This is a genomic window from Streptomyces sp. NPDC058674 (assembly GCF_042716505.1).
Classification (GTDB): Bacteria; Actinomycetota; Actinomycetes; order Streptomycetales; family Streptomycetaceae; genus Streptomyces.
In genome coordinates, this window is the sequence record NZ_JBHXSC010000026.1 from 1 (window position 1) to 56,263 (window position 56,263).

At 68.8% G+C, this 56,263-nt stretch carries 52 protein-coding genes and 8 pseudogenes; 28 read left to right on the forward strand and 32 right to left on the reverse strand.

The window, feature by feature from the left end; genetic code table 11:
* Positions 1-251: 251 nt before the first annotated feature.
* Positions 252-611: a hypothetical protein gene (locus ACFWU6_RS15865; protein WP_383981470.1), complete on the reverse strand. Its 360-nt coding sequence runs from the start codon at positions 609-611 to the stop codon at positions 252-254.
* A 782-nt stretch (positions 612-1,393) separates the two neighbouring features.
* Between ACFWU6_RS15865 and ACFWU6_RS15870 the strand changes: the two genes are divergently transcribed.
* The 6 genes from ACFWU6_RS15870 (at position 1,394) to ACFWU6_RS15895 (ending at position 7,944) form a co-directional block, all read left to right on the forward strand.
* Entirely contained in the window at positions 1,394-1,924 is a 531-nt protein-coding gene (locus tag ACFWU6_RS15870; RefSeq protein WP_383981472.1) for a hypothetical protein, read from the forward strand.
* Between the two features lie 51 nt (positions 1,925-1,975).
* Positions 1,976-4,693 (forward strand): Helicase associated domain protein, encoded by a 2,718-nt coding sequence (locus tag ACFWU6_RS15875; protein ID WP_383981474.1) that lies wholly within the window; start codon positions 1,976-1,978, stop codon positions 4,691-4,693.
* 35 nt (positions 4,694-4,728) lie between these two features.
* Complete coding sequence (locus tag ACFWU6_RS15880; protein ID WP_383981475.1) at positions 4,729-5,358, forward strand: hypothetical protein; 630 nt, start codon at positions 4,729-4,731, stop codon at positions 5,356-5,358.
* Between the two features lie 111 nt (positions 5,359-5,469).
* Entirely contained in the window at positions 5,470-6,384 is a 915-nt protein-coding gene (locus ACFWU6_RS15885) for a hypothetical protein (protein ID WP_383981477.1), read from the forward strand.
* 54 nt (positions 6,385-6,438) lie between these two features.
* Positions 6,439-6,660: a hypothetical protein gene (locus tag ACFWU6_RS15890; protein WP_383981479.1), complete on the forward strand. Its 222-nt coding sequence runs from the start codon at positions 6,439-6,441 to the stop codon at positions 6,658-6,660.
* Between the two features lie 162 nt (positions 6,661-6,822).
* The gene (locus ACFWU6_RS15895) at positions 6,823-7,944 is read left to right on the forward strand and encodes an IS630 family transposase (RefSeq protein WP_383981481.1); all 1,122 of its coding nucleotides are present in this window, start codon (positions 6,823-6,825) and stop codon (positions 7,942-7,944) included.
* 15 nt (positions 7,945-7,959) lie between these two features.
* Here ACFWU6_RS15895 and ACFWU6_RS15900 read toward each other — a convergent pair whose 3' ends face one another.
* Positions 7,960-8,547 carry a GNAT family N-acetyltransferase gene (locus ACFWU6_RS15900; RefSeq protein ID WP_383981483.1) on the reverse strand — a complete coding sequence of 196 codons (588 nt, stop codon included), beginning with the start codon at positions 8,545-8,547 and terminating at the stop codon, positions 7,960-7,962.
* A gap of 428 nt (positions 8,548-8,975) precedes the next feature.
* Positions 8,976-9,533, reverse strand: coding sequence for a hypothetical protein (locus ACFWU6_RS15905; RefSeq protein ID WP_383981485.1), 558 nt, complete (start codon positions 9,531-9,533; stop codon positions 8,976-8,978).
* A 366-nt stretch (positions 9,534-9,899) separates the two neighbouring features.
* Here ACFWU6_RS15905 and ACFWU6_RS15910 point away from each other — a divergent pair, with 366 nt between their 5' ends.
* The gene (locus ACFWU6_RS15910; protein ID WP_383981487.1) at positions 9,900-10,637 is read left to right on the forward strand and encodes a hypothetical protein; all 738 of its coding nucleotides are present in this window, start codon (positions 9,900-9,902) and stop codon (positions 10,635-10,637) included.
* Between the two features lie 368 nt (positions 10,638-11,005).
* On the opposite strand, the gene ACFWU6_RS15915 is transcribed toward ACFWU6_RS15910, so the two are convergent.
* Entirely contained in the window at positions 11,006-12,121 is a 1,116-nt protein-coding gene (locus tag ACFWU6_RS15915) for a hypothetical protein (RefSeq protein ID WP_383981489.1), read from the reverse strand.
* A gap of 226 nt (positions 12,122-12,347) precedes the next feature.
* On the opposite strand from ACFWU6_RS15915, the gene ACFWU6_RS15920 reads away from it, so the two are divergent.
* The 7 genes and pseudogenes from ACFWU6_RS15920 to ACFWU6_RS15950 form a co-directional block, all read left to right on the forward strand.
* Positions 12,348-13,346 carry a DUF6192 family protein gene (locus ACFWU6_RS15920; RefSeq protein ID WP_383981491.1) on the forward strand — a complete coding sequence of 333 codons (999 nt, stop codon included), beginning with the start codon at positions 12,348-12,350 and terminating at the stop codon, positions 13,344-13,346.
* Position 13,347: 1 nt separating this feature from the next.
* Entirely contained in the window at positions 13,348-13,776 is a 429-nt protein-coding gene (locus ACFWU6_RS15925; RefSeq protein WP_383981493.1) for a hypothetical protein, read from the forward strand.
* A gap of 34 nt (positions 13,777-13,810) precedes the next feature.
* Positions 13,811-14,011 (forward strand): annotated as a pseudogene (locus ACFWU6_RS15930) (transposase); the annotation flags it as partial.
* A gap of 76 nt (positions 14,012-14,087) precedes the next feature.
* Positions 14,088-15,158, forward strand: coding sequence for a tyrosine-type recombinase/integrase (locus ACFWU6_RS15935; protein ID WP_383981495.1), 1,071 nt, complete (start codon positions 14,088-14,090; stop codon positions 15,156-15,158).
* The gene (locus tag ACFWU6_RS15940) at positions 15,155-17,494 is read left to right on the forward strand and encodes a tyrosine-type recombinase/integrase (RefSeq protein WP_383981497.1); all 2,340 of its coding nucleotides are present in this window, start codon (positions 15,155-15,157) and stop codon (positions 17,492-17,494) included. Before ACFWU6_RS15935 ends, ACFWU6_RS15940 begins: the two co-directional genes overlap by 4 nt.
* A 58-nt stretch (positions 17,495-17,552) precedes the next feature.
* Positions 17,553-18,041 carry a hypothetical protein gene (locus ACFWU6_RS15945; RefSeq protein ID WP_383981499.1) on the forward strand — a complete coding sequence of 163 codons (489 nt, stop codon included), beginning with the start codon at positions 17,553-17,555 and terminating at the stop codon, positions 18,039-18,041.
* A gap of 33 nt (positions 18,042-18,074) precedes the next feature.
* Positions 18,075-18,713 (forward strand): annotated as a pseudogene (locus tag ACFWU6_RS15950) (IS5 family transposase); the annotation flags it as partial.
* Between the two features lie 135 nt (positions 18,714-18,848).
* On the opposite strand, the gene ACFWU6_RS15955 reads toward ACFWU6_RS15950, so the two are convergent.
* Complete coding sequence (locus tag ACFWU6_RS15955; protein ID WP_383981501.1) at positions 18,849-19,094, reverse strand: hypothetical protein; 246 nt, start codon at positions 19,092-19,094, stop codon at positions 18,849-18,851.
* A 207-nt stretch (positions 19,095-19,301) separates the two neighbouring features.
* Between ACFWU6_RS15955 and ACFWU6_RS15960 the strand changes: the two genes are divergently transcribed.
* The gene (locus ACFWU6_RS15960; RefSeq protein WP_383981503.1) at positions 19,302-20,789 is read left to right on the forward strand and encodes an NF041680 family putative transposase; all 1,488 of its coding nucleotides are present in this window, start codon (positions 19,302-19,304) and stop codon (positions 20,787-20,789) included.
* 492 nt (positions 20,790-21,281) lie between these two features.
* Here the strand turns inward: ACFWU6_RS15960 and ACFWU6_RS15965 are convergent, their stop codons facing one another.
* Positions 21,282-21,881 (reverse strand): helix-turn-helix domain-containing protein, encoded by a 600-nt coding sequence (locus ACFWU6_RS15965; protein ID WP_383981505.1) that lies wholly within the window; start codon positions 21,879-21,881, stop codon positions 21,282-21,284.
* 147 nt (positions 21,882-22,028) lie between these two features.
* On the opposite strand from ACFWU6_RS15965, the gene ACFWU6_RS15970 reads away from it, so the two are divergent.
* The 4 genes and pseudogenes from ACFWU6_RS15970 to ACFWU6_RS15985 form a co-directional block, all read left to right on the forward strand.
* Complete coding sequence (locus ACFWU6_RS15970; protein WP_383981507.1) at positions 22,029-22,658, forward strand: hypothetical protein; 630 nt, start codon at positions 22,029-22,031, stop codon at positions 22,656-22,658.
* Between the two features lie 247 nt (positions 22,659-22,905).
* Positions 22,906-23,160 (forward strand): hypothetical protein, encoded by a 255-nt coding sequence (locus ACFWU6_RS15975; RefSeq protein ID WP_383981509.1) that lies wholly within the window; start codon positions 22,906-22,908, stop codon positions 23,158-23,160.
* Positions 23,161-23,428: 268 nt separating this feature from the next.
* Entirely contained in the window at positions 23,429-24,049 is a 621-nt protein-coding gene (locus ACFWU6_RS15980) for a PH domain-containing protein (RefSeq protein ID WP_383981511.1), read from the forward strand.
* A gap of 120 nt (positions 24,050-24,169) precedes the next feature.
* Positions 24,170-24,370 (forward strand): annotated as a pseudogene (locus ACFWU6_RS15985) (ATP-binding protein); the annotation flags it as partial.
* 725 nt (positions 24,371-25,095) lie between these two features.
* Here the strand turns inward: ACFWU6_RS15985 and ACFWU6_RS15990 are convergent.
* The 3 genes and pseudogenes from ACFWU6_RS15990 to ACFWU6_RS16000 form a co-directional block, all read right to left on the reverse strand.
* Positions 25,096-25,518 (reverse strand): hypothetical protein, encoded by a 423-nt coding sequence (locus tag ACFWU6_RS15990; RefSeq protein ID WP_383981513.1) that lies wholly within the window; start codon positions 25,516-25,518, stop codon positions 25,096-25,098.
* Positions 25,519-26,059: 541 nt separating this feature from the next.
* Positions 26,060-26,299 carry a hypothetical protein gene (locus ACFWU6_RS15995; protein ID WP_383981515.1) on the reverse strand — a complete coding sequence of 80 codons (240 nt, stop codon included), beginning with the start codon at positions 26,297-26,299 and terminating at the stop codon, positions 26,060-26,062.
* A gap of 87 nt (positions 26,300-26,386) precedes the next feature.
* A pseudogene (locus tag ACFWU6_RS16000) lies at positions 26,387-26,575 on the reverse strand (calcium-binding protein); the annotation flags it as partial.
* A gap of 26 nt (positions 26,576-26,601) precedes the next feature.
* Between ACFWU6_RS16000 and ACFWU6_RS16005 the strand changes: the two are divergent.
* Positions 26,602-26,766, forward strand: a pseudogene (locus ACFWU6_RS16005) (calcium-binding protein); the annotation flags it as partial.
* Positions 26,767-26,830: 64 nt separating this feature from the next.
* Positions 26,831-27,082 (forward strand): annotated as a pseudogene (locus tag ACFWU6_RS16010) (flavin reductase family protein); the annotation flags it as partial.
* A gap of 286 nt (positions 27,083-27,368) precedes the next feature.
* Here the strand turns inward: ACFWU6_RS16010 and ACFWU6_RS16015 are convergent.
* From ACFWU6_RS16015 to ACFWU6_RS16045, 7 genes and pseudogenes are all read right to left on the reverse strand, one after another.
* Positions 27,369-27,704, reverse strand: a complete 336-nt coding sequence (locus ACFWU6_RS16015) for a chitin binding peritrophin-A domain-containing protein (protein ID WP_383981610.1) — start codon at positions 27,702-27,704, stop codon at positions 27,369-27,371.
* A pseudogene (locus ACFWU6_RS16020) lies at positions 27,687-27,923 on the reverse strand (DUF6415 family natural product biosynthesis protein); the annotation flags it as partial. The pseudogene ACFWU6_RS16020 and the gene ACFWU6_RS16015, both read right to left, overlap by 18 nt.
* 12 nt (positions 27,924-27,935) lie before the next feature.
* On the reverse strand, positions 27,936-28,610 hold the full coding sequence (locus ACFWU6_RS16025) for a DUF402 domain-containing protein (RefSeq protein WP_383981517.1): 675 nt from the start codon (positions 28,608-28,610) through the stop codon (positions 27,936-27,938).
* A gap of 130 nt (positions 28,611-28,740) precedes the next feature.
* Positions 28,741-29,205: a hypothetical protein gene (locus ACFWU6_RS16030; protein ID WP_383981518.1), complete on the reverse strand. Its 465-nt coding sequence runs from the start codon at positions 29,203-29,205 to the stop codon at positions 28,741-28,743.
* Positions 29,206-29,359: 154 nt separating this feature from the next.
* Positions 29,360-30,835, reverse strand: coding sequence for a replication-relaxation family protein (locus tag ACFWU6_RS16035; protein ID WP_383981520.1), 1,476 nt, complete (start codon positions 30,833-30,835; stop codon positions 29,360-29,362).
* A 752-nt stretch (positions 30,836-31,587) separates the two neighbouring features.
* Positions 31,588-31,914 carry a hypothetical protein gene (locus ACFWU6_RS16040; RefSeq protein ID WP_383981522.1) on the reverse strand — a complete coding sequence of 109 codons (327 nt, stop codon included), beginning with the start codon at positions 31,912-31,914 and terminating at the stop codon, positions 31,588-31,590.
* A gap of 244 nt (positions 31,915-32,158) precedes the next feature.
* A complete protein-coding gene (locus ACFWU6_RS16045) occupies positions 32,159-33,046 on the reverse strand; it encodes a relaxase domain-containing protein (protein ID WP_383981524.1) in 888 nt (295 codons plus the stop codon).
* A gap of 239 nt (positions 33,047-33,285) precedes the next feature.
* Between ACFWU6_RS16045 and ACFWU6_RS16050 the strand changes: the two genes are divergently transcribed.
* Complete coding sequence (locus ACFWU6_RS16050) at positions 33,286-33,870, forward strand: DinB family protein (RefSeq protein WP_383981526.1); 585 nt, start codon at positions 33,286-33,288, stop codon at positions 33,868-33,870.
* Between the two features lie 30 nt (positions 33,871-33,900).
* Here ACFWU6_RS16050 and mobF read toward each other — a convergent pair whose 3' ends face one another.
* On the reverse strand, positions 33,901-35,124 hold the full coding sequence (mobF, locus tag ACFWU6_RS16055) for a MobF family relaxase (RefSeq protein WP_383981528.1): 1,224 nt from the start codon (positions 35,122-35,124) through the stop codon (positions 33,901-33,903).
* Between the two features lie 292 nt (positions 35,125-35,416).
* Between mobF and ACFWU6_RS16060 the strand changes: the two genes are divergently transcribed.
* Both ACFWU6_RS16060 and ACFWU6_RS16065 read left to right on the forward strand, forming a co-directional pair.
* On the forward strand, positions 35,417-35,722 hold the full coding sequence (locus ACFWU6_RS16060; RefSeq protein WP_383981530.1) for a hypothetical protein: 306 nt from the start codon (positions 35,417-35,419) through the stop codon (positions 35,720-35,722).
* 9 nt (positions 35,723-35,731) lie between these two features.
* On the forward strand, positions 35,732-36,586 hold the full coding sequence (locus ACFWU6_RS16065; RefSeq protein ID WP_383981532.1) for a hypothetical protein: 855 nt from the start codon (positions 35,732-35,734) through the stop codon (positions 36,584-36,586).
* A 25-nt stretch (positions 36,587-36,611) separates the two neighbouring features.
* Here the strand turns inward: ACFWU6_RS16065 and ACFWU6_RS16070 are convergent, their stop codons facing one another.
* The 4 genes from ACFWU6_RS16070 to ACFWU6_RS16085 all read right to left on the reverse strand — a co-directional run bounded on the left by ACFWU6_RS16070 (position 36,612) and on the right by ACFWU6_RS16085 (position 40,261).
* On the reverse strand, positions 36,612-37,793 hold the full coding sequence (locus ACFWU6_RS16070; protein WP_383981534.1) for a ParB/RepB/Spo0J family partition protein: 1,182 nt from the start codon (positions 37,791-37,793) through the stop codon (positions 36,612-36,614).
* A complete protein-coding gene (locus tag ACFWU6_RS16075) occupies positions 37,790-38,974 on the reverse strand; it encodes a ParA family protein (RefSeq protein WP_383981536.1) in 1,185 nt (394 codons plus the stop codon). Before ACFWU6_RS16075 ends, ACFWU6_RS16070 begins: the two co-directional genes overlap by 4 nt.
* 882 nt (positions 38,975-39,856) lie before the next feature.
* Positions 39,857-40,090: a hypothetical protein gene (locus tag ACFWU6_RS16080; RefSeq protein WP_383981538.1), complete on the reverse strand. Its 234-nt coding sequence runs from the start codon at positions 40,088-40,090 to the stop codon at positions 39,857-39,859.
* Positions 40,091-40,126: 36 nt separating this feature from the next.
* Entirely contained in the window at positions 40,127-40,261 is a 135-nt protein-coding gene (locus ACFWU6_RS16085; RefSeq protein ID WP_383981540.1) for a hypothetical protein, read from the reverse strand.
* Between the two features lie 146 nt (positions 40,262-40,407).
* Between ACFWU6_RS16085 and ACFWU6_RS16090 the strand changes: the two genes are divergently transcribed.
* From ACFWU6_RS16090 to ACFWU6_RS16100, 3 genes are all read left to right on the forward strand, one after another.
* Complete coding sequence (locus ACFWU6_RS16090) at positions 40,408-41,010, forward strand: hypothetical protein (RefSeq protein ID WP_383981542.1); 603 nt, start codon at positions 40,408-40,410, stop codon at positions 41,008-41,010.
* A 514-nt stretch (positions 41,011-41,524) separates the two neighbouring features.
* Positions 41,525-42,718, forward strand: coding sequence for a hypothetical protein (locus ACFWU6_RS16095; RefSeq protein WP_383981544.1), 1,194 nt, complete (start codon positions 41,525-41,527; stop codon positions 42,716-42,718).
* 96 nt (positions 42,719-42,814) lie between these two features.
* Complete coding sequence (locus tag ACFWU6_RS16100) at positions 42,815-43,396, forward strand: AAA family ATPase (RefSeq protein WP_383981546.1); 582 nt, start codon at positions 42,815-42,817, stop codon at positions 43,394-43,396.
* Positions 43,397-44,525: 1,129 nt separating this feature from the next.
* Here ACFWU6_RS16100 and ACFWU6_RS16105 read toward each other — a convergent pair.
* The 5 genes and pseudogenes from ACFWU6_RS16105 to ACFWU6_RS16125 form a co-directional block, all read right to left on the reverse strand.
* Positions 44,526-45,524, reverse strand: coding sequence for an S-4TM family putative pore-forming effector (locus ACFWU6_RS16105; protein ID WP_383981548.1), 999 nt, complete (start codon positions 45,522-45,524; stop codon positions 44,526-44,528).
* A gap of 65 nt (positions 45,525-45,589) precedes the next feature.
* Positions 45,590-47,803: a hypothetical protein gene (locus ACFWU6_RS16110; protein WP_383981550.1), complete on the reverse strand. Its 2,214-nt coding sequence runs from the start codon at positions 47,801-47,803 to the stop codon at positions 45,590-45,592.
* A gap of 181 nt (positions 47,804-47,984) precedes the next feature.
* Positions 47,985-48,394, reverse strand: a pseudogene (locus ACFWU6_RS16115) (LysR substrate-binding domain-containing protein); the annotation flags it as partial.
* Positions 48,395-48,813: 419 nt separating this feature from the next.
* Positions 48,814-49,083 carry a hypothetical protein gene (locus ACFWU6_RS16120; RefSeq protein ID WP_383981552.1) on the reverse strand — a complete coding sequence of 90 codons (270 nt, stop codon included), beginning with the start codon at positions 49,081-49,083 and terminating at the stop codon, positions 48,814-48,816.
* A gap of 58 nt (positions 49,084-49,141) precedes the next feature.
* Positions 49,142-49,633 (reverse strand): hypothetical protein, encoded by a 492-nt coding sequence (locus tag ACFWU6_RS16125; RefSeq protein ID WP_138899410.1) that lies wholly within the window; start codon positions 49,631-49,633, stop codon positions 49,142-49,144.
* A gap of 219 nt (positions 49,634-49,852) precedes the next feature.
* Between ACFWU6_RS16125 and ACFWU6_RS16130 the strand changes: the two genes are divergently transcribed.
* A complete protein-coding gene (locus ACFWU6_RS16130) occupies positions 49,853-50,014 on the forward strand; it encodes a hypothetical protein (protein WP_350240895.1) in 162 nt (53 codons plus the stop codon).
* On the opposite strand, the gene ACFWU6_RS16135 is transcribed toward ACFWU6_RS16130, so the two are convergent.
* The 6 genes from ACFWU6_RS16135 to ACFWU6_RS16160 all read right to left on the reverse strand — a co-directional run bounded on the left by ACFWU6_RS16135 (position 50,015) and on the right by ACFWU6_RS16160 (position 56,070).
* The gene (locus tag ACFWU6_RS16135; protein ID WP_383981555.1) at positions 50,015-50,203 is read right to left on the reverse strand and encodes a hypothetical protein; all 189 of its coding nucleotides are present in this window, start codon (positions 50,201-50,203) and stop codon (positions 50,015-50,017) included.
* An 80-nt stretch (positions 50,204-50,283) separates the two neighbouring features.
* Complete coding sequence (locus ACFWU6_RS16140; RefSeq protein WP_383981557.1) at positions 50,284-52,422, reverse strand: chromosome segregation protein ParM; 2,139 nt, start codon at positions 52,420-52,422, stop codon at positions 50,284-50,286.
* Positions 52,423-52,500: 78 nt separating this feature from the next.
* Entirely contained in the window at positions 52,501-52,917 is a 417-nt protein-coding gene (locus ACFWU6_RS16145; RefSeq protein WP_383908811.1) for a conjugal transfer protein TraB, read from the reverse strand.
* A gap of 23 nt (positions 52,918-52,940) precedes the next feature.
* Positions 52,941-55,157 (reverse strand): ATP/GTP-binding protein, encoded by a 2,217-nt coding sequence (locus tag ACFWU6_RS16150; protein WP_383981559.1) that lies wholly within the window; start codon positions 55,155-55,157, stop codon positions 52,941-52,943.
* A 131-nt stretch (positions 55,158-55,288) separates the two neighbouring features.
* The gene (locus tag ACFWU6_RS16155) at positions 55,289-55,474 is read right to left on the reverse strand and encodes a hypothetical protein (protein WP_383981561.1); all 186 of its coding nucleotides are present in this window, start codon (positions 55,472-55,474) and stop codon (positions 55,289-55,291) included.
* A gap of 119 nt (positions 55,475-55,593) precedes the next feature.
* Positions 55,594-56,070: a hypothetical protein gene (locus ACFWU6_RS16160; protein WP_383981563.1), complete on the reverse strand. Its 477-nt coding sequence runs from the start codon at positions 56,068-56,070 to the stop codon at positions 55,594-55,596.
* Positions 56,071-56,263 lie beyond the last annotated feature (193 nt).

A 56,263-nucleotide genomic window follows, 5' to 3' on the forward strand; every position in this document is an offset into this window, starting at 1 on the left:
GGGTACCACAGCGCTGCGCGCTGTGCAAGGGAAGCCCTGCGCTGCGCTCCGGGCGCCCCACCCTTCGGGTGGGGCCGGCCTTCGCTGCGCTTCGGCCTGGTGTGGGTTCGCTGCGCTCTCCCACACTCCCTCGGTCATCCCCTGCGCTGCGCTTCGGGGTTGACCGAGGGTCACCGGCCGCGCTGCGCGCGGTCGGTGAAGGCCTTTCGCTGCGCTCCAGGCTGGGCCCGCTTCGCGGGCGGCTGGCTAGGTCAGGGGGTGTTCCCCGGGTGCGGCAACGGTGTCCATGGTTCAGGCGGATAGGACTCCTTGGGCCTGGGGTCCGTGACTGCCACGAGTTCAGCCATCCGGAAGAGCTTGGCCCAGTAAGTCGGGCTGTCATCCGGCCTCAGGACAGGCAGGATCTGCTCAAGTTGCGACCCACGCCAGTGCAGGATCCTGTAACGCCATTCATCGAGAGTGCCGCCATTGCCCAACCAGGTATGGACACAGCCGGCGATGTCCGCATCGACCAGCACCAGGTCGAAGCCCGCCCTGTCCGCACCGGCAAGACCAGGAGGGAAAGGAAGCGCAGCGTGCGCCTCGTACAGCGCTGCCACAACAGCTATCACATCAGAATCATTCATCACCCCCAAGACCACCCGGGTCCTACAAAGGTTGTACGGGGCGATATCGGGAGCCCGCTCTCGGTCATCCCCTGCGCTTCGGGGTTGACCGAAAGTCACCGGCCGCGCTGCGCGCGGCCGGTGAGGGCCGCCTTCCGCTGCGCTGCAGGCGGGGCCCGGTCCGCTGCGTTTCCCGGACCCTGGGCCCGTTTTGCGGGCGGCCGGCTACAGGGAGGGGGCCGGTCATGTTGCTGCTGTGGGGTGGGGGGCGTCAACCACTCCAGGTGGTCCAACGGGCATGGGGCGGCTCGCACTGTCCGGACTCGATTGCCGCTTGGTACGCCTCCTTCACGTTCACCGGCTCCCCAGCGCTGCTGTAGGCGAAAACACAATCCGGGTAGACCGGCTGCAACCCATACCAGCAGGTGGTTATCAGGAGGGTCAGCACAAATGCAGCAAAGGGGTACCTCCACGTGAGAGGACCTGAGAGAGGACGGATCACACCGGAAATCGTACGGCCGAAACCTCCCTCTCCCGCCCCCATGGGGCCTTCCCATCGATGAGCCTTCCGTGGCACTCCCCATCGTTGACGTCCCGGCTGGGATCGCCGTGCTCTCCCGTCTTGGGCGGGGCTTGGCCGTACGGCGGGGGTGGGGCCGCTCGTTCATGTCAGGTTCAGCTGTGGCGACTGCATCGGTTAGATGCAGCATGTACCGTTGGCGGAAACACCGGACATCCACAGACCGTCTCGGCAGCAAAGCGGTTTTCTCTGAAAAGGACCAGTGGGCATGCGGAATGCTTACGACGTGGCGCGGGATTCGGTTCGGCGCCAGGGGGACGGTCTGGCCGGGGGTGTGGTTGCGGAGCGGGTCGCGGAGGCGGAGGTCAGGGAGCGGGAGGCGGAACGGGCCCTGGCCGGCGGGGCGTTCTTCGGTTGCGGGTCGGATCCGGAGCGGCTGGCCGCGGTCTGGGCGGCGAAGCACCGCGAGTGGCGGCGCGTCGGGCTCCTGATGGAGGCCTCCGGGTGGGACGCGTACGAGCCGGAGCGGGATGTTCAAGGCTCAGATTGGGCGCGGGAGCGTGATGAACGGCGGCAGGGGGTCCTCTCCGCGCATGCTGCGCAGCTGGCGCGGCGGCAGGACGAACGGGACGAGCTGCGGGCGGAGCTGTGGCTGTCCGCGGGCCCCGGCCGGCTGATCCGGGCGGCGGCCGCTCGGGCAGGGCTACGGCCCGTCGAGGTCCTGGCGCAGCTCGCCGAGCGGGTCGTGGTCGGCGAGGACGGCACGGTGTCCGTGCCGCCGTTCTCGCCGTCGTTATGACCTGCGGCCGCCTGAAAACCCGCCGGAATTAGTGATCGGAAGGTCAGGAGAATGTCTGTGGTTCAGCTCAGGGAACACCAGGTCGTGCAGAAGTCGGCGTTCCGGAAATGGATTGGATTCTCTGCAAGATCATCTGTGCCCCCTCAGGGGGTGCGGGGCACGATCGTGTCCGCGACCGGCTCGGGGAAGACGATCATGGCCGCCGCGTCCGCGCTGGAGTGCTTCCCGGGCGGGCGGATCCTCGTCACCGTGCCGACCCTGGACCTCCTCGTGCAGACCGCGCAGGCCTGGCGCATCGTCGGCCACCGGGCGCCGATGGTCGCGGTCTGCTCCCTCGAGAACGACGCGGTCCTGGACCAGCTCAGGGTCCGTACGACCACCAACCCGATCCAGCTCGCCCTGTGGGCCGGAGCCGGGCCCGTCGTCGTGTTCGCCACGTACGCGTCCCTGGTGGACCGCGAGGACGTCGAGGCGCCCGTGGGGCAGCGGAAGGTGCGGGGGCCGGTGGAGGCCGCGCTGGCGGGCGGAGCGCGGCTGTACGGGCAGGTGATGGCCCCGTTCGACCTCGCTGTGGTGGACGAGGCGCACTCGACCGCGGGGGATCTGGGGCGGCCGTGGGCTGCGATCCACGACAACGCCCGGATCCCGGCCGCCTTCCGGCTCTACATGACCGCCACCCCGCGCATCCTCGCCGCCCCGCGGCCGCGGAAGGGCGCGGGCAGTCCTGAGCCGGTGATCGCGAGCATGGCCGACGATCCGGACGGCACCTACGGCGCCTGGCTCCCCGGCGCCGAGCTGGGGCTGTCGGAGGCGGTGGAGCGGGGAATCCTCGCCGGGTTCGAGATCGACGTCCTGGAGATTCGCGACCCCGACCCTGTGCTCGGGATCTCCGAGGACGGGCTGCGGGGCCGGCGCCTGGCCCTGCTGCAGGCCGCGCTCCTGGAACACGCCGCCCGGCACAACCTCAAGACCGTCATGACGTTCCACCAGCGGGTCGAGGAGGCCGCCGCGTTCGCGGCGAAGCTGCCCGAGACCGCGGCCAAGCTGTACGCCGCGGCGGGCACGGAAGGTGGGGTGGCCGCGGCGGCCATGGAGCAGGCAGCGGTCCTTCCCCGCTCCTCGATCGGCGCCGAGTTCTACGAGCTGGAGACCGGCCGGCACGTACCCCCGGACCGGGTCTGGGCGGCATGGCTGTGCGGGGACCACCTCGTCGCCGAGCGGCGGGAGGTACTCCGCCAGTTCGCCAACGGCATCAACGCGGCCGGCCGGCGGGTGCACCGGGCGTTCCTCGCGTCCGTACGCGTCCTCGGGGAAGGGGTCGACATCACCGGCGAGCGGGGAGTCGAGGCAATCTGCTTCGCCGACACCCGCGGATCGCAGGTCGAGATCGTGCAGAACATCGGCCGCGCGCTCCGCCCCAACCCGGACGGGACCACCAAGGTCGCCCGCATCATCGTCCCGGTCTTCCTCGAGGCCGGGGAGGACCCGACCGATATGGTCGCCTCAGCGTCGTTCGCACCCCTGGTAGCCGTGCTCCAAGGCCTGCGCTCGCACGACGCCCGCCTCGTCGAGCAACTCGCATCCCGCGCGCTCACCCGCGGACAGTACGAGCGGCAGGTCCACGTCCGCCGCGACGAGGACGGCCGGATCACCAGCGCCAGCACCGCGGCCGGCGCCGGGGAGGACGCCGAGGACCAGGAGCAGGGCGGTACCGGCGACGCGGGCGTCGAGTCGGCGCTGCTGCACTTCTCCAGCCCGCGCGACCCCGCCACGATCGCGGCGTTCCTGCGGACCCGCGTCTACCGGCCGGAGTCCCTGGTCTGGCTGGAGGGCTACCAGGCCCTGCTGCGGTGGCGGGCCGAGCACGGGATCACCGGCCTGCACGCCGTGCCCTATGACGTCGAGACCCCGGTCGGGGTCACCAAGGACTTTCCGCTCGGGCGATGGGTCCACCAGCAGCGGAAAGCCCTACGGGCCGGGGAACTGGAGGAGCGGCGCAAGACCCTGCTGGACGCCCCGGAGGCCGGGATGGTCTGGGAACCGGGCGATGAGGCGTGGGAGACCAAGCTCGCCGGCCTCCGCTCGTACCGGCGGGCCACCGGGCACCTCGCACCCCGGCAGGACGCCGTCTGGGGCGAGGACGACGAGATGGTGCCCGTCGGGCAGTACATGGCCAACCTGCGCAGGAAGGGCGCCAAGAACGGCCTGGGCAAGGACCCGGACCGGGCCGAGGAACGCGCGGCGCAGCTGGCCGCGATCGACGAGGACTGGGACTGCCCGTGGCCCCTGGACTGGCAGCGGCAGTACCGCGTCCTGGCCGACCTGGTCGACGCCGACGGGCAGCTCCCCGACATCGCACCCGGCGTGCTGATGGACGGCGACGACATCGGCAAATGGCTCCAGCAGCAGAAGCAGCCGGCCACCTGGGCGCGGCTCCTGCCCGAACAGCAGGAACGCCTGACCGCGCTGGGCATCGAGCCCGACAAGGCGCCCTCTCCCGCCCCCACAGCCAGCCGCGGGGCGAAGGTCCCGAGCAAGGCACAGCAGGCGTTCCAGCGGGGCCTTCAGGCCCTCACGCAATGGGTGGAACGGGAAGGAGCCCACCGGCCCGTGCCACGCGGCCACGGCGAGGAGATCCCGGTCGAGGGGGAGACGGAGCCGGTCATTGTGAAGCTGGGCGTGTGGGTCTCCAACACCAAGACCCGCCGCCACAAACTCACCCAGGACCAGCTGGACGCACTGCGGCAACTGGGCGTGGACTGGGCCTGACGTGGTTCGTCAGTGCTCGCCCTTACCGTGCTGCCATGGAAATGGGAGATGCAGCAGGGTGGGTCGGGGGTGCGGCCGGCATAGCCGCGCTGGTGTACGCGCAGCTCGCGCACAGACAGGCGAGTAGGGCGAACGAGCTTGCCCAGGCGGCGAACGTCCAGAGCAGCGCATCCACGAGGCTGGCGGAGCAGGCGAATCAGCTCGCTGAGGAAGCCAATGTGTACGCGCGGCGTGGAGAGGCACGGGATGTCGAGCGGGACGATGTGCGGTGGGAGGGCGATTGGGTCGAACCGGGTCGCTACGGGTTGGTGCAGCAGGGCGAGGCCACAGCTCATGATGTCGTGGCCATCGTCAGCGTGGACGGTTCCGAGGTCTCGGTTCGCAGTCCCCGGGTGGCCAGAGGTGAGACCTTGATATTTGAGTTCCCGGCGGCGGCCGCCGCCTATTCCGCGGAGCGCGCCTCGTGGGATGAGGCAGTGGCTGAGGCTGCGCGGCCGCGTGGGGCTTCCTGGCCTCCGCTCCCGGCCTTCGTGGCTCAGCCAGACCCGTTGCGGATGGGTTTCTACGACCACAGCATCAGCGAGCGCGTCGACTGGGCTACAGCCCAGGGTGCCCACAAGGTGCACGAGTCCGAGCAGAAGTTCGCCTCTCTGGGCCCCCACTGAGGCTTGTGCGGGCCGTCGACCGTGATCGGACAAACGACTGCGCGGGCAGCCGCTTGTCTTGAAGAATGTCCCCCCGTGTACGTGTCTGCACTGCGGTGTGGAGGGAGGGCGATGCGGCCCGAGGAGACCCTGGACATCAAGCTGGCCTTCGCAGGTTGGTTCGCCGGAAGGCCGGCCGCGGAGCTGGCGGAGATGGAAGCCGAGGCTTACGCGAAGCAGGGGTTCAGCAACTCGCCGCAAGACGAGCTGGACAGTCTGCGTATCGCACAGAACTACTGGGTGGCTCCGGACATGGTCCGCATCGTGGAAGCGGCACAGGAAACTCTGCCTGACGAAGACGTTCTCCTTGAGGAGCCACCCTCGAGCCATGGATTCCTCGTCCTTGCTGAGCCTTTCACGATTCGGTGCGCCGATCTGGCGTGTGTGGATGACCACCCATTCAGTGGCTTGCGGTGGCGTCCCGTCCATCGAGTCCTGCCAGCCAACAAGTGGGCGGAGGAGCAGCATGATGACGGAATCCTGATCCAGTGGATCGGGCCCGTCGGTAGCGAGGAGGAACGCCAGTTCTTCGGATCGCCTGTCGCGCCGGTGGGTAACGGGATGTTCATGCCCGCGGGCCGCCCTCTCCAGATGGCACAGTCGGTAGAAATCGGCGCCATGAGTCCCGAGTCTGCTGTTCTGTGCCGATACGCCCGCACCATGTGGACCCTGATGCAGCAGCCGCTGGTGGCCGTTGGTGAACTGGAAGCGGACCGTCCTCAGCGGAGGCGACTCCAGCGGGCAGGACAGATTCCCGCTGCTCCCGTGGCTGTCGTCACCCTGCGGCGCAAGACCGCAGCGGGCGGGAACAACGACGAGGCCCAGGAGGTCGAGTGGTCTCACCGCTGGGTTGTCCGGGGACACTGGCGGCGTCAATGGCACCCACGCCTACAAGCCCACCGCCCCATCTGGATTAACGAGCACGTCAAAGGACCGGACGACAAGCCGTTGCTCGTACGCGAGAAAGTGATCACTTGGCGGCGTTAGGCGGATCAGTCAGGCTGCGGCTTACGTCCGGTCGGCCGGGGTGGAGGGAGCGGTATGCCGAAGATGACGGGTGGGCCGGCGAGGGGGATCGGGGCCGGAATGACCACAGTCGGCAAGGACGACATCAAGCACATGACGCCGAAACAGCGGGCCCGTTACCGACGGGAGGGCTTTTCCTGGTCGGACATCAAGAAGATCGACCAGGCGATCGGCAGGGGCGAGAAGTCAGTGACGTTGGCTTCGGCAACGCGCACGGTGACGATCACGTTCAGGTAGGGCGGACTGGCCCCCGCGCGCCAGGAGGTCCCCCTAAGGCCGCTCGCCATGCGCTTCCCGCGCGGCCCATGCGGGGTGCCTAGTGCTGTGACCGGAAAAGTTCGCCGGGTTGCTCCTGGCGCTGGTTGGAAATGAGTTCTCCCATCAGCGTGGGGAGGCGGGATGGCGAAACCGGTCCGGGTTCGCGGGCTGACTGAGCAGGAGGGGCAGAAACTCCAGCACATCGTCAGGCGGGGCAGTACGAGTTCGGTGCGGTTTCGGCGGGCGATGATGCTGCTGGCCTCGGCCGGCGGAAGCACGGTCCCGGTGATAGCTCGGCTGGTCCAGGCGGACGAGGACACCGTCCGCGACGTGATCCACAAGTTCAACGAGATCGGGCTCGCATGCCTGGACCCTCGCTGGGCGGGCGGCCGTCCCCGCCTTCTCGATCGTGACGACGAGGACTTCGTCGTCCAGACGGCCACCACCCGCCCAACCGTGCTGGGCAAGCCGTTCACCCAATGGTCGATCCGAAAGCTCGCCGATCACCTGCGGCGCAACCGTGCCCGCCCCATCCTGCTCGGACGGGAGGCCCTGCGGTGCTTACTCACTCGCCGCGGGATCTCCTTCCAGCGTACGAAAACCTGGAAGGAGTCCCCGGATCCGAACTTCGACGCCAAGCTGACCCGAATCGAGTACGCGATAAACGAGCGGCCGGACCGCACCTTCGCCTTCGACGAGTTCGGCCCGCTGGGCATCCGGCCGACGGCCGGCTCCTGCTGGGCCGAGAAGACGCAGCCGAACCGTCTGCCGGCCACCTACCGGCGGACCCACGGAATCACCTACTTCCACGGCTGCTACTCCGTCGGCGACGATCGGATGTGGGGCACCAACCGGCGCCGCAAAGGCATCGACCACACCTGGGCCGCCCTGAGAACGATCCGCGAGGCCCGCCCGGACGGCGCCCCGATCTACGTGATTCTGGACAACCTATCCGCCCACTTGAACTGGCGAATCCGCAGTTGGGCGGCCCGCAACAGGGTCGAACTGTGCTTCACCCCGACCTACGCGTCCTGGGCCAACCCCATCGAGGCCCACTTCGGACCGCTCCGGCAGTTCACCCTGGCCAACTCAAGCCACCCCAACCACACAGTCCAGACGCGTGCCCTGCACGCCTACCTGCGCTGGCGGAACAAGAACGCCCGCCACCCCGACATCCTGGCCGCCCAACGACGCGAACGCGCGCGCATCCGCAGCGAGAGAGGCATCCGCTGGGGCGGCCGACCCCTCAACATCGTCGCCTGACCATCCGTCACAGGATCAGATGTCGCCGTGGACCAAGGCGTGCAGGTGCTCGTCGTGCCATCCGTCCTCGTGCAGCAAGGCGCTACGCATCGTGCCCTCGACGGTGAAGCCAGCCTTATCCGCTACTCGGCACGATGCCGAGTTGGCCACTGCGTGGCACAGCCGGAGACGGTGCAGACCAAGGTCTTCGAACGCCCAACGGCTGATGCGCTTCGTAGCCTCGGCCATGGCGCTGCGGCCACGTCCTGCGGGCAGCAGCCAGTACAGGATTTCGGCGCTGCCGCCTTGGAGGTCGATGTCACCCCAGCCGATCAAGCCCACGGCCTCACCACCATCGGGCCGCGCGATGGCCCATATCGCGCTCTGCTCTGTGTGCCAACGCTCGCGCATGCGCTCGATGCGCTCGCGTGCTTCCTCCTTCGTCGTCACGAAGAGCCGGTTCCACTGGCGAATGCCCGGTTCCTGAGCGGCTGCTACCAAAGCGTCTGCGTCGCTGACACGCCAGGGACGCAGCTCAAGACCACTGGGGAGGGCAAGCACGGGCTGTTCCATCTTGGCCATGTGGCCTGCGGGAACGACGGGCGGTATAGGTGAGGTGATCATCGCGGCATCGTGCCACAGCCCAACACCGGACAGAACTTTGAACCCGGTACCCGATCATCGACCCGGTGAACCTTCCCGGTCACAGCACTAGCCGGCAGGAGGCGGCCTGCCCCCGAGCCGTGTGCACGCCGCGGACTGCTGGGGACACCGGCCACTGCTGCGCCCTTGCCACCCCCGCTGGGGAAGCTGGGCGTGTGGGTCTCCAACGCCAAGACCCGAAGCGACAAGCTCGCCGCCCTCGCGAAGCTGGGTGTGGACTGGGCGTGACACGCCGCCTCGCTCGTCGTTGAGGTGGGAGGTCAGCGAAGTGGAGGCCCCGGGACGTCATGACCCCCGGGGCCTTCGTCTGGCCTTCTGGCACCGGACGGCGGTGCAACATGGGCTGCAGCACAGGTCCCCTGATGACTGTGGGCCCCTGGTTGTGCAGGTCAGGGGTGCAACACGGCTGGGGAGCGAGGCGGTGGGTGCTCCACTGTCCAGCGACGTTCAATGTTCTGACTGGGCGGAAATACGGGGTACTCCAAGATGTACTGAGGAGCAGAGTGCGTCTGCCCGTCCCACGGCTTGGGCTGACCCGGGCTGTTCGGCTCCCAATGCTTCCAGGGATCGTGCTCCGGGTGGTGGATCACGAACTGGTCAGCCACGTCGTACGCCACCTCCACGAGCGCGAAGCCGATGGCGCCTTCCGCGTGCATCAAGTGGTCCACCCGCTGTAACGTCCTGGCCGGCAGGACGAAACCCCTACCGTCCGATTCCTTGCCCGGCCACTCAGAGGCAACGATCGCGGCCAGCCCGTTGGACAGCGCCTGGTCGAAGATTCCCTCCCGGCCGGCCAGGGACGGAGCGAAGGGGTCATCCCCCGTCGGGGCAAGAACGGCCCAGGGGTCCTCGGGGTCAACGGCAACTGCGGCATCATGCCGCACCGCGTGCAACTCCGCGGCCAGTGCTACGGCACACCGGGCAAATTCTTCTCGCTGATCCCTCATGCAGAGCAGCGTGCCGTGCGGCACTATTCCAGGACAGGCATTTCTGCTCAGCCAGCGGCCGCGGCTGTGCCCCCACCGACCGGAGGCACGTCCGCGACGCTCACGTCCAGGCGCAGGCGCACGTGCCGCACCGGGTGCCGGTACAGGCTCCCCCGGTCGATCGCGACGTCGGCACTGATCTCCGCAACGAGGTCAGACCGAACAAGGACCGCGTCGAGGACATCGCGGCTCCCCCACGCCGAGGAGAATTTCACCCCGGTCCACGGATGCTCCGAACCGGCTGCGGTGAGGTGCTCGGCGACCTGCCTGCCGGTCTGTCAGGTAAGCCTGCCAGACCATTCCGGAATGCTTGGCAATGATTAGCTCATGCAGGATGAAACGAGTGAAGTGCCCTCGAATTCAGACGCGGGTGCGAGTAACCCGCCGCGCCGCCCGAAGACATGGGTCCGATGGCTTGAGATCGGCGCGGGCATTGCCACTATCGCCGGGCTTGTCGTGGCGGTTCTCCAGCTGACGGCGGACGCACCCAAGAGGCCGGATCGCACAGAAGTTCACCTCCTCCGCCCCTTCCGGAATGACGGAACGCTCCTTCCGCCGTACCAAGAAGACGGTCATGGAGCGGCCAAGTGCCAGAACAGTCGCGTGAGCAGTGATCCTGACGCACTGCGGTGCTTCTCCAACGAGGCAGTAAGGGATCCATGCTGGCCATTCGTCTACCCTGCATCAGGGCTCCCCCGTAGAGCAGCCTGTCTAGCTTCGCCATGGGCGAAAGAAGTGTGGATAGTTGACGATCCCACAATCGACCGCCAGCCCCGTCCAACCGACGTGTCCCCCAGCGAAGGGCATCCATGGGCGATCTCTCTCAAGTATCCGTCCGGGGGATCCCAGAGCTTCCGCTGCCTCTACAACGGGGGAGCCGCCGACATCATCGGCGGAGAGCGAAAGAACTACATCTGCAGGACTGCAGAGAACCCGGCAGCCGAGAAGACCGACGGCTACGCCGTCGGGCAAATCAACGCCGAAACAGACCTGTGGAAGATCAGCTATGCCCCGGAAGGAAGTAGCAACACCAACCAGGCAGACGTGATGGAGGTATGGCGGTGACGCTGACCCGGCCCACTGACAGGCGGCGTCCGATACTTGAGCCGGCCTGACACACACCAGTGCACGGCACGGAACCCGGGACTCCCCTGTCTCCAGGCTCCCGCTCCCGGGCAGGGACCGTAAATCGTTCGGTGTAACTCCTGATCAAGAAAGAGGCATCGATGACCAGCGACAGCATGATCCATGCCGGGGCTGTCGAGGCGGCTGCGCCACAGCCAGCGAAGGGGCGGGACAAGCTCACCGTCGAGCAGCTCGCCGCCCTCGCGGCGCTGGGCGTGGACTGGGCGCCGGAGCTGACCTCGGCGATCGGGCTCCGGATTCCCGTGCTTGCGTGTGATCCGGTCCGACACCCGGCGGCGCCGGGCCGGCTACATGCCGCTCGGGCTTTGGCGGTTTCCGGGGACACGAACGACAACTGCCCAGCGGTCTCGTTGCTCAGGGGCAGGAGCTTGGATGTGCTCGGTCCACATATTGTCTCGGATGTTGGCAAGCCAGTGGGGTTTCGGCGTCAGGTCCAGGACTGCGAGCATCCCCAGGGTGACTCCCGTCGCCTGGTAGGCGATGGTCTGCCCCAGATAGCTCTTGAGGTCTTCGCGGCTGGCCTTTCTCTTCTCGCGCTTGCATTCGATCACGATGTCGAATCCCGGAAGCCGTACGACGATGTCGGCCCGGCCGCCGCTGCGGTCGATGGCTTCCATCTGGACGTCGAAGCCTGCTGCGTCCAGGAAGTCGTGTAGGTCTTCCTGCAGCTCGACCTCATGAGGAAGCGTCTCGCCAGGGGCGGGGGCGAAGAGGTAGGCGGTCTTCTTTGTGTGCTTGTCGCGGCCGCGGTTCGTCCTGTTGGCAAGGAAGCGCACGGTTGAGGTGAGCAGGGGGACGAAGTGTCGGCGGATGGCGGGGGCCTGGTAGTCCGGGCAGTCTTTCAAACTCGCGACGACATCGTTGAACGTGTCCTGCTGAACCTGGGGCAAGGGAGCGAGAGCAAGTAGCTCACCGCTGTCCAGCTGGTCCTGGAGACGGCCGAGTACCGCAGAGGGCAGGGCGGTGAGGAGCTGCTCACCAAGCGCGGCGGCCAGCCCCAGGGTGGCCGCCGGGCCGTCTTTTCCCGGGCCGTCCCCGGGTGGCCCCGCGTACTGAGTGAGTGTTTGAGATCTCTGGTCAGGTGGTCGATACGGCTCGACGATGGGGCTCGTGACGTCCGGTGGATCGGCCCGGCGGTACTGCCGGGAGTGTGGTGTTCCGCTGTCGGCGACGAAGTCGCCGACAGCGGTGTTTTGCTCGGATAGGTGCAGGTCCAGGCGGTGGAGGGTGCTGGAGCAGGCCCGGCGGCGGGTTGCTGCGATGCAGCGTGGGGACCATGCTGTCTGTCCTGTTTGTGGCCGGGGATGGACGGCGGGGGTCGAGCGGCGGCAGTCTGCGGTGTTCTGTTCGCCCCGATGCCGCACGAGGGCCTGGCGGGAGAAGGCGTCACCGGATGACGTCACGGTGACGCCATAGCCGAACGCCTCACATGTCCCCGTTTGGCACGGCTGAATCTGCTGTTCCGCAGAGGTGGTGAGGCCCGGGTTCCGGGCGCCTCGCACGCCCCCGGTCTGCGCCTGCCGCCGTTGGTCATGGACGCTTCATTCTGGTCCTGACCTGGGCTGGAATCCCGTGTTGGTCACCGTCTGGTGGCCGATCCAGCCCGGGAGCAAGGGGCGGTGAAAGTCCATGTCAGAACGAGTCGGGAACGTCACCCGGTCGCGTTACGAGCAGATCGTCGCCGAGGCCCGCGAGCTGGTCGCGCAGATTGCGCGGGCCCAGTTCGCCCTGGGCGACAAGGCCTTGGAGATCGAGCCGATGAGGCCGGTGGGCGGATCGATGCCGAACGGGACCGATGACCTTTTCACGGTCGAGGAGTCGTTGGCCATGTTCGCGGACGACATCGGGGTCGCGGCCTCGACGGTGAAGGACTGGCGGTGGGTCGCCTCCCGTTGGCCGAAGGGCAAGCGCAAGGACGGCGTCGCGTTCAGCGTTCACCGGGTTCTGGCCTCGATCAGCGAGGAAGACGAGCGGTGGGCCCAGATCGAGGACCCGCCGTTCAACCGGTCCGGGCAGCGGTGGTGGACCATCGACGGGGCGAAACGCCTGGTCGGGCAGCGCGTTGACCGTCCGGTCAGCGTGGAGGAGAAGGTCCAGGCGGTCACCGACCTGACCCGGGACGACGAGGTCGCGGCGAAGGTGGCGGCCGAACTGCTGCGCAGGCCGGCGGCCGCGGCCCAGGTCGCTCCGGCCGACCGGGTCCGGGTCGTCCAGGAACTGACCCGGGACGACGAGGTCGCCAAGTCGGTGACCACCGAACTTCTGCGCAGGCCGGCGGTCGCGCGGGAGACGATGCGGGACGACACCGCCCGTTTCCTGGTCAACCGGGCTCAGTTCGACAACTCCAACGAGGTCCGCGAGCGGGTCCGTGAACGTACCCCGGCGGTCCGCCAGATCGAGCACACCATCGAATACCTGGACCTGGTCGGATCGTGCCACCAGTACGTCGCCACCCTGGGCCGGCTGGTTCCGCGCATGCGTGACCAGCAGTTCACCGAGGACGAACGCGAGACCGTCCGCCGCGGCATCTCCAAAGTCAGGGCCGCGGCCGACTGGCTGGAGGCCGCACTGGACTCCGGCCAGTTCACCCTGGACGAGCAGCTCGCCCAGCTCCTGAGGGGCGAGTGAGATGCTGCCCGCCCGCCGCCGGATCCGCGGCGCGGCCACCCCGTTCAGCTCGCACTACGGCGACCTGGTCCGGGTTGCCTTGATGGAGGCCAGGCCCTCAGGTTTGCAGGCCCGGCAACTGGTGGCCGCCACCCGCCTCACTCCGTCGCAGGTTGCCCGCGGAGTGCGGCACTTGCGGGATGTCGGCGCGGCCGAACACCTCACTCCGATCATCTGGCGCCGCCGTGACGGATATCTCTTCTCCGATGAACCGGCGGACTGGATCGAATACGAGAAGCAGCAGTTCCGGCAGATCCTTGGCCGGCTCACCCGGATGATCACGGGGACTCTCGACCCGCACCTGGTCCGCTACCCCGACGACGAATGGGCCCAGGTCGCAGCCGCCCAGCTCACAGGGGTCAGGGCGACGCTGGCCCAGCTCGCGAAATAGCCCTCGCCCTTCCCGCTCTAGCCCGGGACCCGCCATGCCGCCGCCCCGCCGTCGTCGCTACCCCTCAGACACCACCGTCGCCGAGTGGGCGCTGATCGAACCTCTCCTGCCGGTGCCGGCCTGCCAGCTCAAGACCGGGGGCCGGCCGGAGAAGTGGCACCGCCGAGAGATCGTCGACGCGATCCGCTACGTCGTCGATAACGGCGTCAAGTGGCGGGCACTGCCGGCCGACTACCTATTAGTTACGTGGAATCACGCGCCGCGGGATGAAGTTCGTATCCTGCGGCGTCCCCACGTACTGAGGAGATCCGTTGGGCAACGCGTTGGTGCTGGAGGAGAAGTGGCCGGTCCTGGGCCGGCATGAGCGGGCGGCCGAGTGGCTGCGAGTGTGGACGGATCTGGGGCGGGCTCCTCGGACGATCGACGCGTACGCGCGGGGACTGGCCGAGTACCTGCTGGTCTGCGAGCGAGACGGGATCGACCCTGTTGCCGCGAAGCGTCTGCATGTGGCGGCGTTCGTGAAGGAGCTGAGCACGCGGCCGAGCCGACGAGGAGGCAACGTCGTCGTTTTGGACTCGGGGGCTGGCCTGGCGAATGCGACGCTGCAGCAGCGGCTGGTGCCGGTTCGGCTCTTCTACGACTACCTCATCGAGGAAGGTCTGCGGGAGTCGAACCCGGTCGGCCGCGGTCGCTACACGCCCAGCAGGAACTTCGGCGGCCACCAGCGCGGGCTGGTGCCCCGGCTTACAAAGCTGCCCTGGATTCCGGGCGAACAGCAGTGGCTCGACCTGCTGGCAGTCGCGCGGGAGGAGCCCGTACGCAACCGGGTCATGCTCGCTCTCGCCTATGACGCGGCCCTGCGGCGCGAAGAACTGTGCTCGCTGCGGACCGACGACCTTGACCCAGCCCACCGGACCCTTCGGATTCGGGCCGAGACGACGAAGACCCGGCGCGAGCGCGTCGTCCCCTACTCGGCGGCGACTGGCGTCCTGCTGTCCGACTACCTCACGCATCGGGCCACGATCAGCCGGGCCCGCGGGCCGCTGTTCTTGTCGGAGTCTCGCCGCAACCACGGCCAGCCGCTGACCCTGTGGACCTGGTCGAAGGTGATCCGGCGCGTGGCGCTCGCAGCCGACCTACCGCGGTTCGCGACCCACACCACTCGGCATCTATGCCTGACCGACTTGGCCAGGATGGGCTGGGAACTGCACGCCATCGCCTCCTTCGCTGGACATCGCAGCACCGAGTCGACGCTGACCTACATTCATCTCTCGGGCCGCGACCTGGCGGAGAAGCTGAACCGGGTTATGCAGCAGATCCATTCCTGGCGCGTGGACACGCTGACCCGAGGCGCCAATGCCACTGGGGCGGTCGCCGAGTGACCGCACAACCGCGCATGACGGGGCCGACAAGCAGTCCGACCTGGGCATCGTCCGTCGACCTTGCACGCTATGACCGTCGCGGCCTGCTCACCGAGGCCGAGGCGGACGCACTCCTGGCATTCAGTATCGATCGGCTCCGGCGCGACGGCCTCAACGTGGACGCGGTGCCTCTGCTGCCGATCGCGCGGTTGGTGCGGCCCTTGACGGATGCTCTCGCCAGCCTGCAGTGGCCGCCGGACGACCATCACCAGCGGCGGTTCGCTCGGGACGCGGCCGGGCTGGTGCTGATCCGTTGCGGCGAGCTTCGCCGGGCCTTCTGGCGCTGGTCGGCGGATGACTGGGTGGACCTGGTAGACACCAGCGGCGCCGACTTCCGACGCTCCTGGGGCGGGCAGATCGGCCCCAATGCCCGGCCGTTCGTGATCGCTCTTGCCTACCTGCTCGGCGAGTTCACCGCCTTCGATCGGCTCGGCCGCTTCCAGCGGCCGGCTCTGGCCAGCCGGGTGTTCGGGGCCGATCCCGTCGACGATGCCGTCCGGCGGATCTGCACGGTTCTGGCCGACTGGGGCTATCGTCGTGACACCGACAGGCTGGCTGCGGTGATCTGCCAGACGCTGCTGCTGAACCGCAGTCCGCTGCTGGAGGACCTGTCCACCGAGGCCCTGGCCGCGCTGCGCGTCCATCCGGCGATGAGCGGACAGTGGGGCAAGGACTTCTACGGCCTCCAACGGGCGATCGCGGCACTCGGCCACGCGGACCCCCCACCGTCACGGCACGAGGCCGGACCGGCCGCGATGGAGGGCGTCCCAGCTTCCTGGGCGGCTTCGGTCGAGCACTGGTATGCGACATCAACGCTGACTCCGAAGATCCGCAGCGGCTACCGCAGCGTGCTCGCCAAGATCGGTCGCTGGCTGGCCGCCGAACACTCCGAGATCACCGAGCCCGGCCAGTGGACCCGCCAGACGTGCGCGTCCTGGGTTGCAGCCGTGGACCGCATGACCGTCGGCGACTTTTCCCAGTGGACCTATGGCATGCGATCGCAGAACCGCCTGGGAAAACCGCTCACGCCGCAGACGAAGTCCGGCTATCTCAAAGTGCCGCGTGCTTTCTTCCGTGACCTGCACGAATGGGAACTGATCCCGCGCAGGTTCGACCCCGCCCATGCCCTGAGAACGCCACGAAGCGTCCGAGCCCTGATGGGCCCGGACCCGCGCGTGATCGCCGATGGCATCTGGGCCAAGCTGCTCTGGGCGGGACTGAACCTCGAGCCCGGCGACCTGCCGACCGCGGACGGCCGCACCTATCCGGTCGAGCTGATCCGGGCCATCACGCTGACCTGGCTGTTCGCTGGCCAGCGCAGTGACGAGATCGCCCGCCTCCGGGTGGGCTGTATCCGCTGGCAGTATGACGGCCTGCCCATCCCAGGCGATTCCGGCGAGGTTCTCGCTCGCGACGCCGTCTGCTTGCTGGACGTGCCGACCCACAAGACCGGCACGGCGTTCACCAAGCCCGTCGATCCACTCCTGGGCCAGGCCATCGAGGCGTGGCAGGCCTCCAGGCCCGCTCAGCCGCTGATGATCGACCGCAAGACAAACGAGTACGCCGACTTTTTGTTCGCCCACCGCGCCCGCCGGGTCGCAAAGCACTACATCAACACGGCGATCATCCCGATGCTCTGCCGCAAGGCCGGCGTCCCCAACTCCGATGTCCGCGGCAACATCACCAGCCACCGGGCCCGGTCCACGATCGCGAGCCAGCTCTACAACGCCAAGGAGCCTATGACCCTCTTCGAGCTGCAGGAATGGCTGGGCCACCGGACTCCCGAGGCGACCACGCACTACGCGAAGCTCACCCCGAACACCCTGGCCAGGGCCTACAACGACGCCGGCTACTTCGCCAGGAACGTACGCACCATCGAAGTCCTGGTCGACCGCGACGCGGTCACCTCCGGCGCCGCCGCCAGCGGCGAACCCTGGCAGTTCTACGACCTCGGTCACGGCTGGTGCACCTACACCTTCTTCGAGCAGTGCCAGCACCGCATGGCCTGCGCGCGCTGCGACTTCTACACTCCGAAGGAATCCAGCAAGGGCCAACTTCTAGAGGCGAAAGACAACCTGCAGAAGATGCTGGCCAGCATCCCTCTCACCGACGATGAACGCGCCGCCGTCGATGACGGGCAGGCCGCCCTTGACAAGCTCCTCGACCGACTCGCCGACGTTCCTACCCCCGCAGGGCCGACACCGAGCCAGATCGGCGCCCCCACGACTGCGACTCTGCTGCCGGTCATCGACCTCACCACCGGCGCACGATCGTGCCGACCCGGTGAGCCATGCTGAGGACCCTCAACCATTATTCAGGTGTGGATCAACACGAGAGGATGCCAGAGTCACCGTCGTGACCTTGATGAACGTGCTCGTCGACTTCGCCCGGACCGGCCGTATCGGCCCGCTTCACTGCGGCATGCCGCTGACCGCGGCCGAGGATCTCCTGGGACCAGGACGCCCGCACCCCGCCATCCGGATGAGACCGGACATCGACGGCTACCCCTACGCCTGGAACGGCCTGGAGCTGGTCGTAACCCAACGCGTCGTAAGCGGAATCGATATCAGGCTCCGGGCGGGCTCGACGACCAAGTTGCCGCACCTGGTCTTGCCAGACTCAGAGTCCTACCCCTCAGCAGTGCTCCGAGAAGACCTGATCGCCGGCCTTGATGCCGTCGACTGCCGCCACGACGTCAACGACCGCCTCACGTTCGGAGAACAGTCCAGCATCCTTACCCAACCCGCGAACGTCTGCGCGGTGTTCTTCACGCCTCGCCGTGACGATCACGTGCCCCATCGTGAACGCCAGTACCTCGGCGTGATCCATAAGCACACCGCTTGACATTCTTGATTCCACAGAACGCCCTGGCAGACCGTCTACTATCACTTCGCCAGCTGGATGCGGGCCGGAGTCCTCGGTTTCATCCGTGACCAGCTCCGCCGACAGATCCGCACCGGCCAGGGGCGATGCCCCTGGCCGGTGACTTTGATCGTGGACTCGCAGTCCGTCAAAGGCGCCGACACCGTCTCCAAGGCGACTCGTGGCTTCGACGCCGCGAAGAAGATCAACGGACGCAAGAGACACATCGCCGTCGACACCCTCGGCTTACCCGTGATGATCACGGTGACACCCGCCGACATGACCGACCGCGACGCGGCCCGCGAGCTCCTCTGGCGCCTGCGCGTCATGCAACCGCAGATCACCCAGGTCTGGGCCGACTCCGCCTACGCTGGCCAGCTCGTGAACTGGTCCGACGACTTCCTGAAGATGACGCTCAGGACCGTCTCCCGTCCCCGCGGCGCAAAAGGCTTCGTCGTCCTGCCCCGACGCTGGAAAGTCGAACGAACCCTCGGCTGGATCATGAAGTCCCGCCGCAACGTCCGGGACTACGAACGGCTTCCGCAACATTCCGAGGCCCACCTGACCTGGTCACTCATCACGCTCATGACCCGGCGCCTCACCCGCAAGGGATCCCGCAGCGACTGGTCGAAGAAGCCAGTCGCGAGCAGCTGAACCCGCCTACCGGTCCCGATCCCACGCTGAGCTTCGACCCTGGCGCGGTGAAGATGGCGCTGGCTGATCCGGCCAAGGCCTGGGCCGTGTCCTCCCTCTGCGGGTGAGGCCGAGGCGGTCAGCCAGCGAACTTCGTCATTCCGGCGCCAGGGCGGCGTCGCGCCGCCGAAGGTCTTGCACCGCCGAGACCACGCCCCGGCCATCGCCGACCATCCCCAAGAGCCCGATCGGGACAAAAAGCCATCGCCAGGCACTGTGAAAATGCGTGATCACGATGATTGCGAAGACCAAGTGGGCTACACAAGCCGCGAGGTTCCCCAGCAGGCGCAGCACCGGGTGCGGTCTCCTGCGGAACACCTTTTCGAACCAAGTCTTTTCCACTTGCCCACCCCTCATTCAGTCCGGAGTCACCCCGGACGACGACAGGGAAACAGTAGCGACGTACTCAAACAGGCACTGAGCTTGTCGTTTATGGTCCGGCGTCGAACGGGGCTCGAACTTGTTCGGTGTTTTCCCAGTTCACCAGCGTCATGAGGGGCCACGGGCCGATCCTGTGCTGAGCGACAACGCAGCACGGAGGCCGGGATCGTGGGACTGGTCGGGCATGAGGTTCAACGAGACGCGTTGACGGTGGTTGTGGAGTTCCGGTCGGAGTTGTACGCGTGCCTGACCGCGCGGAGCGACGCTCTGTTTGAGCTGTGCGACGCATTGCTGTGCACCGACGGTCCGGTCCGCACCCTCGTGGACCTGGCGCTCGCTCCCGAGCACCGGCGCGGGCACGGGGCGTTGTACTCCGGGATCAACCATGGTCGGATTGACTTCGCCCGGCTGCGGCGGGCGCTGACCAGTGTCCCGCTTCCCCGAGCCGGCGACGGTCGGCTGGTGCTGGCGGTGGACGTCTCGCCGTGGTTGCGGCCGGACGCCGACACCTCCTCGGACCGCTCCTTCTGCCATACCTTCGGCCGGGGCCTGGGCAAGCACCAGATGGTGCCCGGCTGGCCGTACTCGATCGTCGCCGCCCTGGAAACCGGCCGGACCTCCTGGACCGCCTTGCTGGACGCGATCCGGTTGGAACCTGGAGCCGACTTGGCCGCGGTCACCGCCGGCCAGGTCCGCGACGTCGTCGAACGCCTTGTGGAAGCCGGCCAGTGGCAGGCAGGGGCCCCGAAGATCATGGTTGTCCTCGATGCTGGCTACGACGCGCCCCGCATCGCCCACCTCCTGAGTGATCTTCCCGTCGAGGTGCTGGGCCGGCTCCGTTCGGACCGGGTCATGCGCAAGCCCGTCCCTGTGCCGTGGATCTGCCCGCCGCAAGGTGGTCGCCCGCCCAAACACGGCGGCGAGTTCGTCTTCGGTGACCCGGCCACGTGGGGCGAGGCCACTGCGGTCACCGTGACCAACACCGACCGGTACGGGACCGCGACCGCACAAGCCTGGGACCGGCTTCACCCCCGGCTGACCCGCCGGGCGGCGTGGCTCGACCACGTGGGCCCGTTGCCGATCATCGAGGGCACCGTGATCCGGTTGGCCGTCGCGAAACTGCCCAGTGGCGGGGTGAACAAGCCCGTCTGGCTGTGGTGGTCTGGCACCGGTGGCGCCATGGACGACGTCGACCGGTGCTGGCAGGCATTCCTGCGAAGGTTCGACGTGGAGCACACGTTTCGGCTGCTCAAGCAGACCCTCGGATGGACCCGCCCCAAGCTCCGGGACTCCGGCGCGGCCGACCGCTGGACCTGGCTCGTCCTGGCCGCACACACTCAGCTCCGCCTCGCTCGCCCGCTCGCGAGGGACCTCCGACGGCCGTGGGAGCGGCCTGCGGAACCGAACAGACTCACCCCGGCCCGAGTGAGGCGGGGGTTCAGGAACCTGTGGGCGAAGACGGGCACGCCAGCCGGTGCACCGAAACCCACCAATCCCGGCCCCGGCCGCCCGCTCGGCTCGAAGAACCGACAACCCGCCACCCGCTACGACGTCGGACGAGTCCTCGCCACCGGCGAGTCCTACGCCCGCCCCGCGCACCACAAGCAAGGAACCAAGCCCCGGCGCACTGGCGAGACGACCCGTTCCGACGCCTAATCCTGGGCGCGAAGCCGTCCCCGGATCTGGCATGCTGGCCCCGTGAACAACAAGATCAGAAAGGACGATGCCGCGTAGTCGGCCGTCCCAAGTCCGCGCCTCCGGACGTCACCCGAGGCGGCAGGCGCATGAAACACCAGCACCTGGGCTGCCGCGTGGCTCGGGCAAGCTTGCCGGAGCGGTTTCCCGCCTCGAGCACGATCGGCTCTGGCCTGGGGCGATAGCCCAGGCCTTGCAGCAGTGGTCGCGAACAGCCCACCGCCCCAGTCGTGCTCTCGCCGGCGGTTGCGGTTGCCCTTTGTGCAACCCCTTCTACACAACCGACGAGCGGGGCGTTCTGGAAGCGGCCATGCACGCTCTTCCGCCACAGGCGGCGCGTGAACTGCGGCGTCTGGTGAAACCGCTCGACGACCTCTACATCGCCAAAACCTGGCCCGACCCCTTCGCCTCGCCTGACGACGGATGGTGGGTAAGACGCTGTTGGGGATAGGCCTACGTCGATCGCTGCCCCAGCACCGTTGCCTGCCCAGCAGAGTCGTTAAACGGCAAGCTGAGGGTCTGGCGGGCGTTGCGGGCGGCGTCGACCAAAAGGCGCAGGGCCTCGTCCCACTCGGCGGTGCCGCGCTCGTGCATCAGGATCGTGGTGTTGAGGTCCTCCAGCAGCGCGGGCAGGAGTCCGGCGACCGCCGGGAGGTTCGCGCCCTGGCGGTGCCGGTTGGTGGCGGCGGCCTGGTCCCGGACGCGCTGGACGTCGGCGGCCGGCCCGGACGGCACGAGACCGGGGTGGCCGGAGAGGATCAGCGAGGAGCGGCGCAGCGCCGCGCGGAGCGCGGGTACGTGCGGGACGGCGGAGCCCTGTTCGCGGCGTAGGCGGTAGGGCTGTCCCAGGAGCCAGACGACGTCGACCTCGCAGACCGTGGCCACGGCCGTGATTAGGGAGTAGCGGTCCAGGGGGAGGCGGCCGGCCTCAACGTCCTCGGCCCAGCGCTCCGAGCGGCCCACCAGACCGGCCATCTCCGCCTGCGTCAGGCCTGCCGCGATCCGGGCCACGCGCACGCGCGCCCCGATGCCGGTGTCAGGGGAATGGGTCATGAGCGGCACCTCTCCGTTCTGGACTCCTCACCCGGACGGTACTCCCCACGAGCGACCTGCGGATACGCCAACTACCCAACAGGGGAGGCCTCTACGTCCACAAGGCCGTCGCCGCGCGCTGTCAGTGGCGGGCCCGAGAATCAGCGGATGCCCCACGAACCGACGGCGTACGAGTCCGAGAACCTCGCCGCCTCCTTACGCGCATATCTGTCCGAGACCGGCTTCGCCTTCACCGGCGTGACCGCCAAGGAAGCAACCCCGGCCATCACCCGCGCGGTGGCCAACTGGGCGAAGGCCTCGGGCTGGAAGTGCCGGTCGGAGGCGCCCATGCGGTACATCGACCCGCCACGCCCAATGGACATGGGTTGCCGCAGGGTCTGGTGGCCGTCGTGGTCCGCCTACCTCGACCTTCGACTGCTGCGCGAGGACGGTCCCCCGATCGCGGTCGAGATCGACCGCGAGGACACCGGCACCGCCATGGACAAACTCCGTGATGAGGCGTTGCGCGGGCGTCCCGCGCTGTGGATCCGCTGGCACGGGCCGGTGCGCGCCGAGCTCCCGGCCGGCGTAGCCCGCCTGCGCCTGCCGACGCGCACCACCCGCTCACCCATCCGGTACACCCTGACCGCCGTCGACGACACGGCAGCGATCACCTGCGGCGAGCCCGTCTGTCCCGGGGCCCTGGAGGACGCTCTAGCCCGGGACAGGCTGCGGATCGCGGATGAGAAGCGCGCCGCGGCGCTCCGGCCGTCCTACCCGCCGCTGATCAGATGCTGATGAGCGATGCGAGGGTGCGTTGATCGGCTGGCCTAGCCTCGGGGTCGGGCCGCTTCTCGGGCCGCCGACCACCGTACGTAGGGGATGCCGCCGAGCAGCCCGGCCGCGACGGCAGCCGATGCCCACATGGCGACCGTCGCGGATTCCCTGAGCTTGTTCTTTTTCTTCCGGACCCGACGCCGAAGGTTGGGCAGGCAGCCGCGTGAACGTTGATCTGTGATGCGCCACAGCGCGCTGACCTGGCAAGATGCTCATATGGAAACTGGGTTTCCCTTGGGGGTCTACACCAACCGTCGATCTCCGCCTGTGGCGTGCTGACGCGATCGTGCTGTTCGACTGGCTGATGAGCACCGACCTGAACCCCGTGCCGATCACGCACCCGGCTCAGAAGCAGGCTCTCGTAGACCTGCTGGCGCGCTTGGAGGATGTGGACGTCATGGAGTCCACCGAGGAAGAGATCGCCGCAGCCCAGGCCGAGGTGGCCAAGAACATGGGTTGGTAGGGACTCGCACAGCGTGAGCTGAAGTTTTTCCCGGGCCCAGTCGACGAGTTTCCCGGCGTAGCCGCCGTCGGCCCAGACCAGGCGGATCGAATCGAGCAGCTCCCGCAGGGTGTTGTTGCCACCCGCCCGACGCCGCTCGATTGCCGACAGTGCTATCGCCTCGGTCGTGGCCGGCGAGCGGTCTTCGACCGCCTCCTCTGTGAGTCCTCCGGTCTGCGGCTGCGATCATGTGGCAGACCAAGACCATCTCGGTATCTCAGGGGGAACCGTGCGGGAAGTATCACTGCCACGCCGCTATCGGACCACGACCCGCAAGACGGTCACCGTCGCGTGGCTCGCCGGCCTGGCGATCGCCGCGTTCCTTCTGAAGACGTGGATCGAGCCCTTTCCGCTCTGGCTGCAGACAACGACCACCATCGTCTGCGCGGCGGTCTACGTCTTTGCTCTGTGCGTGGCGCCGCGGACCTTCACGAACGTCGACGGCGAAGGCATCTGTCTGCGTGCGGTCGTGCGCACGCGTCGCCTCGGCTGGGCCGACATCTACGACATCCGTACTGTCACACCGCCCTCGCCCTCGGTGGGGGAGCGTGCGACCCCAGCGAGGGTCGTCTACGCCTACCGTTCGGACGGCCGACGCGTGCTCCTGCCGAACCTGGACCCCAACGAACTCGGTGAAGAGAGATTTTCACGTGAAGCGGCGGCCTTGCGAGCCCTGCTGGAGGAGCGACGCGCTCCCGGCTGGGTGCCGGACCCGCGTGTGGAGGCAGACATAGCCCAGCACGAGGCGCGGTACGCGAAGCGGTATCGGGCTCTCACCGGCCGGATCTCCCTCACCCTGTTCGTCCTTGTCGTTCTCGCCGTCATCATCACTGGCACGACCATCTTCTAACGTCAAAGCACGGTAGATGTCCACAAAGGCAGGCGACGCCACCCTGATAAGCGCCGACGCTGTACCGGATTTCCGGTGTACCCCGTGCCCCTGGGCCGCACGGCGCTCGCATCGGGTCCCATGATCGTATGGCTCAACGGCACCCACGGCGCGGGCAAGACGACGAGTGCACTCGTGCAGCAGCTGATCCCGGATTCACGGGTGTTCGACGCCGAAAAGGTCGGCGAGACACTCATGGACATCCAGCCAAGACTGCCCAGGACGAACAACTTTCAGCACTGGCCGCCGTGGCGGCCGCTCGTGGTTGAGACCGCGCGTCGCCGGGCGTGCCGTGGGAGCCCGGCGGCCCGGGTGCGCCAAAGTGGTCGGATGCGCCGCCGGACCCTGCCCTTGATGATTGCCGTCCTGCTGGCCGCGTCGGGGTGCGTCTCCGTCGCCCCCACCGACGACAAACCGCCCCATGAGCGCGCGGGCATCGCCGCTCCGACGTCGGCCCCGGCCCCGGGGTCGGCCTCGAACCAAGCTGGGCAGGAGCGCGCGTTGCCGCTGTCGGCACTTCCTCCGGAGTCGGCGCCCGCAGCCGTCTCGGCCCCGGAGGCTGTCGCCGCGGTTCCCGCAGAGGAGAAGCCGGTGGCTCGGCCCCGGCAGAGGACACGACCGGTACAGCAGGACGACCGGCTTCAGACCTGGGTGCGAGTCGAACGGAAGAGGACGTCGTCGGCGAAGCCGAAGCATCCGCGTTCGCCGGTGCGCGTTCCGCAGGCCAAGCCGACGGCGAAGAAGGTACGGCCGCCGGTGCCCTCGATGCCTCGGCGACCGCAGCCCGGCCAGGTGTCGGGGAAGCTGGACATGGCCGACCTCTGCCGTGCCTCGCACGGCGTCACGAGTCCCACGATCACCCAGCTCTGCGGCTCGTCGCTCAGGTAGCGGACCGGGCGCACCGGCGCGGGCCCGGCATCGTGGTGATGCCGTGCCCGCGCGGAATCGGGATCGGTGGCGGCCGCAGTGATGGAGCTCCGTCGGGACGGTGGTCCACCACTGCGTGCTCAGTCTGTGGCGTGCTGGCGTGCTGCGGCGAGCAGCCTTTGCGCGGTGCGGTCTCTGACTTGGTAGCGCTGGGCGATCGCGGTGGTGGTGAGGGGTGAGCGGCGGGCCTGGTCGGCGATCTCGGCGATGCGTGGGTCGTGGCGGGGGCGGGGTGCTCGGTTGCGTGGGTCACCGGGCTGCTGGCCGGGGTTCTGGTGCCGCTGGTCGCCTGCGTCGCGTCGCGCGAGGACTGTGTGGCGTGGCCACCAGGTCCGGCCGTGTCGGTCGGTGCCCTTGGGCAGGTAGCCGGTGGTGGCGTAGGCGCGGACGGTGGAGGAGTCGATGCCGAGGAGGGCTCCGGCTTCCTTGTCGGTGAGGAGGTCGCTGGGGTGGGGGTCTGTGCCGGTGGCTAACTCGGGGGCAAGTCGTAGGGCAGCCTCCATTGCCGCCCCTGATTGCCACCGCCCTGGGTAAGCCTCCGCGATGGGAGGCTTGCCCAGGCCGCCGACGGGGGGCTTGCCCAGGTCACCTGCGGAAGCGGGAGAACCAGCGGCCCTCGGTCTTCTGCTCGGGCAGGGACGGCTCCAGACGCCGGGGCCCGGTCGACCAGGCCCCGTCCACTTCGGTCCTCTCTCGCCGGTCGCAGTCCCCGCACAGAGTCGGACGGGCCTCCGGGGGAAGGGTGTCCCAGCCGGACGGCGGCTCGGTAAACGAGACAGGGCTCGTTTTGACCAGCCCGCCGGGCAACGCTTCTGGAGGCCGGCTTGTCGCTGCAACTCTGACCCCCAGCGAGGGGCGCCGACCGGCGGGTGTCGTACGGGGACAGGGTGGTGGTGCGGCGGATGTCGGCGACCAGGGCGTGGCCGGTCAGGTGCAGGGCGACGAGGACGGCCGATCATGTCGGTCCGTCTGGTTGGCACAGAAGGGGCCAACGGCGACCGCGTGTTTCTTGCGCGGTGCCGCTGGCCCTTTACCGCGCCCTACTCAGCAGCGGGGAATACCCAGCGCGAGGAGCGTGAAGGCCACGGTTGGGCTCAACGGTTCCTGGAGGGTGGGGACTCCATCGGTGAGAGTCACGATGAAGTACGACGAGTCCTGCTGCAGGACGCAGGTGTACAGGATCGGCTCCGCGGCTGCCGCCGGCTGGGCCGAGACGGAGGTCAGAGCTAGAGCGAGACCGACACCGGCGAGCGCGGCTGAGATACGTGCACGATTGATGCGCATGAGTGGAGCTCCTCAACAAGGGGGGTTCCGGCGGGCCACCACGACAGGTGACCCGTCCGACCGAACGATCCGACCAGCCGGTAGGGATCAGCAGCTGCTGACGGTGTCTCCGGTGTCGGCGGTGCAGGTGTCGGAGCCTAGGCCGCCGTTGGCGGTGTCGCCGCCGGCCCCGTCCGCGACGTCGATGCTGTCGTTGCCCAGGGCGCCGCTCATGATGTCGGTGCCGGAAGTGTCGACCAGGACGTCGTTGCCGTTCTGCCCGTCGAGGTCGTCGTTGCCGGGCCCCCCCGGGGAACGACACCCTCAACGGCACGAACGCCGCTGACGTGATCTGCGGGCTCGGGGGGAACGACACGATCGACGGGAAGAACGGCGACGACACCGTCTACGGGGGCAGCGGCGACGACGTGATGGGCGGCGGGAACGGCGCCGACACCCTCTACGCGGGGGCAGGGAACGCGCCGTAGATGTGGTCCTGGCCGTTGTCGAAGAGGTAGAGCAGGGAGCCGAGGAGCGTCTCGCCGGGCCCCGTACCTCACCGTGCACCTGCTGCGGCGCGACCAGCGCGCCTTGGCCGAGCTCTTCGGGGGACGCACCGGGGACACGGTCGACAAGTTCGCTCACGCGGCCTGGCGGCCGGGGGCGGACGGCTGCCCGATCCTCACCGACGTCGCCACCTGGTTCACCGGCCGGGTCGAGGGCCAGATCGAGGGCGGCGACCACGTGGGCTTCCTGCTGGCCCCCGTCCGGGAGGCCCCGCCCGCCGCGGGGGACCGGAGGTAGCACCGAAGGTGTGAACCCCCGAAAACGTTGATCTTGCATTTGCGCAGGTCAGGGGCCGTGGGCAAGCCTCTTTCGGAAAACGACACCTCTTTCCTCGCGATAGCCGAGGGAAGAGGTCGTCCGCATCCCGGGGGCCGGCGGCCGCGCGGAGGGGTACGAGTACCGGTATGACGCGCCGGGCCCGGGAGGTCGTGGAGAACCGCGGCACCGCGAGGTCCTTCTCGCTCCACCGGGTGGTCGGTAGCTGCCCCTGCGCACCTCGTCGGCCGCGGGGATGTTCCTGGGGTTATCGGGGGGTCTGTTCGGTGACGCAGCCGGCTTCGTAGGACCACAGGCAGGCGTCTGAGGCGGCGTCGTAGTGGAGTCGGCCGTTGGGGCAGTTGTCGGGGTTGGGGTGGCAGTCGGCACAGGAGCGTTCGTAGGCGTATTCCTGGGCCACGCAGCTCATGAACTTGGTGCAGTCGGAGGGGTGGATGTAGTTGCCGTCGGGCTTGCCAGCGCAGCTGTAGAAGTCGACCAGGCGGGAGGCGCCGGCCCGGCTGGCTGCACCTCTCCAGACACCTCTGCAGCCCCCTTCCGGTGCAACCCTCTCCGGGGCAAGCGCGGCCTCCAGGCGGTCCAGCCGTTCGTAGAGGGCGCGGACGAGACGGGCGCGGTTCTGGACACAGTGCACGGTGCCCTCGATCGTCGCGGACAGCCGGCCTTCTGCCTCGCGCAGGACGACATCGGCGAGCGCCCGGGGCCCGCTGCTCTTGGGCAGCTGGTCCGCGCGGCGCCGTACATCGGAGGCGACCGCGCGGGCGTGACCGGTCAGCTGGAGGGCGATCTGCTCGTAGTCGCGTAGGGCGCGGCCTCACCGGCTCGCCGCCACCGCTTCCGGGCCGGCTTCCTCACGCTGGGGCAGGCGCAGCGCGGGCCAGGCCGGGTTCCAGCGCCAGGACGCCCACCGGTCGGCGTCCGCGAACGGCCCGGCCCGTTCCTCGAGCATCGCGAGGACCTGGGCGCGGGCGTACTCCACCGCCTGGTGCTCGGTGTCGGTCACGATGCCCAGGCGCCGCACGTGGGCGTACTCGTCTTCGTCCTTCCACGTCCACGTGCTGAGGTCGGGGTCGATAACGAGGTCGACGGTCAGGTCGAAGGTGTCGAACCCGATCTCGGTGCGGCGGGTGGGATGCTCGAAGTTGACGTACCAGTTCCTCAGCCCGGCCGCGGTGAAGAAGGCGTTGATGCTGAACCACGCGCCCGGCGGCTTCCACAGCAGCAGCTCGGTCTCCTGCCACACCCCGGGCGCGAGCTCCCACTCCCCCGACGCCATCGCGTCGAACGCCTCCGTACGGACCGACCGGTCGCCGTCGGCGCGGGCCTTGGCGTACAGGGCCGGCCACAGCGCTTGAGCACCGGGCGCGCAGGCGGTCACCAGCGCCTCGCTGGTGTCGGTGAGGACGCGTAGTGCTTGCTCGCTCCACACGTGCCCGGAGCGGTGCACGTCGCGCCGAACGGCCGTCTCCCCCGTCGTGAAGGTTTTCACCGGTGCCTCCCTCGCGAGCCCGGCCGGGACGTCCAGCCGGGCGGGCACCACCTCAGCGCGCCGGGGGTGGGGTGGGCAAGCCGCCGTTCGGGGCGGCTTGCCCAGGCTCCCCTTGGGCTTGTCCAGCCGCTCAGGCTTGCCCGGCCGCCGGCTCCCACAGCGGGCGGGCACGCCCGGTCCCGTCGCAGTGGAAGCACCGGCCGCCCCCTGGTGTGCTGCGGGCGCCGATGGTTCCGGCGGCGTGTCGGAAGAGCCGGGTGAGGCCGGCGGCGTGCGCTGCGTGGATCGGGAGCTCCTGCCGTCTGCTGAGTGTGAGCTCCAGGGCGACGCCGGGGCCGGTGAAGTGGGCGTGGGGGAGGTTGCCGGTCATCGCGCGGAGCGTCTCGTTCACTTGGTGCATCGTCTCCGCGCCGGTCAGCTGCACCCGGGCCGCGAGGATGGTGTCGGCGGCCGCGGTGAAGGTCAGCAGCCCGGCCGGGCGGGCGAGCGACCCGACGCGGCCCACCGGGTCAGGATGGGTGTGCTGAAGTTCGGCCAGGGCGTGCCACAGGTCGCCCGGCAGGTCCGGCGCGGTCTCTTCTCTGCTGCGTCTCATGAGACCTGTCTAGGGCCTGGCACTGGCCTACAGCCGGGTTCGGCCTCTTCTTCCCGTACGGCGACGCCCCGACTTCACCGGCCGTCCCGCCGGGCGGGCTGTTGCGCCCCGCCCGGCGGGCGGCTTGCCCAGGCTCCCCTTGGGCTTGCCCGGATCAGGTCCGCCGACGGAACCAGCCGCGGCCCCGGTCCGGCTCGGGGTCGTCCAATGGCTCCGGCGGCGCGGCGGCCTGGAGGCGGGCGGCTTCGGCGGCGGCTTCCTCGCGGGCGACGTCGTCGGCGCGGCACGGGCCGCACACGGACTTGTCCCCGGCCCGTACGGCGGTCCGGTGCACGGTGATCTCCTCCCAGCGTTCGTCCGTGAACTTCCGCCCGCACCGCCTGCACACCGGGCGCTCCGCCTCCCGCTGTGCGGCGCGGCGCTGCTGGTCCGCCGCGTCGGCACGGGCCTCCTGGTCGCGGTAGAGGGCGTGGCCGTCGGGGTTGTCGAGCGCGGCCGTCAGCGTCTGCTCCCCGGTGCGTCCCAGCCGCCGCCACACCGGCGCATCAGCGCCGTGCTCTTGGAGCTGCTCCAGGGTGGTGACGACGACGGGCACCGCCTGGCGGTAGTCCCGCGCGGTGACCGCCTTCGGGTAGAGGGTGTCGTACCGGCGCGGCGCCCAGTAGCGGCGGCCGGCCTCCTCCAGTACGGCGACCGTGTTGTCGACCTTCGCCTCGGTGGTGTCCGCGAACACGAACGCGACGGGCACCAGGCCCTCCCGGCCGGTCGGCGGGTAGAACCTGCGCCACAGCCGCTTGTCGTGGTCGACGTGCTCGATCGCGTCCGGCCGCGAGCGGACCAGGTCCACGGTGTGCTTGGCCGCGTCCTTCGGGAGCAGTCGGCCCCACTCCCAGTACCGGCGCAGCTTGACCACCAGGTCGTGGGCGTCCTCGGTGCGGCGGTCGATCTCCAGGAGCATCACCGGCACCCGGGCCTCCCGCGCCCGCACCACCAGGTCCGCCCGCTGCACGAAGCTGCTGCCGAGCCGGTGGCCGATCTCGGTCTGGAAGCCGAGCCTGTGCCCGATCCCGGCACGGTGGAGTTCGGCGGCCGTCGAGGTGACCGCCGCGGCGTGGTCGTCGTAGCTGGTGCCGAGCAGCTTCCCGGTGACCGGGTCGTACTTCTCCTTGCGCAGCACCGAGATCCGTATGCCCTTCGGCTCCAGCAGCTTCTTCGCCTCGCCGTGGCCTCGCTTCGTCAGCACCCACACCTGCCGCTGGTCGTCCCGGACCGTTTCGATCCTCACCAGGTGGTGGTCCTCCAGATCCAGGAGGTTGTCCCGTACGAGCTTGTCGTGCTGGTTGCCCGGACGGGTCAGCTTCCACAGCTGGTCGGGCGTAGCCCTCTGGAAGACCCCCAGCGCTTGCAGCAGTTCCCGGCGTCGAGGTTCGGTCGAAGTCCTCCTGTGCTGAGGTCGCCTCTGTACATGAGGGTTGTCGGACTTCCGGCGACCCCTTGCCCGCCCGGTCTGACCTGCGGATACGCCCGGCTTGGCGGGACGGGGCGCGGAGGGGGTGATGGAGGGGTGCACGGAGGGGGTCTTCCGGGCCTGTTCGGGGGTCTGTTCAGACTCGTCGGCGGTGCTCGCCACAGGTGCTCCTGAAGGGATGAGGGCGGGCCTATCCCGCCATTCACCTGCTACAGGTAGGCTTTTCGGCTTTCGTGTGACGCCGCCCTCGGAGAACTCCTCCGCTGTGACCGCATCGTGATCAACCGGGAGGGGGGAGAGTTCTCCCCCTCGGCTCCGGACTCTGTCCACAGGCCCGTCGTTCGAGCATCGGTTCGTGGCCGCCGTGATCCGCGCGGTGGCCCGTACGTGAGGAGCCGTCATGCCCGAGACCACCACTTTGCCGCTCGCCCCGATGACCCCGGTCGTCAAAGTCAGAGCACCGCACCGGGGCCATGATGCGCACCACGTGCACCGCACCAGGTGCGTTTCGACGTTGGCTGGGCCCTATCACACACCCCCTTGACCAGGCCCTGATCGGCGGCCGCAACCTGCTGTGTCAAGGAGAAACATGCCAGTGGAGAACCTGGTCAAGGGGTGGAGCCGACCCCGGTCAAGGGGGTCGGCCGAACCTGGACGAGGGGGTCAGCCGAACCTGGACAAGGGGGTGGCTCGTGGTGGGCGGGAGTGTAGGTGCGGCGCACCAGGTGCGGGCGGGAGTGGCGCACTCGGTGCGGTGCGGGCCATCGTGGTGTGCCCGAGAGTGGAGTCCACCGTCAATCGGTGCGCACCGCAGTGGACTCCACCCGGTGGAGGCCACTGAGTGGAGTCCACTCGATGGGCTCCACTCAATGGCGGCATCGGGCGGTCCACACGGTGGACGATGCCCGGCGTCGTCACCACACCCAGGCGTTCGAGTGCCGCATCCGGGACAGGGCGCGGGCGTCGCGGCGGGCGGCGGCGCTGCCGATGGGGTTCTGCCGGGGCCGTGGCCGACGCGACTGGGCGCCGTAGAACCTGCGGACACCGGCCGCCTTGAGCCGCTTGCGCTGCTTGGCCAGCTCCGCCTTCTTCGCCTTGATGGACTTCGGCTTCCGGGACCGCTTCCAGATCGGCTGCCAATCCGTCGGCGGCGCGTACGCCTCGGCGCGCTTCTGCGCGGCCTCCTTCAGCCGGGCGGCGACGGCTTCGATCCTCGGGTCCGCGGGCGGCGTGGTGGTCATCCGATTCCTCCGGTGGGTGTGGTCCGGCCCGGCGCGGGCTGGACAGGCTGTTGGGCGCTCGGCGGCGGGGCCGTCGCGGATTTGGGAGAGGGGCGGCGGGCGGCGGCTCGTTCCCGGATGCCGGCCTGGAACCGCGCGGCCATCTCGGCGGCTGCGGCCTCCAGCGTCCGGCTGGTCAGCTCCACCGCGGCGACGTCCGTCGTCGGCTCCAGGTCCCGGCCGGCCCTCCGCCCTTGGCGGGGGTTCAGTGGTCGGCACGGTGACGGTGCGCGGCCGGGGCCGGGAGTTCAGGCGATCCGCGCGGCGTAGTGCGTGGACGCGGACGGTCAGCGCCCCGGCGGCGAGACAGGCCCGCTCGTATGGGGCGGCGGCCCGCTTCCGGGTCAGCGCGCGCAGCACGGCCTGGTCCTCGGTGTCGTGCGGGTACAGGGCGCGCAGGTCGGCGGTCATCATCCGCCGGCTGGCCGGGCGGGTGTAGCTGTCGATGGCCGCCTGGACTATCTCCTCGTCCAGGCCGGACCGGTGAGGTCGGCCTCGCAAGACGTAGGAGAGGTGACGGCGGGCTTCGGCGAGGAGGTGGTGGTGCTTGAAGGCGCCGCGCATCACGTACACCACGGCGGCGACGTTGACGGCCGCCAGCGCGACGTCGACGACCGGGCGCACCCGCGCCCATATCGCCGCAGCCGCTGCTCGGGAGCGCTCCGCCAGCCCGGCGACGACGTCGGCTCCGTACGCCCCGGCTCTCCGAGTCCCGCCAGGCGGCGCGTAGCTGGGAGAGCGAGCGCAGTTCCTTGCGCTTGGGTGAGCGGGTCTGGTCGGCGGCCTGGCAGGCCAGCGCGTAGGCGGCCCGCTCCCCCGGCGGATGTCCCTGCCGCTCCTCGTACTCGGCCGTGAGGACTGGCAGCGCGTCCTCGATCTGCTGGCGGCGAGTCGACTGCCAGCCGATGAGCCGCTGGTCGATCCCGGCGATCTCCATGACCGGGCGGCGGCCGGGCGTCACCTCACGCGGCTCCCACGCCCACCCGAGCCGGGCCGAGACCTCCTCCATGAAGAGCAGGGTGTAGAGGGTGTCGGCCGCGACGATGTTGGCGAGCATCGAGTCGGCCGACAGGTTGCCCCACTGTAGGCCCATATTCGGAATGTCCCGTTCCGGTCTGCTGAGCTGGTCTTTTGCGGGAGTCTCAGTTGCGGGACACGGCCCTTCTGTCTCACCTCCATGTCCCTTTTAGAGGTGCCTCACGTGGCAAGTTTCGCGAGCTTCTTGTAGCAGTTCAGGGCGGTGGCCATGGCCGGGCCCTCGGCTCTGCCAGTCGTTGCGGACCATGTACGGGATCTTGAGACCACGAGCAGCCCATGGCAGGCTCATGCCGCATGATCGATGAATTCGCGAAGGACAATCTGCACGGGAGACTGCGGCGGGACCGCGAGGCGCTGCTCTGGAAACTCGACGGCTTGTCCGAATACGACGCGCGCCGGCCTCTGACGGCGACCGGGACCAACCTCCTCGGCCTGGTCAAACACGTGGCCACGGTCGAGGCCAGGTACTTCGGTGAGGTCTTTGACCGCCCTTCCCCGGAACCGCTGCCCCGGTGGCAGGACTCCGACGGCAGCGATCAATGGGCGGCCGAGAACGAGACCCACGATCAGATCATCGGGTTCTACCGGCGCACGTGGGAACACTCGGACGCGACGATCAACGAGCTTCCCCTCGACGCCCCCGGCCACGTGCCGTGGTGGCCGGAGCCTTATGCCGACACGAACCTGTTCGCCATCCTGGTCCATGTCCTCGGCGAGTCCATCCGGCATGCCGGGCACGCCGATATCCTGCGCGAGGGCCTCGACGGCCGGACCGGGTTGCGCGCCGAACACGAGAAGCAGATCGACGAGGAAGCCCGTGCAGCCTACTGCGCGAAGATCGAGCAGGCCGCCAGGTCGGCCGCACCAATCAAGGCGTAGTCATGGTGCGTTGACGGGCAGGGGGACGCTTCACAAGATGTGGCGCAGGCGTTCGGATTCTTCGGGGCGAACTCCGAGTCGATCGGCCAGAGGAAGAACCGCCCGGGCCACACTCTGCCCGAATTCGGTGAGCTGCATGGACCGGCCTTTGGATGCGCGTTCCACGAGTCGACCGCCGAGGTCCGCCTCCAGTTTCTTGAAGGAATTGTTGACCGCGGTCCGGCTGAGCCCGTGTTCGTCGCAGGCGGTGGCGAACATCGGGTAGCTGGCGACACGTAGGAAGATTCTCAGTCGGCGGAGGTGGTAGTTGTTGCTCAGCACCGGCTGAAGCAGGGGGTCGGCGTCGCCGAAGTCGTCAGCAGGGAAGCTGAAGCGTCGATTGCCCTTGGGGCCGGCGGGGCGAGTGAGCTTGTGGGTGCGGAGCCATCGCATGACCACGGTGAAGCTCACCTCGGCGTCGTTGGCAATGTCCGTAATAGTGCGGTTGAGCTCGATGTATTGGGTGCGGAGCCATTCCGGATCGACTTTTCCACCGGGGCAGTGGTTGTGGCGAGGCAGGCCGTACTCGTTCACGAGCGGGGAAACGTCTCGGGGGTGGAGTCCCCGGAACCTACACGACCCCCACTTCCCGTCCAGGCGCTGCCCCTTCACGGACAGCAGCAGATGGTCATGGAGCAGCGGCATCCCGGAGCGTGCCTCGTAGTGGCGGAAGCGCGCGGCGACCACACCGCCGGGCGGCCGGACCCGGCAGATGCCGTCCTTGCCGTACCGGATCACCGCCACCTCGTCCTCGATCCACTCCAGCACCCGTGCGATCGCCCGCTCGTGCGCGGCCTCGATCACCAGCCGGGTCTCCTCACCCCCCAGCGCCCACAGGAGGTAGATCGTCGGCTGCGGCCGGAAGACGAAGTCGACACCCGTGACCATCACCCGGCGACCGAGGGCGCCGGCCTTGAACGCCTTCTTCGGGGAGGCGCCCGCGACGAGCCGGTCGGCCTCGATCCGGTCCGCGTACGGGTGCCGGCCCCGCTCGCCGAACAGGTTCCGCAGCTGGCTCTCGGTGACTTCCTCACCCGGCGCGAGTCCGAGCACGGCCAGGCCGCGGCCCATCCATCGCCCGGCCGGGACGCCAGCCTGCTCTTGGGCCTCGTGCATCGGCGTGCGCGCAGGGCGGCGGCCGTCGCCGACGACGGTCTGGCGCAGGTAGTAGCGGTACATCTGACCGGCCTTGATAACCCTGATATCCGCTGTCATGGAGACCACAGCACACGGCTCTGACCTGCAAGAAAAGGCCGATCAGCGGGACGTCCCGCCAGACGGGAGGAGCGACCGAACTTTCTTCTCAGGTGCCCGCCAGGCGGGAAGCGGCCTCGGGCCGGACGCGAATGTCATCGCTCTCCGGCAGCCCTCACACCACAGCTCGGACAACACCATCCAGCACCACTGAGCAGCATTCAGCACCACGGAACGAACACCACCAACGAGCACCGCCTACAGCAGCTCCCGGCAACCGGGGGCTTCGTCGTGCTGCCCGGAGGAGACCACCGTGCCCACCTTCGAAACCCTCCCCCGATTTACCACCGACCTCCAACACCTCACCCCTGCCCAGCGCCGGCGCTTCCGCCGCGTCGTCCTGGACGCCTTCGTCCCCGACCTCCGTGCCGACCGGCCCTTCCGGCCCGGGTTACGGATCAAGCGAGTCAGCGGCTTCTGCGGCATCTACGAGCTCACCTGGTCCATGGGCACCGGCCCCGCGGGACGCGCCACCTGGACGTACGGACCCGAACGCCGCCCCGGCGTGTTGACTGAACTAACTTCTACGTTTTCGCAGGTCAGATGGGTTGTCTGTTAGCTTCTCGGCATGCTTGATCACAGCGGTCCCGGGAGGGATCTGAGGAGCTTCGCCCTGCCCGAATCCGGTCAGCTGCTGGCGACGGGAGACGTCTGGGAGCCGTACCGGTTGGTCGATCAGCATGGTCTGCGGGTCGAGCCGGTCGCCGTGTACTTCAAGGACCTGCTCGCGGCGGACACCCCGGCAACCACGCTGCGGTCGTACGGCAACGACCTGCTGCGGTGGTGGCGGTTCCTGTGGGCGCTCGACATCGAGTGGGACCGGGCCGTCCGGGAAGACGCACGGGATTTCATGCTCTGGATGCATCTGGCCGGCAAGCCGGTGCGCGTGCACTGGCGGCGTCGTGACACACCCACGGGCGACGGCCGGCCTGCTCTCAAGGCCGCCCCGGCAGCCCCCGTCCCGGGATCTCCGAACCCGGTGACCGGGAAACCCACCATCGGGACGAAGTACGCCGCGAGCACCCGGGCCCACTGCGAGACGGTGCTGCGGACCTTCTACGACTTCCACCTCGCGAGCAACTCCGGCTCGCTGTTGATGACGTACTCCTCGAACTCCGAAGGCCCCAGCGACCAGACGGCCTCCATCGACCGCAGCGCCTGGACCCGCGCCTGCTCCGCGAGCCGGGCCTTCTCCGCCTCGGCCTCACGGCGCCCGGCGCGCACCAGCGTCCCCGTTACTCCCCCTGCGGCCAGGATCGCTAAGACCACCAGCAGCACCGTTCCCGTTCCCGTTCCCATCTTCTGCCTCTCCCGCTGGATCCGACTGTCCGTGCTCTACAGCTCCCCAACCGTGCACAGATCCATCCAGACGAAGGGACCGGACTCTCCATCGAGTCCGGCCCCTTCGAAAGGTGCTGCTTGAGCAGTTCGCTTGATCTGTGTGTCGATCAGATGGCGTTCAGGTCGGCCGCCACCGCAGCGAGGATCGAGGCAAGTTGGAGGCGCCCCTCCTTGGGGAGGCTTCGCGCGAGGTCAGCGACCAGTGCCTCCTTGCTCCCGCTGCGCTCGACATAGCGATGCAGGAGTCGCGTCCGCTGCTCCTCGTCCATGGCCGCGAGGACGATGTCCATGACGGCGTTGCCGTCGTGCCACGGCATGGGGGGAATGGGAGCGGCCGCCAGATGGGCCGACGGATCTTCTGCAGTGATAACGGCGTTATCACCCGGCAGCGACTCGGGGCTCTGATCCTCGGCCTTGGAACTGCTAACGCCGTTAGCACCTACCACTCTGACCGACTCGGGTTCCTCGGGTTCCGGAGTGCTAACGGCGTTAGCACCGAGACGGCCATCAGGGGTGCTAACGGCGTTAGCACCCTGGTTGCTCTGCTTGCGTCGTTTGGTTTCAGCCCTCTTGGCCATCGCTTCTTCAGCGGCGCTCTGCTGCTGCTGTGCGGGGAGCTGCCCCACGTTGCGAGCGATCTCGACCGGCAGGGTGCGGTCCTCGACGGCTTCCTGGAGTTCCGGGGTGAGCTTGAGCAGTGCGATGCGCTGGGTGACCCACGGGCTGGACTTGCCCAGAGCGCGCGCGACGGCTCGCTGGGATCCGTGGACACCAACAAGGCGTTGGAGGGCCTTCGCTTCGTCGAGCGGGTCGAGGTTCTCATGTTGGACGGCCGCGATGAGGGCTGTCTCGAGGAGGGTGTCGGCGTCCTGTGCAAGGGAGTCGTCGATGTGGACGGGAACGTCGTCCAGCCCGGCGAGGTTCGCGGCTGCCAGACGCCGGTTGCCATCGACGACGACGTAAGTGGCCTGGCCGATCCGGCCCTCATGGTCAGGGTGTGCTGCGAGAAAAGCCTGTCGTGTTACGACGGCGAGGGGCTGGATGACGCCTCGGGAGGTCAGGCTGTCGGCCAGATCTTCGACCGACTTCAGTTCCTCACGCGGGTTGTAGGGGTTGTGCGCGAGAGCATCCAGCGCAACTCGCGGCGTCCCTGCCGAGGCGGTGGTCGCCGGCTCTGCGGCGGGACCATCCTGGCCTGAGAAGCGGGCGAAGGAAGCCGCGCGGCTGCTCATGGGCTGGGCTACCGCGTTGAAGGTGGGGGAGTCCCCCAGCATGTCTGCCTTGCTCATGCTGTCTTCACTCCTCGGGCGATCTGCCGCATCTGGTGGGACTGTTCGCAGTCGGGCGCGTAGTCCAGGAGCGCGCGCTGCTTGCGGACGGCTTCGCGCTGTTCCTTGACGTCGGGGACTACGGCGAGGACCGGGGGAGTGCCGAGCGACTTCCACTTGTCCAGGGAGGACGTCGCGATGTAGCCGCGGCGGCTGTCGAACTTGTTGACGACGAGACCGAGCTGCTCGATCTCGATGTCGAAGTCGCGGGAGAGGGAGTCGATCTGCTGGATGAGCATTCCGTATGCCTGGGCGGAGGTGTCCTCTGCTTCGACGGGGATGATTAGGCCGGAGGAGCCGGGCTTCTCTCCGTCGCGCTGGCGGCCGTAGTTGAGGGCCGCGTCCATGGCCAGTCCGAGGCTGGGGGGCGAGTCGACGACGATGACGTCGAAGTGCTCTTCGAGGGGGGCGAGTGCCCGCTCGAGTGCGGCTTCGCGTGGTCCGCGGAAGACGGTGAGGCCCGAGTCGAGGAGGAACGCGTCGAAGGCTGCGGGCAGGATCCGCAGGCGGCCGCCGAAGCGGTCACCGCTTATGGCGATTGTCAGGTTGAGCAACGACTGCTTGGCCTGCTCGCGGTGCAGCATGTGCGTGATGAGGCTTTCCTCGCCGGCGGGGATGGCGGTGAGGCCCAGCTGGTGGGTGAGGTGGCCCTGGGGGTCGTAGTCAACGAGGAGGACTCGCAGTCCGCCGATCGCCGCGGAGGCCGCGGCGCCGGTGGCGGACGGGTCTTCAGCGAGTGCTTCGGCGAGGCCGGCGGAGACGGCCGTCTTGCCGACGCCGCCCTTCTGGTTGCAGACGATGATCCGCCGGGTGGTCTTCTGTTCCTCTGCGGGGTTGTCGGCGAGCCAGAGGACGACTGACTGGGCGAGTCCCTGGATGTAGGAGACGCCTCGTTCGCGGCAGTCGGTCTTGAAGTCCTCGTAGAGGCCCTCGGGAAGGTAGGTGCCGAACGAGTCGGCTCCGGCGGTGTTGATGGCGGGGAGCTCGTCCGAGTGGTCTCGCCAGGCCTGGATACCGGCGGCGACCGCGTCCTGCATATCGGTCTGGAGCTGCGCTGCACGGACCTTGAGTGCTTGCTGGAGGTGAGCGGGCAGCTTGGAGACGAGCTTCTCCCGCTCAGCTCCCGAGTTCGGAGATGACATGGACGGCAGCATACTGCCGCGGCCTGCATTACTGGAGATCCAATAGGGGCGTTTTGCTAATTTCTCACGGCAGTTCCTACTCCAGCGCTAACGGTGTTAGCACTGGAGCGGTGTGCTAACGCCGTTAGCACCCCTCAACTGACGGCTGAATCCCGCCGATAGGGCAGAAGCATGGCAGCGGCGTGTACCTCAAGAGACACGTCGGTCGCACCGCCTGCACTCCCCCTCGCAACAGAAGGGAGATGGGCGTCATGAAGTACTTCGAGGTGGATGTCCCCATACACAGCACCGAGCCACCCGGCCTGCGCGGCGTGCACGTCTTCACCGGCCGGGCCGACAACGAGAACGCCGCCGTCCAGGCCGCGCACGAGGTCTACGACATGGCGCGCACCGCGCGGGAGGGCCGGGCGGGAGATTCCGCAGGCTCAGCTCGTACAGCGACGTCTCTTCCAGCCAGGCAGCATCCTGCCCGCCGTTCAGGACGGCGATGGCGAGCAGTGCGCGCAGACGCTGCTGAGGTCGGGTGCATTGATCTAGACCAAGTTGTCCTCACGTGCTGTTCCGCGTGCGGCGGCTGCAGGTGACTCGCCGGTAAATGCACTTCGGTCGGCGGCCAGAGTCCGGTGATGTGAGTGAGGCACAGAGATTTCCCGTGCTGCCCGGTCAGCGGGACGGGACCGTGATGCGGTCGCCGAAGTTGGAGCGAAGTGGGCGCACCACACCCTCTGTGGGTGATGGCGGGTTCCGGGAAACGGCCTCACCCGTCCAGGCCTTCGCGGACCGCTGTGAGGCTAGCGGGTCGTGAGAGGGAGCCACCGCGACCGCCCCGGCACCCGGCGGTCCGGGGTCGGGGCGACACGGAGGGCTCTCAGCGCGGGGAGATCAGCTGGCGGTCCCGATGGCGTCCCGCAGGTGGGTGAGCGCCTTCAAGTCCTCGCTGGCGTCGGTCAGGTTGCCGAGGTTGGAACTGGCGAGGAGGTCGCGGGTGCGCTCGACCAGGTCGATGAAGTCGGTCGCGGACGGGGTGCGCGGCGTCGTCTCCTCCAGAAGGTGAGCGAGGTCCGAGACGAAGCAGCTGATGAGGGCGGGGAAGGTGTCGACGGTCTGGACGGGCATGGAGTTCTCCTCGTGGTGTCGGTGGGACGCGGCCGGTCAGAACTCGAACTGAATGGTGATGGAGGTGCGGTGGTCGCCGTAATCGCGGCGGGGGTCGTGGACGGTGCGGCGGCGCGCGGCAAGGCCGGCGGCCCCGCCCTCCGGCGGGACCGCCGCCGGGACATACCGCACTCCTTACACCGAGGGCGTCCCCTCCCCCAAAGCCGCCGTATCCCCCGCGGGCGCCCGCCGGTGCTCGCGCATGGCACCGGTCCTCATCACCGTCCTGGCCATCGCCCTCGTCGTCTGTATGGCGGCCATTGCCGCTGATCGCCGGCATGAACAAGAACAAGGGCACCATTGCCGCCCCGAACACACCTGCCCCCTCCCGGACGTCCTCCGCGCCGGTGACCGAAGCGCATCCGTCGTCGCCCGTGCCGGCTCCCCAGACCTCCACCGGCCCGGCCGCGACTCACGCACCTACCGGTACCTCACCCGCCCCAGGCGACAACGACGATCCGCGCCGCGCCCTGGACAAGCACCTCACCGGCGTCTACGAGATCACCCTCAGCGACGGCAACACACTCGACATCGACACCCGGTCCCTCAACGCCCCCAACCGGCAGGACAACGAACTCCTCCTCCAGTACGGCACCCTCCTGACCACCACCGACGCCCTCGGCCAGCCCTTGAACCAGGACGTCAGGCTGGGAGTGATCGACGACAAGGGCGTGCCACGGTGCGCGCAGCGAGCCCGCCTGGTCCGCCCGCAGGACATCGGCCTGGACTTCCTGCAGGACAGGGCCGATGTCAGCTTGTGCGTGTTCACCAGCCAGAAAGGATGGGCCGTCCTGCAGCCGTCCGCCGATCAGGCCGCCGATCAGGCCGCCAACGGCAGGGTCCCCACTGAGATCAATTTCCGGGTCGGCTTCGTGAAGTGACCGCTCCGTACACGCCCGGGGTCGACCGAGACGTCACAAAGAACGAACGGGCATGCGAATACAGCAACACGCTGCTGACGGGCTTCCGCCCGGGGTCTGGTTCCTGCTTTGCGTCCTGATGTCCCGGTCGGTGGACGGGCCTCTTCCTGATGGGCGCTGGGGGGTGGGGGGTGGGGGAGTGGCTGTAGCAGGGGAGGGTGCCGGAGGGGTTTCGTGGGGCGGCCGGGTACTGGTGGGCAGGGTGCGCCATCGCGCGGCGGGGGAAGCTTCTGCGGGTAGCGGCAGGTCATTTATCCGAACTGCGGACTTTTCGCCGGTGCGGGCATCACACTGACGCCAGTACATGCACCGGGAGCCGGAGGTCATAACGGTGGGGGACATAGCAAGGCAGGGAGCCGGGCAGGGCGAGGCGGATGCCATCACGGTTTTCGCCCGCCAGCTGAAGGCTTCATTCGGACGGACAGGCTGCACGACGAGCCAGTTCGAAGGGCGTCACGGTTACTCCAATGGGGCGGTGACCAAGTACAGCGACGGTCAGATCGTGCCGCCTGCGGAGTACATCGACCATCTGGTGCACGAGCTCCGCGAGCGTTCCACCTTCCAGCCGGATGCCGAGACGAGTCTGTATCGCGACTACGGCGAGCTGCTGGACCACCTCGCCTCCCGCCCGCGCTCGCATCCGATGCACCGTCTCATGCGCGCCGTGTTCGTCTCCCAGCAGCACCTGCGCGGTATGACACAGGAACACAGCTCGGTCGTCCGGGAGATGGGGCATGCCCAGCAGGACCTCAAGGACGCCATCCGCGACCGGGACCGCGAACGGGAGCTGCGCCTGCGCGCACGGGTGGAGCAGTTGCGGGAGAGGGAGAACGAACTGGCTCTGCGCCGAAAGCACCACTTGGCGCGCCTGGACGAGGCCCGCGGCGAACTCGCCCGTTACGACACCGGCCAGCAGACCGCTCACGGCTCTGACCTGCGCACTGTTCATACGCACCTCCCGCAGGAGCCGCCCGGAACATCCCTCTCGCCCCGCCAGGCCCTTCACCCGGCAGGCCAGGGCAGCCCGCGCCGCGATCCGCGCGCTCACCCTCCCGGGGCCGCGGGCACGACACCACGCGCGTGGTTCCTGATCGGCCTGATCATCGTGATCGGCGTGCTGATCGGCGGGTTCACCGTGCTGGCCGGTGTCCTGAAGGACAACGACGACGGCAAGACACCGGCCCCGGACTCCTCCACCACCACGGCGAACCCGCAGCCCACGGCCAGCCGCCAGCCGTCCGTCCAGCCCTCACCCGAACAGAATCCGCTCACCGCCCTGGACAAGCACCTCACCGATATCTTCGAGATCACCGTCGGAGACGGCAACACCCTCGACGTCGAGGGCCAGCGCCTGGACGCCCCCGGCGCCGTGGCCGAGTTCCGCCTCGACTTCGGCCGCCTCTTCTTCGAGACGACCACCAGGAACGTCGCCCAGAACATCCGCATCGGATGGATCGACAACCGTGACGTCCCCGTGTGCGAGAACCGGGCACGACTCGAAGCCAGGAAGGTCCTGCACCTGTCCAACGGAGACCACCAGACGCAGAGCGTGTGCGTCCTCACCAGCAGCGGCAAGTGGGCCCTGCTCCAGGTCGCCGAGGCCAAACCCTCCAACGCCGGCATAGGAATCGGCGACGTCCGCTTCCGCGTCGGCTACCTCAAGAACTAGGGCGTGTGTTGAAGTGGATCAAGCGGTCGCCGACTCGGCGAATCAGGGGCAGCACGTACCCTCAAGGCCCTGATCGTTTGCGCTTGAAGGAGTCGTATGAGCTTGGATCTGGTGCCCGTCGACCGCGAGCCGGCCGCGGGGGCTGTCCTGCTGACCGGCATCCCCGGGAGTGGGAAGTCGACGGTGGCCGCTGCGCTGGCCGGCCGGTTCCGGATGTCGGCTCATATCGAGGTGGATGCACTCCAGCAGATGATCGTCAGCGGTGGGCAATGGCCCTCACCGGCCGCGAACGCGGAAGCCGACCGGCAGATTTTGCTGCGGGCCCGCAACGCGTGCCTTCTGGCGGACAGCTTCGCGCGGGCCGGTTTCATCCCGGTGCTCGATGATGTCGTGGTCCGTCGTTCCCACCTTGACTTCTACCGCACGACGCTGGCGGCCGTGCCGCTCCACATAGTCATCCTGGCTCCCGGCCCGGCAGAGGCGTGGCGGCGCAACCAGGATCGTGAGAAGGTCCTGGCCACGAACTGGTCGCCACTGGATGAGGCGATGCGCTCCGAGCTCGGGCAGCAGGGAATCTGGATCGACAATGCTGCGCAGACGGTTGAAGAGACGGTCGAAGCGATCCTGTCTGTGACCGGTCTGGTGTCCAGTTCTGAAGTCGATCAGCCTCTGCGATGATCACCCGGTGGCGCGTGGAGATTTGACAGATACCCAGTGGTCCGGCTGGCGCCGTTGTTGCCCGGGGGCAAGAAGCGGGGACGTCCACCGATATGGACGAGACGGCAGCTGATCGACGGCATACGGTTTCGGACCCGCACCGGCGTCGCCATTGGAGTCGCGCACCGCCCTGCCGACATCAGGGTCTTCCTTGCCGCCGGCCTGGAGAGTGCCGAGGACGTGGATCTGACCGATCCTGACTTCGTGGAGTGGAGGGGAGCAGGCCCCGAAGCGTGGGAGCCGACGCCTTAGCCAGCGGCTCCCAGACAGGCTGGCCGGCCTCGCTGGAGGCGCGGCCAGCCTGCAGGGTCGGCGTTGTACCCGGTCAGTCCTTCTCTGCGCTGGGGTGCATGGAGTTAAGCCCGAGGAGCAGGACCAGGGCCGAGTCCACGGTCCCGCCCGCGGTCTGTACGGGAAAGCGCCCTCGGCCGCCGCTTGGAGCAGCACCTCGAAGTCACTGGGGGTGAGGACGCCGGTGGTCACCACGCCGATGCGGATGGCGGTGTCGTCGTGCAGGTGCTCCATGGCCTTGCGCAGGTCTCCGACGGCAGCGCCCGGTGGAGAACGCCCTGGCCGTCCCGCCGGATCCGGTAGTCGAACTCGAAGGTGTGGCGGCCGACGTGATCGGCGTACAGCAGGCACGACGCCGGATCGGACGGGATGTTCTCGGTGTCCCGCAGTGCAGCCCGGCAGGGCGATCAGCTCACGTGCTCCGAGCCGCCAGCGCAGCCACCATTCGTCTTCGCCTGCGGTCTGCGCGAGGGCGTAGTGCCACTCGCCGTCGTATCCCACTTGCAGGTCGCACCAGGTGAAGTCGTCCAGCATATTGGCGCCGTACTCGAGGTCGGCCAGGAGCCGGAACTCCTCCACCGTGAACGAGGTGGCCACCGCACATGAGCTACACACGCGGCCACACGCGACCCGGTGTTGCTTGCCCGCGCCGGCTCCGTAGCAGAGCCGGGGAATACATTCTGACGATCCGCCGCCATCCACGACAGGGCGCACCGGTAGTGCAACACGGCGCGCACCACAACGGTTCACGCTCCCCAAAAAAAGGACGGGAGCACACGATCACCGGGCGCCGCCGCTCCTACGGGGTGACGGCCAGCTGGTCCAGTTCCTGTATCGCCCGCACGAAGTCCGTGCGGTCCGAAGTCTGGAACCGCTTGAAGAACCACTTGGGTACCCGGGCCTGCCGCAGCCGGGTGAGCAGCAGGGTGTCCTGGACTTGCCGGGCCAGATGCAGGAGCGCAGGAGCTTCTTCGGCGGGACTGCCCCGGCGGATGTACGCGCGTAGCTCGTGCATCAGCACGGCCTGGGCATGCTCCCGGGCGCTGGCGGTCTCCCGTTGGGAGGCTGCGGTGTCCACGCCCAGCAGCAGGAGGCCCAACGACGGGACGAACCAGTGCAGCAGCATCTCGGTGACCGTCATCGCCCGCGCCAGACCGAGTCCGATGCCCGCCACGCTCCACAACGCCAACCCGCCAGACACCGCGGCGGCGTAACGCCGCCGGATCCGGGCCCCCCAACCCAAGTTCTGCATCTGGCAGGCCAGCACATCAAGCGGTCGGGGGAGCACAGTGACCTCGTAGAAGTAATCCTCCAGCAGCGACTCCGCCCCCGTGTACCGGCGGGCCGCCCGGCTCACCTCCTGCGGCGCGAGCTCCTCCCCACCGGCGACGACGGTGTTCCAGGAAATACACAAAAGCCGTACATCGAACATCTCCTGGAAGAGCGCCGCACGACGCATCTCCCGCGCTCCCCATACACGGGCCCCCGCGGTGTAAGCCAAAGCCCACACGAGCCCCAGCAGCATGGCCGGCCTCTGCAGCGCACTCACGAAGACCCCAGCCACGCCCAGACCCGCCAGCAGGACAGAGATAGCCATGTGCAAAGAGGCCAGCCTCATTGCACGGCGGTGTGCCACCGACGCCGCCTGCAGAATGCGCAGCAGGTCCGGATCATTCTGCCGAGTGAAGATCGACGTGCTCCCTGCCCCCACAGCCACCCCCGAGCGACGCGCGGTCCGGTCGACGCCAACGACGCCCCGGCCACACGGAAAGTCATGCCCCCTTCCCGCAGGGGCCATGCGCACACCCCGGACGTAGCCCCGCGGAATCCCAGCCTCACCCGCAGAGGGCGGCCCCGCCCGGTTCACAGATCCCAGACCTCCAACCTGCCTTCACTGCCGAGCATCGCCATCAGCCTGCCATCCCGTGCAATGGCCACGTCCACGTAGCGGCCTGACTGGCGCAGCTGGATCCCGCCGTCGATGGTCGGGCAGGACAGCCGGCCCCGCTTGAGAAAGAACAGAGTGCCTGTCTCGGTGCACAGCAGACGCATCCCGTGTGCACCCGCTGCTTCCCGGGCCTCCCGGTCCGTGAGCTTGCGGCGGTACACCTCCCTGCCGTCCTCTGTACTCCACACCAGCGCTTCCTCGAAGGTGACGCACCCGACGTGGCCGCCCGACGGGGAAACAGCCAGCTGACAGCCCGGACCCAGCATCTCTGACAGCTTTCTAAACACGCCGGTTCGGAAATAGGGCATGGAATTGGCCGTCTTCTTCCGCAGCGTCCGGTGATTCCTACGGTGGATGAACACTTCTTGCGAGCAAGCCATGGCGATCACCGACGCGTCGACGCTCACCGCGATGGTCGCCAATGAAGCAGGGCAGGGGAGATGCTCCATCGCAGAACCGTCCTCGAAACTGCGGACAGTCAGCGTCTTCCTGTCGTGCGTGGCGAACACCTCACCGCCGCTGGTGACCAGAAAATGCTCTTTGCCCTTGAAACGGACCGGATCCGATCGGAAGACCCCCGCATGCTGAGGGAAACGCATGATCTCCAGTTCTCTTGGCCAGGCACTCACCACACTGTGCGTCAGAGATGACACCAGTGCCTGATGGCCGACCCTGATGCGATCCGAACGGCCCTCCGCCCCGGGCAGAGGGCCTCCCTCGACGCTCCACCGCTGGACGCGACCCTGCCCGTCAACAACCACCACAGTGTGATCCGGGCCGAATCCGAGCACCGCCCGCTCGTCCCGCACCCCCGAGTCCGTCTCCCAGCGCCGCCGCCGCGGTTCCTGGTCGGGCACAAACCCGGTGGCAGGCCGGCTCCTTGCCGTGACAGGGGCACTGAATTGCGTCGTGAAGGAATCCCTTCCCGGCTCCAGAGGAGGCGGCCACGCCTCCCCACCTTGGTGCCTCGTCCGCGCCAGGACCTCACCCCCAGCGTGCGCCGCAAGCCGCACGAACCATCCGCGGCCCTCCTCGCCGATCCCGGTGTACGTCGTGAACAACAGGGCGCGCGCCATCAGCGAGAGCAGGAACTGCCTGTCCCAGGAGTCACGCCAGTGGCTCATTTCCTGCTGGGCGGTCACCGTCACCGCCTGCACCAGCATCTTTGCACGCGGCACGATGGAAGCGCCGTGTGTAGCATGCGGGGCCACGATGAAACGGAGCAGCGCGTGCCGTTGATCCGGCGGCAGTTCGTGCTCGACGAAGGGAATCAGTGCGGACAACAGCAAGGTCGCGACGTCACCGCCAAGGTCGGCGCGGGCGCTGAACGTGCACAGATCGATAAAACGATACTCCTCCGCCCGCACCTCCCCCTCCATGCAGGGCACCAGAATGTTGTCCAGATGCAGGTCGCCGTGACCCAGACCGCGCAGCACACGCAGTTCGGGATCCGGCAAGGCCGGGTGCCCGCCCTTGACCATCAGATACGGGTTGGGCAGCCGCATTCCGTCGCTGTACAGCCAGGGGGGTGCGGGGTCGAGAATGCCCAGAGACCTCGCCCACGCCTGGAGCGAGCCGCCGCCCGTCCAGGCGTCGTTCAACTCCTCGCGCAGGAACGCGGAGACCCTCACGGGCTCGGGGACAGCCTGCTCCAGGACCTTGGCGTTCCACTGAGACAGCAGCCCCCGGACCACCTGCTCGACCACCCGGGCCCTGTGCTGCTCCTCGAGGCCTCCCACGGTCGTCGCGTTCCACAGGCTCTTGCCTGCGATCTCCTGGAACATCAGCGTCCTGCCGTCCGACAGCAACACGGGCTGAAACAGCTGCTTGACCAGATGCTGGTAGGTGAAAGTCGCATCGGCCGTGCCAGCGGCCGCAGTAGCAGCGGCCTCGCGTCCGGGCGCACCCGCGGGAACGACCTTGAGAATGAGCTGCCGCGCACGCGGCGCAACCTCGATCGCCAGGAGAACAGCGTCGGTGTAGCTGCGGCCCTGCGCGGTCCACTCGGGTCGATACAGGTACAGATCCGTCCATGTATGCTTGACGGCCTGTCTTTCCAGCTCTTCGACGACCTCGGGCCCGCAGGTCTCCCGAATGAACCTGGCATCCTGGTCGGGGATGTTCAGCACAACTGGCCCTTCGTAGAGGAGCGGAAGACGCGACCAGGGTGCCAGTCCACCGCTGCCGCGGATGCAGAAACGGCCAGAACACCACGGGCCTTGACCAGTCACAGCCCGAACTGGTCCGCGTCCTTGAGAACAACGGCTTGACGATGTCAGGGATTCGGTACGGCAGCCGGTACCGCTCGGGTCACGGCAACCTGGGGCGAGCGTGTGGCTCTTCGCTCCGGATAGTTGTGGCGTCGCTCTGAAGCTGGGCCAAGACGGTCCGGACGGCTCTTCGTGCGGTGCGTTCGGGGTGGTAGAGGGCGTCGATGTGGCGGTGGGCGTGTACGCCGCTGGGTGTCCTGAGGACCATGTCGGGGTGGGGGCGGGTGGTCCAGCGTGGCATAGAGCGAGTCCGCCTCCGGTGGCGACGGCTTCGGCGACGAATTCGTTGATGCGCTGGCGGATGAGGAGTCGGCGGTCTGCGGCGGCGCTGATGGCTTCGATGGTGGCCATGAGCGGGAATCCGTCATGCACGACGTTGTCGGGTTCGTCGCCGTAGTCGTCGCCCGCCGGGGTGGGGGCGGGGAGCGTGGCGTGCAGGTGGAGCGCGGGGCTGAACTGGTACTGCGGCGGGTGGTTGTGGACGATGGGCCGCAGGCTCAGGCCGCGCAGGGCGAAGATGCTGGCCAGGGCCCACATGAGGGCGGCGAGCCCGGTGGCGGCGGCGCGCCCTCCGGCCGGGGCGGTGGACCAGATCATGGCGAGGGTTCCGATGCCGAACAGCAGCCAGGCGATGTGGGGACCGGCGTTGCCGAAGAACCCGCCGACCAGGCCGAGTAGGCCGGTCAGCTGCCAGAACGCGTACAGGGCGGCCGGGGCGACGGCCAGGTGCGCGGCCTGGTCGGCGAGGAACACGCGCACGGGGTGGTCGACCGTGCTCCACAGGCCGCTGCCGTCGCCGCCGCTGGTGGCCGGGACGGCGGACAGGCCCTTGAGCGGGGCGTCGGCGATGTTGCCGGCGGCGTCCAGCATCATGACGATGAGGCTGAGCCCGCCGAACAGTACGGCCGCCTTGATCCAGTTGGCGACTCGTGCCAGCTGCTGTGCCGGACCTGGAAGACCTCCTCCCACCGCTGGTAGAGGAAGCCGCCCTCCTCCCACGACTCCTTCCACGCGGCGCGCAGCCACGCGAGCCGCCCGGTGCCGTTCTCGGGGGCCGGAGGCACGGGCGGCAGCTGGTTGAGGAGGTCGAGGAAGGACGGGTTGTCCTGGCCGTTGACGGGCTTGTCGTTGTGGGTCATGGCGTAGCTGCTCCTTCTGTGAAGGGTTCGGTGAGCGGTGCGGGCTGGCCGGAGCCGGTCAGCGGATCTCGTTGCGGGTGCGGGCGAAGAACGCGCCGCGCGTGGTGCTGTTGTTGTGGATCTCGGTGTGGTGGGTGACCGGACCCTCGAAGACGTTCTTGGTGACGGCCGCGCGGGCCTTGCTGATCGCGCCGCCGATGGCGGTGGCGGCCATGGCCAGGCCCGCGAACGGCAGGGTGACCATGAGGACGCTGTTCAACGTGACGGAGGCCAGGCCCTGGAGCACGAGCCAGGCGCCACAGCCGATGCCGGTGATCCCGGCGCCGACGCCGATGGAGGCCACCGCGATCCCGGCCGCCCAGGCCGGGACGATCCGGTGGTCTTCCTGCTTCACGGGCGGGGTAGTGCCGAAGGCCGGCGGCTCGGTCTCGTCGCGGAACGAGGTGGGGTGGTGGAGTACGGGCTTGGCCGCCCAGGCGTCGATCAGGCGGCGGGCTTCGGCCGCGGCCTCGGACTCGGGCATGCCGTGCTGGGTGTGCAGGGGGTCCATGGGGTGTTCTCCGATCACGCGGAAGGGGAGCGCCCTCCTGGCCGTGGTGGCCGGGGGGCGCGTGGGGGAGGGGCGCGCGACGTCGAAGGGCGTCGCCGGAGCGTGTCCGGCGGCGCCCTTCGGCGTTGCGTAGCAGGGGAGTTGAGGCTGGCGGGTGGGTAGGCACCGCACACGCGCTGCGGGCATCCTCGGACCAGCAGGCGTCGGGAAGGGGTTGGGGTGGAGTTCGTCTTCCAGTGCGGGTGGTGCGACGGAGACAACTTCTTCGTGGGCAGGCAGGTCGGCTTCTGGGTCGACAAGTGGGAGGTGCCCTCGGAGTGGGACTGCCGCTTCTGCGACGGGCTCAACTACACGCCGGACCCGCCCTGGGAAGAGGCGTAGTCAGAAGCTGGAGATCAGTCCGGCGAACGAGGCGAGGCCGCTGTTGATGGCCGGGGCCAGGCCGGTCGCGGCGAGGGTGAAGCCGAACAGCGTGCAGGCCAGCGCGGAGCCGACGCGGACATTGCCGCCCTTGATCAGGACGAAGATGATGATGCCCATCAGCACGGCGGCGGAGATGGAGAGGGCCACGGTGGTGGTGCTCCTTCACAGGGGATCGGGTGGGGCCGGCCGCGCTCGGGCAGGCCGGCCCCGGGGATGGGTGGGTGTGATCAGGCGTCGGTGAGGCTCTTGATGGCCTCCAGCGCCTTGCGGGCAGAGACGACCTCCTGGCGACTGTCGCCCTTGGAGCCGCGGCCGCCGCCGCCCTTGCCGCCGCCGCCACGGAGGCGGAAGCTGCCGTCGTCGCCGCCTTCCTCGTCACCCTTAGGCTCGGGCCAGAACTCGCCGGGTCGCACGGGCTCGTTCCAGTCGAACCACAGGCCGCGCTTGGTCAGCTCGCTGATCTCGTGGTCGGTGAGCTGGTTGACGACCTCGGGGAACAGCTCGGCGAGGTCGGTGTCGAAGTCCGCGTACAGCGACCGCATCAGCACCGCGCGGCCGTTGTCCATGACCATGATGGCGACGCCGCCGGTGGAGACGCCGTTCTCCGGGTCGGCCTCGCCGCGCATGGCCCGCTCGATCGCGGAGCCTTCCTGCTGGGCGTAGCGGGCAGGGATGGTCGGGACGTCGTAGGCGTTCTCCATCGTGCCTTCCGCCGCCTTGCGGGTGGCGCCGGGCGAGCCCATGTTGAAGATGGTCGGCCGGCTGTTCTGCCGGAGGTTGTCCTTCATCTCGGTGGAGAAGCCGTTGTGCGCGAACGGCGACTGGCCGGCCGGGTTGAAGCCGATGCCGTACTTCAGGCCGGTGACGGTGAGGTCGTCGCCGTCGGTCTGGATGAACTCGCCGAAGTCGCCGTCCTGGGCCGCGGTCATGAACTCGTCCGCGAAGACGTTCAGCTGCCGGTAGGGGCAGCGGGAGTCTCCGGGCTTGTAGTCGTGCGGCTGGCCGTCGTGCGGCCAGGGCATGTCCGCGCGGATCTCGCACAGCGCCTTCGCCGCGCGCAGGGAGCGGGCCATCCACAGGGCGTTGGAGCCCTGCCGGTCGATGTACCGGCCGAGCACGGTGGTCTTCTCGTCTTTGCGGACGGTGGAGAGCCACACGACCTGGCCGGCAAGCGACATGGCGGCCATGTCGATCGCGAAGAACTGCGTCTTCCCGGACCGGGACACGCCCAGGATCAGCCCGTGCCGGGCGGCGTTCTTGTCGTGCTGGAACACCATGTTCTTCACCGGCTGGCCGGTGATGGTGTACCCGCACACGTACATGCCCTTGGCGTCCGGGGTGAGGAGCTCGCGGGTGGCGGGGAAGATCGCGGACAGCGGGGGCTTGTCGAAGGCGCTGATGAGGAACTCGGTGCCGTCGATGAGGACGAAGACGCAGGAGTCGTCCTCGGGCAGGCCCAGGCCGCGGCAGACCTTGGCCAGGTCGATGCCCGGGGTGGTGGTGGCGTCGGCCATCTTCGCCCGGTAGAAGGTGACCCCGCGGACTTCGTCCCGGGTGCGGTGGACGAGCTCGGAGCCGGGGGCGCCGCCCTTGGGTCCGCCGACCTTGTCCGTCCAGCGCTCCTCGGGGGTCGGCTTGGTGCGGCGGCGCTGGTTGGCGTCGGGGGTGATGTGGGCCTCCAGCCAGCCCGGCCCGCCCTGCCGGCCGGGCTGGACCGCGACGTCCACGAGAACGACGTCGCGGGCGGGCACGCCGAAGGGGGCGGCGACCGCGGTCTCGGACAGTCCGGTGATGGGCCGTCCCGGCTCCGAGGCGCGCAGCAGGAGCGTCATGTCGTGCTGCATCCCGGGGTGCCGGGTGGCCTTGACGATGTGGGTGCGGGCCGGGCTCCCGGCCTGCTCCCACATCATCCGCGCGTCGCGGGTGAGCAGGTCGGCGCCGTCGTCGACCAGCTTCGGAGCCTCTTCCGCGACGATCTCGGGCGCCGGGTGCGGGGCCGGGGCGGCGAGGGCGGGGCGATGGCGGCTGCGGGCGTGCCGGGAGAACGGCATCACCAGGTAGCCGGCCGCCGCCCATCCGGCGGCGAGCAGCCCGTCCATCCACCACGGTCCCCAGCCGGTGGTGGTCTTGGCGGTGACGTCGATGGCGGCGGCCAGGACCAGCGGGGACCAGCGCAGGATCTTGCGTCCGGCGCCGTGCGCGTCGCTCTTGGCGGCCAGGATCCAGCCGCCGATCCCGGCCGCGCCGGCCAGCTGCACGATCTGGTTCACGGGGCTGTCGGGATAGACGTTGGGTGCCACGGCCAGCACGGGCGCGGCGAGGGTGTAGGCGAGGCGTTCGAGCACGACACTGCGCGGCGTGGACACCGGGTTCTCCTTCGGGAACGGGGACGGGCGGCCCCGCAGAGGTGCGGGGCCGCCCGTGGCGGTGGGGGAGGGGAGCGGTCAGCGGTTGAAGAAGCCCGGCCGGGGGGTCTTCTCGCGCCGGTTGGAGCGGATGTCGTCCAGCGCCCCGTACAGCCGGGAGTGGGTGCGCTTGGCCTCCCAGGTGAGGTCGGCGGTCTCCTGCGCGCTGTCGCACAGCCGCTTGACCTCCACGGCGGCGCCGCCCAGGGCCACCGACACGAGGTTGGTCACTTCCACGAACTTGGCGTCCAGGTCGGCGTTCTCGATGTCGCCGGCGACGTCGTGGGTGTGGGCCGCGTTGGCCTTCATGCTGCGCCGCAGCGCCTCGAGTTCGAGGCCGGCGTCGTCCATGGCCTTGCCTAGCTTGTCCAGCTTGCTCTGGACGGACTTGTAGCGGTTGTCGCCGTCGGCCGGAGCCGCGGCCGTGCCGGTACTGCGGGGTGCGAGGTCACTCATCAGAGAAGGTCCCTTTCTGGTTTCTAGTCGTGGTGGGCGGCGGCCGACACGGACGCCAGGCCCGCGTCTTCCTTGGCGTCCATGTCCTCGCCATAGACGCGTGCGACCTGGGTGGCCGCGAGCTTGGCGGCCTCCCTGGCGATACCGCACTGCTCGGCGCACCGCTGGGCCTGCCCCTTCATCCGGCCCGCCGTCTCGGCGAGGTCGGCGATCAGTTCGGTGACGGCGGCGGACACGTTGTGGTCGTCGGCCAGGTCGGCGGCCATCTCCGCCAGAGCGTCCGCGACCCGGCCGAGCGCCTCCCTCAGCGCCTCGGCGCGCTCCTCGTCGGAGGCGGACTTGATGGCGATGTTCGCCATCTCGACCAAGAACTCGTCGAACGTGATGTCCGTGCGGTGCTGGGCAGCCAAGTTGCCCTGCGTGGACGGCCTGCTGACCTGTGCGCTGCTCACGCTGCTCCCTTCCGTGGCTGTCGGTCGGCTGGTGCCGGGACGTTCGGTGTGCGGCTCCGGGGCGGGCGGCAGGCCCTTGACGCCGGCCGTCACCGCGGCCGGACCGTCAGGGACGATGTCCGCGTCGACGATGCCGTCCCCGGCGCCGGCCCCGGCGGGGCGCGGCGGTCGGCTGGGGTGATCGGGCCACTCCACCGTCGGGGTGGGCGGCGGCCCGAACCGGCCCTCAGAAGACCGCCGTCCGCGCCGGCCTTCACGGCGGCCGGTACGCCCCGCCCCGCGGGTGCGACCCCGCCGTCCGGCCCGGCCCGAGCCGTCGGAACGGCGCCGGAACCGGCGGAACCGGCGGCGCTTCTTCGACCCGTCAGACGGCTCGTCACCGGCCTTGGACTCCTTGCCGGACTCATCGCCCGCCGGGGTCGCCTTCCCGTCGCCAGCAGCCCCGTCAGGGCCGTCCTTGGGGTCCTTCTTGGCCTTGTCGTCCGCGTCCGTGCCGGTGCCCATGGCCTTGTCGTCCTTGGTCTTGTCGTCCTTGGCCTTGTCCTTGGTCAGGTTCACCTTCTCCGTGCCGGCCTTGTCGGCCGTCGCGTCGGCGCGGCGCTTGTCCCAGCGGCGCTGGGCTTCCTCGCCGATGGCCTTGCCCAGCGTGGTGCGGCCCGCGTCGGCCGACGCCGCGGCTTCCCGCTTCGCCTTCCGTGTCGCCTCCCGCTCCGCCTTCTTCGCCCGGCGGTCCTGCCATTCCTGCTGCCGGTTGGCGCGCGCCTGGTCCCGGTTCTTGCTCCGGTCGGCGACGCCGGCGGTGTGACCGGCGCTGCGGCGTTCCTGGCGTCCGGCCTGCCGGGTAGAGGCGCGATCGGCGCGGCCGCGGGCCTGCTCCGCACGGGCGTTGGACGCCGGACTGTGGTGCTGGGCCCGGCCACCGTCGCCCTTGTGGCTGCCGCTCCTGCCGGAGCCGCCAGAGCCGCTGTGAGAGCCCTTCGACCCCCCGCCGGACCCGGCGTGCCCCGAACCGGCGGAACGGCCGCCAGAGGACCGGTCAGGGCCCTTCGCGCCGCCCTTGCCGCTCCCGGCCGCCCCGGACCCCGAACGCCCAGCGGATCCGCCGGAGTTCGAGCCGCGCGACCCGGGCCCCTTCGCGCCGGGCCCCGTTCCGGCTCCCGAGCTGTTGCGGGACCCGCCGCCACCGCTGCCGCTCCCGCCGCGTGGGGATCCGCCGCCGCCGGCCTTCGAGCGGCCCTTGTCCGCTCCGAGCCCGGAGCTGGGCGACTTCATGCGGTCGGCGTCGGCCTTTCCGCGTGCCGCCGCCTTGTCGCCCTTCGCTTTCATCATCGCGGTGTGGAGCTTTCCGTTCTGCTCCATCATCGCGACTTCCTGTGCGGTGCGGCCCTCCAGCAGCGCGGCCTTCCGCGCTATTTCAGCCTCACGGAAAGGCGCTTCGCTTTCGTGGTTGTACCGCGCCATTTCGAGCCGGAGTTCCAACCAGTCACCGAGACGGTCGGCGAGGGAACGAGGCTGGACGTATTCGCCTTCCTCGTATTCACCCTCTTCTTCCGTGTATTTCGGCGGGGCGAATCCGTCCGAGCGCAACGCCGTGGCCGGGTCCGGCGCGGCCGGAATCGCCGGAAGTTCCATCGTGGTTTCTTCCGGCGTTTCCGGCGGCGCGGCGGGAATGTCTTCCGGCGTCGGAATGGTGTCGGCGAAGTCGGGGATGGGCGGCGGGGCGTACGAGGGCTCACCGCTCCAGGGGCCACGGACCAGGATCCCGTTCGGGTCGTCCACATCGGACACGGTGCACCTCCCTCCAGAGGGCTTGACAGCGGGTGGGGTCTCGTGTGCACGCGTGTGCACGTGCACGTGTGCACGCATTACGCGAGGCGAAGGCCCCGCCGGCGTCCGGCGGGGCCTTCGTTGGTGGGTGTTCAGCGGCGCGGGTCGTGCTGCTCCAGCACCTGGTCCGCGTACTGCATGAGGTGGTTCCACAGCCTCGCGTCGCCCTCGGCCCGCTTGTCGATCGCGAGCTTGAAGAGGCGGCAGACACTCGTGAAACCGCGGATGACGTCGGCACGTCCGGCCCTGACGTCCTGGGTGATTCGGGTTCGAGTCACGCGGAGCCAGAATTCCATCCGGCCCAACTCGCCGCGACTTTCGATTGCCCTGCGCTCTTCATCCTGCAGCCAGCCGTTCCGCCCCTGAATGGAGCGCTCCGTGCTGCTGAGAGGGCGCGTCACGCCGACTCCCTGTTACCCATGTCGTAAATCGACGTGGGGCCACCATAGCCGGAATTCCGGCTGGGCGCACCCTGCTGCGGCGGATTCTGCGGGGCGGCCTGGAGCGGCGGGGCGTTCTTGCGCTTCTTTTCCAGCTCCTTTTCCTTCCTCTTCTTGGCGGTATTCGAGACCGCCTCGTCGTGGGCGCGGCGCTTGAATGCGCTCTTTTCCAGGCCCTTGGTGACGCCCTCGACGTGCTTGAGGACGTCCTTCAGCGCCCGTTCCACGGGCTGGGCGCGCATCCAGGCGTCGAACCAGCGGTCGCCTTCGACGTGGGTGTCGCGGCAGTGGACGCGGGTCTCCAGGGCCAGCGCCTCCAGGTTCCTGCCGATGTCCAGCAGGACCCGCTGAACGTCGGCCAGGTACCGGGCGGTCGCCTCGGGGCTCTGCGCCACATCGCGCAGGGGTGCGTGATTCGGGTCGTTGCTGTGCATGCGGAAGACCTCCAGGTCTCGGGGTGGGGAGGAGATGTCCTTGGTCCCCGAGGCTTTTGCGCGGGGTGGGGTGGGACTGGGTTCGTGCCTGGCCCGCTGTCCCCACTCGGGGCGGGGCGGGCGAGCGGCCTGCCGGCCGTGGCCGTCACCGGACCGCGCTCGGTGGGCGAGCGCGGTCCGGGGGCGACCATGT

Coding starts and splice junctions, on each gene's coding strand:
- ACFWU6_RS15870 (WP_383981472.1), top strand. CDS start 1,394: ATGCGGAATGCTTACGACGTGGCGCGGGATTCGGTTCGGCGCCAGGGG.
- ACFWU6_RS15975 (WP_383981509.1), top strand. CDS start 22,906: ATGCTCATATGGAAACTGGGTTTCCCTTGGGGGTCTACACCAACCGTC.
- ACFWU6_RS15880 (WP_383981475.1), top strand. CDS start 4,729: ATGGAAATGGGAGATGCAGCAGGGTGGGTCGGGGGTGCGGCCGGCATA.
- ACFWU6_RS15990 (WP_383981513.1), bottom strand. CDS start 25,518: ATGGAGGCTGCCCTACGACTTGCCCCCGAGTTAGCCACCGGCACAGAC.
- ACFWU6_RS16100 (WP_383981546.1), top strand. CDS start 42,815: ATGAGCTTGGATCTGGTGCCCGTCGACCGCGAGCCGGCCGCGGGGGCT.
- ACFWU6_RS16045 (WP_383981524.1), bottom strand. CDS start 33,046: ATGGGCCTACAGTGGGGCAACCTGTCGGCCGACTCGATGCTCGCCAAC.
- ACFWU6_RS15895 (WP_383981481.1), top strand. CDS start 6,823: ATGGCGAAACCGGTCCGGGTTCGCGGGCTGACTGAGCAGGAGGGGCAG.
- ACFWU6_RS16040 (WP_383981522.1), bottom strand. CDS start 31,914: ATGACCACCACGCCGCCCGCGGACCCGAGGATCGAAGCCGTCGCCGCC.
- ACFWU6_RS15900 (WP_383981483.1), bottom strand. CDS start 8,547: ATGATCACCTCACCTATACCGCCCGTCGTTCCCGCAGGCCACATGGCC.
- ACFWU6_RS15875 (WP_383981474.1), top strand. CDS start 1,976: ATGTCTGTGGTTCAGCTCAGGGAACACCAGGTCGTGCAGAAGTCGGCG.
- ACFWU6_RS16090 (WP_383981542.1), top strand. CDS start 40,408: ATGAACAAGAACAAGGGCACCATTGCCGCCCCGAACACACCTGCCCCC.
- ACFWU6_RS16080 (WP_383981538.1), bottom strand. CDS start 40,090: ATGCCCGTCCAGACCGTCGACACCTTCCCCGCCCTCATCAGCTGCTTC.
- ACFWU6_RS16070 (WP_383981534.1), bottom strand. CDS start 37,793: ATGAGCAAGGCAGACATGCTGGGGGACTCCCCCACCTTCAACGCGGTA.
- ACFWU6_RS16145 (WP_383908811.1), bottom strand. CDS start 52,917: ATGAGTGACCTCGCACCCCGCAGTACCGGCACGGCCGCGGCTCCGGCC.
- ACFWU6_RS15965 (WP_383981505.1), bottom strand. CDS start 21,881: ATGACCCATTCCCCTGACACCGGCATCGGGGCGCGCGTGCGCGTGGCC.
- ACFWU6_RS16075 (WP_383981536.1), bottom strand. CDS start 38,974: ATGTCATCTCCGAACTCGGGAGCTGAGCGGGAGAAGCTCGTCTCCAAG.
- ACFWU6_RS16050 (WP_383981526.1), top strand. CDS start 33,286: ATGATCGATGAATTCGCGAAGGACAATCTGCACGGGAGACTGCGGCGG.
- ACFWU6_RS15920 (WP_383981491.1), top strand. CDS start 12,348: ATGTCAGAACGAGTCGGGAACGTCACCCGGTCGCGTTACGAGCAGATC.
- ACFWU6_RS15885 (WP_383981477.1), top strand. CDS start 5,470: ATGCGGCCCGAGGAGACCCTGGACATCAAGCTGGCCTTCGCAGGTTGG.
- ACFWU6_RS16125 (WP_138899410.1), bottom strand. CDS start 49,633: ATGGACCCCCTGCACACCCAGCACGGCATGCCCGAGTCCGAGGCCGCG.
- ACFWU6_RS15970 (WP_383981507.1), top strand. CDS start 22,029: ATGCCCCACGAACCGACGGCGTACGAGTCCGAGAACCTCGCCGCCTCC.
- ACFWU6_RS16160 (WP_383981563.1), bottom strand. CDS start 56,070: ATGCACAGCAACGACCCGAATCACGCACCCCTGCGCGATGTGGCGCAG.
- mobF (WP_383981528.1), bottom strand. CDS start 35,124: ATGACAGCGGATATCAGGGTTATCAAGGCCGGTCAGATGTACCGCTAC.
- ACFWU6_RS15905 (WP_383981485.1), bottom strand. CDS start 9,533: ATGAGGGATCAGCGAGAAGAATTTGCCCGGTGTGCCGTAGCACTGGCC.
- ACFWU6_RS16065 (WP_383981532.1), top strand. CDS start 35,732: ATGCTTGATCACAGCGGTCCCGGGAGGGATCTGAGGAGCTTCGCCCTG.
- ACFWU6_RS15925 (WP_383981493.1), top strand. CDS start 13,348: ATGCTGCCCGCCCGCCGCCGGATCCGCGGCGCGGCCACCCCGTTCAGC.
- ACFWU6_RS16105 (WP_383981548.1), bottom strand. CDS start 45,524: ATGGCCCCTGCGGGAAGGGGGCATGACTTTCCGTGTGGCCGGGGCGTC.
- ACFWU6_RS16120 (WP_383981552.1), bottom strand. CDS start 49,083: ATGACCCACAACGACAAGCCCGTCAACGGCCAGGACAACCCGTCCTTC.
- ACFWU6_RS15910 (WP_383981487.1), top strand. CDS start 9,900: ATGCAGGATGAAACGAGTGAAGTGCCCTCGAATTCAGACGCGGGTGCG.
- ACFWU6_RS15995 (WP_383981515.1), bottom strand. CDS start 26,299: ATGCGCATCAATCGTGCACGTATCTCAGCCGCGCTCGCCGGTGTCGGT.
- ACFWU6_RS16030 (WP_383981518.1), bottom strand. CDS start 29,205: ATGAGACGCAGCAGAGAAGAGACCGCGCCGGACCTGCCGGGCGACCTG.
- ACFWU6_RS15890 (WP_383981479.1), top strand. CDS start 6,439: ATGCCGAAGATGACGGGTGGGCCGGCGAGGGGGATCGGGGCCGGAATG.